The 57,671-nt window shown below is 45.1% G+C and carries 52 protein-coding genes and 1 pseudogene (1 of these 53 running past the window's edge); 31 read left to right on the top strand and 22 right to left on the bottom strand.

Annotated elements, in window-relative coordinates; translation table 11 throughout:
- From Q0230_RS08470 to scpB, 5 genes are all read left to right on the top strand, one after another.
- Window positions 1-625: the 3' portion of an L-threonylcarbamoyladenylate synthase gene (locus tag Q0230_RS08470; protein ID WP_298609473.1), read on the top strand. It extends 2 nt beyond the left edge of the window; only the last 625 of its 627 coding nucleotides appear in the window; only part of the start codon is in view: it crosses the left edge, with 1 base visible at window position 1; its stop codon occupies window positions 623-625.
- The gene (locus Q0230_RS08465) at window positions 626-1,300 is read left to right on the top strand and encodes a site-2 protease family protein (RefSeq protein ID WP_298609472.1); all 675 of its coding nucleotides are present in this window, start codon (window positions 626-628) and stop codon (window positions 1,298-1,300) included.
- A 12-nt stretch (window positions 1,301-1,312) separates the two neighbouring features.
- Window positions 1,313-2,533 carry a tryptophan--tRNA ligase gene (locus Q0230_RS08460; RefSeq protein ID WP_298609471.1) on the top strand — a complete coding sequence of 407 codons (1,221 nt, stop codon included), beginning with the start codon at window positions 1,313-1,315 and terminating at the stop codon, window positions 2,531-2,533.
- A 66-nt stretch (window positions 2,534-2,599) separates the two neighbouring features.
- Complete coding sequence (locus Q0230_RS08455) at window positions 2,600-3,349, top strand: ScpA family protein (protein WP_298609470.1); 750 nt, start codon at window positions 2,600-2,602, stop codon at window positions 3,347-3,349.
- Window positions 3,346-3,876, top strand: coding sequence for an SMC-Scp complex subunit ScpB (gene scpB, locus Q0230_RS08450; RefSeq protein ID WP_298609469.1), 531 nt, complete (start codon window positions 3,346-3,348; stop codon window positions 3,874-3,876). Before Q0230_RS08455 ends, scpB begins: the two co-directional genes overlap by 4 nt.
- On the opposite strand, the gene Q0230_RS08445 is transcribed toward scpB, so the two are convergent.
- Both Q0230_RS08445 and Q0230_RS08440 read right to left on the bottom strand, forming a co-directional pair.
- Window positions 3,843-4,919 carry an acyltransferase gene (locus Q0230_RS08445; protein ID WP_298609467.1) on the bottom strand — a complete coding sequence of 359 codons (1,077 nt, stop codon included), beginning with the start codon at window positions 4,917-4,919 and terminating at the stop codon, window positions 3,843-3,845. The two genes, scpB and Q0230_RS08445, sit on opposite strands and share 34 nt — an antisense overlap.
- Window positions 4,920-5,025: 106 nt before the next feature.
- A complete protein-coding gene (locus Q0230_RS08440) occupies window positions 5,026-5,292 on the bottom strand; it encodes a DUF1127 domain-containing protein (RefSeq protein WP_298609466.1) in 267 nt (88 codons plus the stop codon).
- 164 nt (window positions 5,293-5,456) lie between these two features.
- Between Q0230_RS08440 and Q0230_RS08435 the strand changes: the two genes are divergently transcribed.
- Complete coding sequence (locus Q0230_RS08435; RefSeq protein ID WP_298609465.1) at window positions 5,457-6,881, top strand: PLP-dependent aminotransferase family protein; 1,425 nt, start codon at window positions 5,457-5,459, stop codon at window positions 6,879-6,881.
- Window positions 6,882-6,896: 15 nt separating this feature from the next.
- Here Q0230_RS08435 and Q0230_RS08430 read toward each other — a convergent pair whose 3' ends face one another.
- Window positions 6,897-7,940, bottom strand: a complete 1,044-nt coding sequence (locus Q0230_RS08430) for a hypothetical protein (RefSeq protein WP_298609464.1) — start codon at window positions 7,938-7,940, stop codon at window positions 6,897-6,899.
- A 217-nt stretch (window positions 7,941-8,157) separates the two neighbouring features.
- On the opposite strand from Q0230_RS08430, the gene Q0230_RS08425 reads away from it, so the two are divergent.
- Window positions 8,158-9,201 carry a DMT family transporter gene (locus Q0230_RS08425; RefSeq protein ID WP_298609463.1) on the top strand — a complete coding sequence of 348 codons (1,044 nt, stop codon included), beginning with the start codon at window positions 8,158-8,160 and terminating at the stop codon, window positions 9,199-9,201.
- Window positions 9,202-9,335: 134 nt separating this feature from the next.
- Here the strand turns inward: Q0230_RS08425 and chrA are convergent, their stop codons facing one another.
- Window positions 9,336-10,628, bottom strand: a complete 1,293-nt coding sequence (gene chrA / locus Q0230_RS08420) for a chromate efflux transporter (protein ID WP_298609502.1) — start codon at window positions 10,626-10,628, stop codon at window positions 9,336-9,338.
- A gap of 359 nt (window positions 10,629-10,987) precedes the next feature.
- Between chrA and Q0230_RS08415 the strand changes: the two genes are divergently transcribed.
- Window positions 10,988-11,482 carry a low molecular weight protein-tyrosine-phosphatase gene (locus Q0230_RS08415; RefSeq protein ID WP_298609462.1) on the top strand — a complete coding sequence of 165 codons (495 nt, stop codon included), beginning with the start codon at window positions 10,988-10,990 and terminating at the stop codon, window positions 11,480-11,482.
- Between the two features lie 23 nt (window positions 11,483-11,505).
- On the opposite strand, the gene rne is transcribed toward Q0230_RS08415, so the two are convergent.
- Window positions 11,506-14,784 (bottom strand): ribonuclease E, encoded by a 3,279-nt coding sequence (gene rne / locus Q0230_RS08410; RefSeq protein WP_298609461.1) that lies wholly within the window; start codon window positions 14,782-14,784, stop codon window positions 11,506-11,508.
- Between the two features lie 670 nt (window positions 14,785-15,454).
- On the opposite strand from rne, the gene Q0230_RS08405 reads away from it, so the two are divergent.
- Window positions 15,455-16,396 carry an RluA family pseudouridine synthase gene (locus Q0230_RS08405; RefSeq protein ID WP_298609460.1) on the top strand — a complete coding sequence of 314 codons (942 nt, stop codon included), beginning with the start codon at window positions 15,455-15,457 and terminating at the stop codon, window positions 16,394-16,396.
- A complete protein-coding gene (locus tag Q0230_RS08400; protein WP_298609459.1) occupies window positions 16,393-17,052 on the top strand; it encodes an HAD-IA family hydrolase in 660 nt (219 codons plus the stop codon). Before Q0230_RS08405 ends, Q0230_RS08400 begins: the two co-directional genes overlap by 4 nt.
- A 16-nt stretch (window positions 17,053-17,068) precedes the next feature.
- On the opposite strand, the gene aat is transcribed toward Q0230_RS08400, so the two are convergent.
- Window positions 17,069-17,815, bottom strand: coding sequence for a leucyl/phenylalanyl-tRNA--protein transferase (gene aat / locus Q0230_RS08395; RefSeq protein ID WP_298609458.1), 747 nt, complete (start codon window positions 17,813-17,815; stop codon window positions 17,069-17,071).
- A gap of 21 nt (window positions 17,816-17,836) precedes the next feature.
- A complete protein-coding gene (gene trxB, locus Q0230_RS08390; RefSeq protein WP_298609457.1) occupies window positions 17,837-18,802 on the bottom strand; it encodes a thioredoxin-disulfide reductase in 966 nt (321 codons plus the stop codon).
- Window positions 18,803-18,977: 175 nt separating this feature from the next.
- Here trxB and Q0230_RS08385 point away from each other — a divergent pair, with 175 nt between their 5' ends.
- Genes Q0230_RS08385 through Q0230_RS08375 form a run of 3 tightly spaced genes read left to right on the top strand, consistent with a single transcriptional unit; the run spans window position 18,978 to window position 23,534 of the window.
- Entirely contained in the window at window positions 18,978-21,512 is a 2,535-nt protein-coding gene (locus tag Q0230_RS08385) for a DNA translocase FtsK (RefSeq protein WP_367274128.1), read from the top strand.
- 27 nt (window positions 21,513-21,539) lie between these two features.
- Window positions 21,540-22,235 carry an outer membrane lipoprotein chaperone LolA gene (gene lolA / locus Q0230_RS08380; RefSeq protein WP_298609456.1) on the top strand — a complete coding sequence of 232 codons (696 nt, stop codon included), beginning with the start codon at window positions 21,540-21,542 and terminating at the stop codon, window positions 22,233-22,235.
- A gap of 6 nt (window positions 22,236-22,241) precedes the next feature.
- Window positions 22,242-23,534, top strand: a complete 1,293-nt coding sequence (locus tag Q0230_RS08375; RefSeq protein WP_298609455.1) for a replication-associated recombination protein A — start codon at window positions 22,242-22,244, stop codon at window positions 23,532-23,534.
- On the opposite strand, the gene Q0230_RS08370 is transcribed toward Q0230_RS08375, so the two are convergent.
- Together Q0230_RS08370 and Q0230_RS08365 are read right to left on the bottom strand one after the other, a co-directional pair.
- Complete coding sequence (locus tag Q0230_RS08370) at window positions 23,531-24,304, bottom strand: inositol monophosphatase family protein (RefSeq protein ID WP_298609454.1); 774 nt, start codon at window positions 24,302-24,304, stop codon at window positions 23,531-23,533. The two genes, Q0230_RS08375 and Q0230_RS08370, sit on opposite strands and share 4 nt — an antisense overlap.
- A 74-nt stretch (window positions 24,305-24,378) precedes the next feature.
- Window positions 24,379-25,269 (bottom strand): alpha/beta hydrolase, encoded by an 891-nt coding sequence (locus Q0230_RS08365; RefSeq protein WP_298609453.1) that lies wholly within the window; start codon window positions 25,267-25,269, stop codon window positions 24,379-24,381.
- 32 nt (window positions 25,270-25,301) lie between these two features.
- Between Q0230_RS08365 and Q0230_RS08360 the strand changes: the two genes are divergently transcribed.
- From Q0230_RS08360 to Q0230_RS08350, 3 genes are read left to right on the top strand one after another with little or no spacing between them, the layout of a single operon-like run.
- Window positions 25,302-26,348 (top strand): NADP(H)-dependent aldo-keto reductase, encoded by a 1,047-nt coding sequence (locus tag Q0230_RS08360; RefSeq protein WP_298609452.1) that lies wholly within the window; start codon window positions 25,302-25,304, stop codon window positions 26,346-26,348.
- A 12-nt stretch (window positions 26,349-26,360) separates the two neighbouring features.
- Entirely contained in the window at window positions 26,361-26,924 is a 564-nt protein-coding gene (locus tag Q0230_RS08355; RefSeq protein ID WP_298609451.1) for a YqiA/YcfP family alpha/beta fold hydrolase, read from the top strand.
- 3 nt (window positions 26,925-26,927) lie between these two features.
- Entirely contained in the window at window positions 26,928-27,290 is a 363-nt protein-coding gene (locus Q0230_RS08350) for a HopJ type III effector protein (RefSeq protein ID WP_298609450.1), read from the top strand.
- A gap of 34 nt (window positions 27,291-27,324) precedes the next feature.
- Here the strand turns inward: Q0230_RS08350 and Q0230_RS08345 are convergent, their stop codons facing one another.
- Complete coding sequence (locus Q0230_RS08345) at window positions 27,325-28,158, bottom strand: transglutaminase family protein (protein WP_298609449.1); 834 nt, start codon at window positions 28,156-28,158, stop codon at window positions 27,325-27,327.
- A gap of 202 nt (window positions 28,159-28,360) precedes the next feature.
- Between Q0230_RS08345 and Q0230_RS08340 the strand changes: the two genes are divergently transcribed.
- The 3 genes from Q0230_RS08340 to Q0230_RS08330 all read left to right on the top strand — a co-directional run bounded on the left by Q0230_RS08340 (window position 28,361) and on the right by Q0230_RS08330 (window position 29,196).
- Window positions 28,361-28,798 carry an LEA type 2 family protein gene (locus tag Q0230_RS08340; RefSeq protein ID WP_298609448.1) on the top strand — a complete coding sequence of 146 codons (438 nt, stop codon included), beginning with the start codon at window positions 28,361-28,363 and terminating at the stop codon, window positions 28,796-28,798.
- Window positions 28,799-28,873: 75 nt separating this feature from the next.
- Window positions 28,874-28,999 (top strand): hypothetical protein, encoded by a 126-nt coding sequence (locus Q0230_RS08335; protein ID WP_298609447.1) that lies wholly within the window; start codon window positions 28,874-28,876, stop codon window positions 28,997-28,999.
- Between the two features lie 5 nt (window positions 29,000-29,004).
- Window positions 29,005-29,196 carry a hypothetical protein gene (locus Q0230_RS08330; protein ID WP_298609446.1) on the top strand — a complete coding sequence of 64 codons (192 nt, stop codon included), beginning with the start codon at window positions 29,005-29,007 and terminating at the stop codon, window positions 29,194-29,196.
- Here Q0230_RS08330 and Q0230_RS08325 read toward each other — a convergent pair.
- The 3 genes from Q0230_RS08325 to Q0230_RS08315 form a co-directional block, all read right to left on the bottom strand.
- Window positions 29,193-30,119, bottom strand: a complete 927-nt coding sequence (locus Q0230_RS08325; protein ID WP_298609445.1) for an AEC family transporter — start codon at window positions 30,117-30,119, stop codon at window positions 29,193-29,195. The two genes, Q0230_RS08330 and Q0230_RS08325, sit on opposite strands and share 4 nt — an antisense overlap.
- A gap of 68 nt (window positions 30,120-30,187) precedes the next feature.
- Window positions 30,188-30,820: a hypothetical protein gene (locus Q0230_RS08320; protein WP_298609444.1), complete on the bottom strand. Its 633-nt coding sequence runs from the start codon at window positions 30,818-30,820 to the stop codon at window positions 30,188-30,190.
- Between the two features lie 163 nt (window positions 30,821-30,983).
- Window positions 30,984-33,983 carry an NAD-glutamate dehydrogenase domain-containing protein gene (locus Q0230_RS08315; RefSeq protein WP_298609443.1) on the bottom strand — a complete coding sequence of 1,000 codons (3,000 nt, stop codon included), beginning with the start codon at window positions 33,981-33,983 and terminating at the stop codon, window positions 30,984-30,986.
- Between the two features lie 137 nt (window positions 33,984-34,120).
- Here Q0230_RS08315 and guaD point away from each other — a divergent pair, with 137 nt between their 5' ends.
- The 3 genes from guaD to Q0230_RS08300 all read left to right on the top strand — a co-directional run bounded on the left by guaD (window position 34,121) and on the right by Q0230_RS08300 (window position 38,325).
- Window positions 34,121-35,422 (top strand): guanine deaminase, encoded by a 1,302-nt coding sequence (guaD, locus tag Q0230_RS08310; RefSeq protein ID WP_298609442.1) that lies wholly within the window; start codon window positions 34,121-34,123, stop codon window positions 35,420-35,422.
- A 35-nt stretch (window positions 35,423-35,457) separates the two neighbouring features.
- The gene (locus Q0230_RS08305; RefSeq protein WP_298609441.1) at window positions 35,458-36,879 is read left to right on the top strand and encodes a lysozyme inhibitor LprI family protein; all 1,422 of its coding nucleotides are present in this window, start codon (window positions 35,458-35,460) and stop codon (window positions 36,877-36,879) included.
- Between the two features lie 135 nt (window positions 36,880-37,014).
- Window positions 37,015-38,325, top strand: coding sequence for an adenylate/guanylate cyclase domain-containing protein (locus tag Q0230_RS08300; RefSeq protein WP_298609440.1), 1,311 nt, complete (start codon window positions 37,015-37,017; stop codon window positions 38,323-38,325).
- A 28-nt stretch (window positions 38,326-38,353) separates the two neighbouring features.
- Here the strand turns inward: Q0230_RS08300 and mfd are convergent, their stop codons facing one another.
- The gene (gene mfd / locus Q0230_RS08295; protein WP_298609439.1) at window positions 38,354-41,812 is read right to left on the bottom strand and encodes a transcription-repair coupling factor; all 3,459 of its coding nucleotides are present in this window, start codon (window positions 41,810-41,812) and stop codon (window positions 38,354-38,356) included.
- A 108-nt stretch (window positions 41,813-41,920) separates the two neighbouring features.
- Window positions 41,921-43,192, bottom strand: coding sequence for a tetratricopeptide repeat protein (locus Q0230_RS08290; protein WP_298609438.1), 1,272 nt, complete (start codon window positions 43,190-43,192; stop codon window positions 41,921-41,923).
- Window positions 43,193-43,432: 240 nt separating this feature from the next.
- Here Q0230_RS08290 and minC point away from each other — a divergent pair, with 240 nt between their 5' ends.
- From minC to minE, 3 genes are all read left to right on the top strand, one after another.
- Window positions 43,433-44,137: a septum site-determining protein MinC gene (minC, locus tag Q0230_RS08285; protein ID WP_298609499.1), complete on the top strand. Its 705-nt coding sequence runs from the start codon at window positions 43,433-43,435 to the stop codon at window positions 44,135-44,137.
- A 69-nt stretch (window positions 44,138-44,206) separates the two neighbouring features.
- Window positions 44,207-45,016, top strand: a complete 810-nt coding sequence (minD, locus tag Q0230_RS08280) for a septum site-determining protein MinD (RefSeq protein WP_298609437.1) — start codon at window positions 44,207-44,209, stop codon at window positions 45,014-45,016.
- Window positions 45,017-45,022: 6 nt separating this feature from the next.
- Complete coding sequence (gene minE / locus Q0230_RS08275) at window positions 45,023-45,283, top strand: cell division topological specificity factor MinE (RefSeq protein WP_298609436.1); 261 nt, start codon at window positions 45,023-45,025, stop codon at window positions 45,281-45,283.
- A 22-nt stretch (window positions 45,284-45,305) separates the two neighbouring features.
- On the opposite strand, the gene Q0230_RS08270 is transcribed toward minE, so the two are convergent.
- Window positions 45,306-45,815: a TlpA disulfide reductase family protein gene (locus tag Q0230_RS08270; RefSeq protein ID WP_298609435.1), complete on the bottom strand. Its 510-nt coding sequence runs from the start codon at window positions 45,813-45,815 to the stop codon at window positions 45,306-45,308.
- A gap of 8 nt (window positions 45,816-45,823) precedes the next feature.
- On the bottom strand, window positions 45,824-46,321 hold the full coding sequence (locus tag Q0230_RS08265) for a TlpA disulfide reductase family protein (RefSeq protein ID WP_298609434.1): 498 nt from the start codon (window positions 46,319-46,321) through the stop codon (window positions 45,824-45,826).
- An 87-nt stretch (window positions 46,322-46,408) separates the two neighbouring features.
- Between Q0230_RS08265 and Q0230_RS08260 the strand changes: the two genes are divergently transcribed.
- The 3 genes from Q0230_RS08260 to Q0230_RS08250 all read left to right on the top strand — a co-directional run bounded on the left by Q0230_RS08260 (window position 46,409) and on the right by Q0230_RS08250 (window position 49,783).
- Entirely contained in the window at window positions 46,409-47,728 is a 1,320-nt protein-coding gene (locus Q0230_RS08260; RefSeq protein ID WP_298609433.1) for a DNA recombination protein RmuC, read from the top strand.
- A gap of 89 nt (window positions 47,729-47,817) precedes the next feature.
- Window positions 47,818-48,810: a hypothetical protein gene (locus tag Q0230_RS08255; RefSeq protein ID WP_298609432.1), complete on the top strand. Its 993-nt coding sequence runs from the start codon at window positions 47,818-47,820 to the stop codon at window positions 48,808-48,810.
- A gap of 7 nt (window positions 48,811-48,817) precedes the next feature.
- Window positions 48,818-49,783: a hypothetical protein gene (locus Q0230_RS08250; protein WP_298609431.1), complete on the top strand. Its 966-nt coding sequence runs from the start codon at window positions 48,818-48,820 to the stop codon at window positions 49,781-49,783.
- Window positions 49,784-49,844: 61 nt separating this feature from the next.
- Here Q0230_RS08250 and Q0230_RS08245 read toward each other — a convergent pair whose 3' ends face one another.
- Entirely contained in the window at window positions 49,845-51,038 is a 1,194-nt protein-coding gene (locus tag Q0230_RS08245) for an ammonium transporter (protein ID WP_298609430.1), read from the bottom strand.
- 304 nt (window positions 51,039-51,342) lie between these two features.
- On the opposite strand from Q0230_RS08245, the gene Q0230_RS08240 reads away from it, so the two are divergent.
- Complete coding sequence (locus tag Q0230_RS08240; RefSeq protein WP_298609429.1) at window positions 51,343-52,377, top strand: hypothetical protein; 1,035 nt, start codon at window positions 51,343-51,345, stop codon at window positions 52,375-52,377.
- Window positions 52,378-52,430: 53 nt separating this feature from the next.
- On the opposite strand, the gene Q0230_RS08235 is transcribed toward Q0230_RS08240, so the two are convergent.
- The 3 genes from Q0230_RS08235 to lpxL form a co-directional block, all read right to left on the bottom strand.
- The gene (locus Q0230_RS08235; RefSeq protein ID WP_298609428.1) at window positions 52,431-53,042 is read right to left on the bottom strand and encodes a hypothetical protein; all 612 of its coding nucleotides are present in this window, start codon (window positions 53,040-53,042) and stop codon (window positions 52,431-52,433) included.
- 165 nt (window positions 53,043-53,207) lie between these two features.
- Entirely contained in the window at window positions 53,208-53,699 is a 492-nt protein-coding gene (locus tag Q0230_RS08230) for a peptidylprolyl isomerase (protein ID WP_298609427.1), read from the bottom strand.
- Window positions 53,700-53,716: 17 nt separating this feature from the next.
- Window positions 53,717-54,658 carry an LpxL/LpxP family Kdo(2)-lipid IV(A) lauroyl/palmitoleoyl acyltransferase gene (gene lpxL, locus Q0230_RS08225; RefSeq protein WP_298609426.1) on the bottom strand — a complete coding sequence of 314 codons (942 nt, stop codon included), beginning with the start codon at window positions 54,656-54,658 and terminating at the stop codon, window positions 53,717-53,719.
- 219 nt (window positions 54,659-54,877) lie between these two features.
- Here lpxL and rpsO point away from each other — a divergent pair, with 219 nt between their 5' ends.
- Entirely contained in the window at window positions 54,878-55,147 is a 270-nt protein-coding gene (rpsO, locus tag Q0230_RS08220; protein ID WP_298609425.1) for a 30S ribosomal protein S15, read from the top strand.
- A 183-nt stretch (window positions 55,148-55,330) separates the two neighbouring features.
- Entirely contained in the window at window positions 55,331-57,418 is a 2,088-nt protein-coding gene (gene pnp, locus Q0230_RS08215; protein ID WP_298609424.1) for a polyribonucleotide nucleotidyltransferase, read from the top strand.
- Between the two features lie 65 nt (window positions 57,419-57,483).
- On the opposite strand, the pseudogene Q0230_RS08210 reads toward pnp, so the two are convergent.
- Window positions 57,484-57,671 (bottom strand): annotated as a pseudogene (locus Q0230_RS08210) (hypothetical protein); the annotation flags it as partial.

Here is a 57,671-nt window from a genome sequence, read left to right as displayed (position 1 = left end):
GAGCCAATATTTTCAAATTCACCCGGAAAATCCGCAAAAGCGTCTACTTCGGCAGGCTGTTGATATTGTACGTGATGGTGGGGTCGTAGTTTACCCGACTGATTCTAGTTATGCTATTGGTTGTTTGTTAGATGACAAAGCGGCAATGGAGCGCATTCAGCGGATTCGTCAGTTGAATGACAAGCATAATTTCACTCTGGTCTGTCGCGATTTATCCGAAATTTCCCACTATGCACAAGTGGATAATATTAATTACCGCTTGTTAAAGACCTTAACACCGGGTGCCTATACCTTTATTTTGAAAGCAACTAAGGAAGTACCCCGACGCTTACAAAACCCAAAACGCAAAACTATCGGGATTCGCATTCCAGATCATGTGGTCGCTCAAGCCTTCTTACAAGAACTTAATGAACCTTTAGTTTCTAGTACCTTGATTCTGCCCAATGAAGACTTACCTATGACTGATCCCTATCAAATTCGGGTGTATCTTGAGCACCAAGTCGATTTAGTCATGGATGGTGGATTTTGTGGACATGATCCAACCACAGTGATTGATTTAACCGGTGAGCGTCCAGCTATTCTCCGTCAAGGCAAAGGGGAAATCGATTGGCTAGTGGAGCATTAAATGGAAGGCATGGATGTTGAACGGATCATATTTCTGATTGCAGCGGGTGCGATTCCGGTGTTATTTGCAATTACTTTGCATGAAGTTGCACATGGTTGGATTGCGAATAAATTAGGCGATAGCACCGCAAAAATGCTGGGGCGTTTAACGATGAACCCGCTCAAGCATATTGACCCGATTGGTACGGTCGTCTTGCCAATTGGTATGCTGGTGTTTTCCCTAGCTACTACAGGAACACCATTTGCGTTTGGATGGGCTAAGCCCATTCCGGTGAATACGCGCAATCTCAAACAACCACGCCGGGATATGGCGATTGTGGCGGTGGGTGGGCCTTTGGCGAATTTTCTCATGGCAATTTTCTGGGCCGTCATGTTTACAGTTTTTGCGGCGGTCATTCCCGATGAGGCTATTGCTTCCGGCTTTTTGACGATGGCGCAGATTGGTTTGGTATTTAATTTAATTTTGATGGTGCTGAACTTAGTACCGATTCCACCGTTAGACGGTGGGCGAGTCTTAAGCGGGTTTGTACCTAGAAACATAGCAGATGTTTTGGATCGAGTAGAGCCTTATGGCTTTTTGATTGTGATTGCCTTGTTATACTTTGGTGTGCTGGATAAAGTGATTGGACCTATTATTGGCGCACTGTACTCTTTGATTGCAGGTATTTTTCTTTAAAGGATTGCGGACGTGAACACAACGCCATTGCAGAATCAGCGAATCGTTTCGGGGATGCGCCCCACAGGTAAGTTACACCTTGGACATTATCATGGTGTGCTGAAAAATTGGGTGGATATGCAGCTTAATCACGAGTGCTTTTTCTTCGTGGCGGATTGGCATGCTTTAACTACACATTATGCCTCACCTTACGATGTCGCACGCAATGTTGAGGATATGGCGATTGATTGGCTTGCAGCCGGAATTAGCCCAAGCTCCGCGACTATGTTTGTGCAGTCCCATGTGCCTGAGCATGCTGAATTACATTTAATGCTCTCGATGATTGCGCCTTTGGGCTGGTTAGAACGGGTTCCGACCTATAAAGATCAGCAGGAAAAGCTGCGCGATTTAGACTTAGCTACCTATGGATTTTTAGGTTATCCACTCCTGCAATCAGCGGATATTTTGATTTACAAAGCCGATTTAGTGCCAGTGGGTGAAGATCAAGTAGCACATATTGAATTAACCCGTGAAATTGCGCGCCGCTTTAATCATTTATATGGGCGTGAGCCAGGTTTTGAGGAAAAAGCGGAGCAAGCTGCCGATAAAATGGGTAAGAAAAACGCGAATCTATACCGTGATCTGCGTAAAGCTTATCAAGAGCGTGGTGATGCTGAAGCCTTGGGTAAAGCACGTGCTTTGTTAGAAGGCCAACAAAATATATCCTTAGGTGATCGTGAGCGCTTATTTGGGTATTTAGAAGGCACTGGAAAAATTATTCTGCCCGAGCCCCAAGCCGCTTTAACCAAAGAATCGAAACTGCCCGGCTTAGATGGGCAGAAGATGTCGAAGTCTTATCACAATACGATTTCCCTGCGTGAAGACCCTGCGGATGTAGAAAAGAAAATCCGTACTATGCCAACGGATCCAGCACGGGTGCGGCGTACTGATCCCGGTAATCCTGAGAATTGTCCGGTGTGGCAATTGCATCAGGTGTATTCAGATGAATCCACCCGCCAGTGGGTACAAGAAGGTTGTCGTTCAGCAGGTATCGGCTGTATTGATTGCAAACGTCCGGTGATTACAGGCGTACAGGCAGAGTTGAAGCCAATACAGGAACGTGCTGCTGAATACGAACATGATCGGGAGCGGGTGCGTAAAGTTTTGCGTGAAGGTTCGGAGGCTGCTCGCGAAGTAGCGCGTGAAACCATGCGCGATGTTTTTGAGGCAGTGCATTTCACTCACCATCATTAAGACTGGTCAGCCTGTTTGATTCCCTTACCCCATCAGCTACCTCTCGCCTTAGTGCGAGGGGAGCCAGTGCATCGTTTTCCTGAAGATCTCTATATCCCGCCTGATGCCTTAGAAATCATTTTGGATGCTTTTGAGGGTCCGTTAGATCTACTGCTGTATTTAATTAAACGACAGAATCTAGACATTCGCGATATTCCCATTGCCGAAATCACGCGCCAATACATGGATTATGTAGAGCTGATGAAGGAGTTCCGGCTAGATTTAGCTGCCGAGTATTTAGTAATGGCGGCTTTGCTGGCAGAAATCAAATCACGTTTATTACTGCCTCGTCTCAGTCAAAAACAGGAAGAGGATGATCCGCGTGCTGAGTTAGTTAGGCGTTTGCAAGAATATGAGCAGTGCAAACAAGCGGCAGAGGCCTTGGATCAACTGCCACGTTTAGAGCGCGAACATTGGCAAGTTCAAACGGCTATGGAAGTTCCGAAACAGGATAAACCTCTGCCTGAAGTAGACTTAAAAGAATTATTAGTTGCGTTCCAAGCGGTTCTTAAGCGGGCTGCTCAATTCAAAAGCCATCAAGTACAACGTGAGCCTTTATCGATTCGAGCGCGCATGACCAAAGTGTTGCTGGCGCTACAAGCTAAATCTGAGCTTGCTTTTAGTGAGTTATTTACGCTTGAAGAAGGTCGGCGTGGGGTAGTGGTCAGCCTAATGGCCATTCTTGAGTTATTGAAAGCGCATGTGATCGAAATCAGTCAGGCAGATGAGGTTTACGCACCTCTATATATTCGTTTGGCCACAGCGGAGTCTGCATGAATACTGAGCTAGCCTTAATTCTAGAAGCCATTTTGCTCACCGCTGATAAACCTCTCAGTTTAGAACAGCTCGCAAGTTTCTTTGCTGAAGAACAAGCTATTGATAAAACAGCTCTCAAACAGGGTTTAAAACAATTAGCTGAGCAAACGCAAACACGTAGTTTTGAGCTGATCGAAACCGCTAGTGGTTACCGCTTACAAACTAAGCAAGCTTATAGCCATTGGGTTATTAAGCATCAAGAAGAGAAAGCTCCTAAATATTCGCGGGTATTTTTAGAAACACTAGCGTTAATTGCTTGGCGTCAACCGATTACTCGTGCAGAAATCGAAGAAATTCGTGGGGTAGCAGTGAATGCAAATGTGCTTAGAGCCTTACTGGAGCGCGAATGGATTCGGGTATTAGGGCATAAAGAAGTACCCGGTCGACCTGAGTTATTGGGCACTACTAAGCAGTTTTTGGATTATTTTAAGCTCAAGTCGCTAGAAGACTTGCCTCAACTTGAAGAGCTTAAAGAACTTGTTATGTGAGTTGCGGGTTTTATCTTTAAAACTTGCCCTAAGAGTTGACGTAGCTGTCTAGCTAGACGTTTTTCAAATACAGCATAAATACCATAAGCTAGTATGAGCATTAAGCCTAAAGTGCCCCAAAACAGTAGATGTGGATTGATATTTGAGTAGAGCTGGTTGAATAACATATAACCGATATTTTGGTGAATTAGGTAGAGTGGGTAAGTCAAAGCGCCTAAAACCAGCCAGCGTTTATGTGCAAATAGACCAGTCCAGCGCTGAGCAATGAGAAATAGGATTAGAAAAAAACTACTCACAATGCCAATAATCGTAAGTGGATTGAAGGTGGTTTGATAATGTTGTTCCAGTGCAGGTAATGAGCTGAGCATTTCATATTCCGAGAGTGCCCAAGCACTTAGCAACATTAAACCTTTGCTTATAGAAAGGGATTCTGCCCAAATTAAGAAGCAGGTTGCACCTGCAATAAAAAAAGCTGCGTACTCAGTGATAAAGATTGCACGTAAAGTACCAATCGGTTTGATTTCTAAAGCGAAGCTTACAACTAACCAAGCGATTAAGGCGGTTTGTGCATAGTGAATTTTCTTCAAGGCTAAGAGCAGGGCAATCAAAAAGTAAAAGCGTAGCTCAATGAAGAGGGACCAATAAGAGCCGTCTAGCGAGTTAATGCCGATAAACTCCCCAAGCAGGGTCATATTGCCTAAATATTCCGTAAAGCTAGCCTTAAAGCGGGGTTCTCCTAAATAGAATGTCACTATAAAGGTAAGGGTGCAGGCAATCCAGAAGGCTGGGTAAAGGCGACTCGCACGAGAAATAACAAAACCTCGGACATTAGTGGCTATAGCAGTCATTAGAATGACAAAACCACTAATCATAAAAAATAATTCAACGCCTAAATAGCCATATTTAGCCAAAGGCGCAAGTAGTGGATAGGGTAAAATACTTAAATCATCGGCTGCATAACCCCGAAAGGCATAATGGAAAAAGACCACCGCTAGCGCAGCGATAAATCGCAAGAGATCGATTTCATTGACACGCTGTTGCATTCGAGTACCTTCAAGCTAAACCTTACTCAGTTATGTAGTAAGGTTTAGAGAAAAAAAGTAGCTCTTAAGTATTAATGGTCTTAATTAGACTTTAAAGGGTAGAGCTTCATTCCCAGAAAAATTTATTACCTTCTTGTTTAGCCTCAGCTCGACTAATACCAATATCCTTGAGTTGATCATCTGTTAAGTCTAAAAGATGTAAACGTGTTCTTTGACGCTGCTTCAACCAAACGACTCGGACATAGGCTGTATAGGCATAGCTAAGCATTTGCCAAATCTGTACTAGGCTTGCTACGACAAAGCTATGCAAATTAAAGGTTTTATGCTCATCTAGCTCATCAGTAAAAAGCTTGGGTTGGCTTGAGTTTTTCATTCTTCATACTCCAAATTAGTCTGGAGTTAGCATAAGTCTAAAAAACCATTGATTACAGATTTAGGTTATTGCTATTTTATCTACTACAGATTGAGCCAATCTAGTCTGTAAAGGATGGTTCAGACTTAATCTGTGCGAATTTACTAACTGTCATGCTAAATAAAATGAAACTGTACGAAATACTCGCTGAAACCCTCCAGCAAAGGATTGAGCAAGGTTTTTATCTAGTCGGAACCAAGTTGCCTTCAGTACGGCAATTAAGCACTGAGCATCAAGTGAGTATTGCCACTGCTCAGCAAGCGTTGTGGTTATTAGAACAGCAGAATTGGGTAGAAGTACGCCCAAAATCTGGATTTTATGTAAAAGTGCGTAAGCAACCGATACAGATGCCGCAGGTGAGTCGTTTTACCCAATATCCAGTAGAAGTGTCACAGTGGCCTGAGGTTTTACAATTGCTCTCCAATCGTTTTGCGGATGGTATGTTGAATTTGGGGCGTGGCATTTGTGATTTACAGACCAGCACACTGAAGCCAGTACAACGCCTCTTAGCTGACATGGCGAAAGATGAGCGGATTCTGGCCTATGATACTTTGCCGGGCTGCTTAGAGGTGCGTAAACAGATTGCACATTTGAGCTTAAGTTCGGGTACTAGCGTGCATCCTGAGGATGTGATTACCACGACCGGTTGCCAGGAGGCTTTATCGATTAGTTTAAAGGCAATTACTAAACCGGGTGATGTGGTGGCGATAGAATCACCTAGTTTTTATGGCTTAATGCAGATGCTCAATGCGCTGGGTCTAAAAGCTTTAGAGATTCCCACCCATCCTACCGAGGGCATAAGCTTAGATGCTTTAGAGTTAGCTTTAGATCAATGGCCTGTGCGGGCGATTTTAGTTGTTCCCAGTTTCAGTAATCCGCTCGGTGGTTCTATGTCAGATGAGAATAAGCAGCGCTTACTTAAATTGGCACAAACTTATGATTTACCGATCATTGAAGATGATATTTACGGAGAGTTAGGGTATCGACAACCACGGCCTAAAACCATTTATTCTTTTGATAAAGAAGGGCGCGTGATTCTATGTAGTTCATTTTCCAAAACTTTGGCTGTCGGTTTGCGGGTAGGTTGGGTGCTGCCAGGACGCTATCGAGAGCGGGTTTTGCATATGAAATATATCGGCACGGCCTCAACTGTAATGCTCACGCAAATGGCTATTGCACAGTTTATTGAACAGGGGTATTACGAACGGCATTTACGGAAAATGCGTTTGCAATACCAAGCTGGTCGGGATGCTTTTGTGCGTCAAGTACAGCAGTATTTCCCTGAAGAAACCCGCGCAAGCTTTCCTCAAGGTGGTTTTATGCTTTGGTTAGAGTTGCCTAGCTCAGTTGATAGTATTGTCTTAGCTCAACGAATGGAACAGCATCGCGTTAAAATTGCACCAGGGGGGATTTTCTCTGCCTCAGGTAAATACCGAAATTGTATACGCTTGAATTATGCGCGGGGTACTGAAGCGGCTGCTTTAGAAGCGGTGAAATTGCTTGGAGAAGAGGTCAAACAGATGTTGACCTCCAATGCGAACGGGAAATAATTAGGAGAATATAACTTAGCGATTTGCCACACCGACGCGAGTTGCTACTTTATAAGTACGCACGCGGGTTTGCCAATCTGCAAGCATGCGTGCTTCGTGCCGATCAGCAGGAGCTGCTGCAACACGGTGGGTAATCGAATCACCTGCAGAGCGCATGAATTCGGCTAAAGCATTAGGGCCTGGTTGGACACCTTCCATATTCAACAGTACTTGTAACAAGCCCCAGCCATGCCCGTTATAACGTTCATTACTGCTGGTACCCGCACCTTGGAAAATCATATAGTCTAAAACTGGATACATACCCCCCGGCGTTTTTTCCATAAGTTGGAAATTATTTAACGCCGCTTGACGATATTGGGGCGGTAAGGTTTGTACCATCGCAGGCATATTTCTGCGTAATTGATCAGTCATAAAAGCAGCTTGCAAGCCTACCGTTTTTTCTAAGAATTTAGCCAGCTCGCGCATTTGCTTATCATCTTTAGCTCGCTCAAATGCTGCTTTATTTGCCCAAGGTCCACCATCACTGGGGCGATTCGCTAGCCAAGTGGGTAAGGGGACATTTTTGCTTTGTACATATTTCAAATAGCTAGGGAAGGTTTCAATGTAGCTACCGCGTTGATTGGCTGGGTACCAAACCATATGGCCAATGCCTAAGTCAGCGAAATTACCTTGGGAATTCCAGCGCAATAATTTAGTGGCATCTCCATTGGTTTCATTCCGAAAAATGCGCTCGCCAATCGCTGTCATATCTTGTGCAGAGGCGGCTACATTCGTGGTAATTAGCGGTAAGTTGCTGGTGGTATTTGGGAGTGGTGTTGTCACGGTTGCTGCTGGTGTTGTGCTGTCCATACTCGCCGTCGGGCTGAGTGGTGGTGGCACAATTGTAGTTCTAGCATCAGGATCGGGTAAAACGGGCAGGCCTACTTCAGTTTGTAAGGCGCGATGGGTAGGGGGCGACTGAGGCACTAAACCAGGTAATAAAGCAGTATTGAGGGGAATAGGCACGACTGTGCAACCAGTTAGTACGAACAGCGCACCTAGCACACTTAGATTTTTCATTTTCTTAGCCCATATTTTATTGTGATCAGTATTTTCTATGATAATACAGTTCTAGTTTTAGCTCTTATAGCAAATAATTTTTATACTAAATTAATTTATATAATAAATAATCGAGACTAGGTTAATCCCTAAAAATAAGAAAGCTCAAGCGTTTAGAGTGTTGTTCTGGCTAGTGCTACACTTTAAAACTCATGGTTTAAGGTAAAGCTACTCAAGTATGTTGGTAAATTTTCACAAATCACCCGGGGTGATAGCAGCGTTAACAGCAGCTGTGTTATTTGGGGCAAGTACCCCCTTAGCTAAGTTCTTACTGGGTGAGATTCATCCTTGGTTATTGGCTGGACTATTATATTTGGGTTCAGGCTTAGGTTTATTTATTTATCGGCGAGTACGCGGCTTGCCTAAATTGTCTTTACCGAAAGCGGAGTTGGCTTGGTTATTAGCTGCCATTTTAGCTGGTGGGGTATTGGCTCCAGTGTTGTTATTGCTAGGCTTGAAAGCCATGCCAGCCTCGGGTGCTTCGTTATTATTGAATGCTGAGGCGGTATTTACTGCAGTTCTAGCGTGGGTAGTGTTTCGCGAAAATGTAGATCGGCGTATTTTATTGGGTATGCTCGTGATTGTGGCGGGTGCCTTGCTTTTGAGTGGGTCGAATGATTTAAGTTTCGGCAGTATCTGGCCTGCTTTAGCGGTATTGGTAGCTTGTTTGCTCTGGGGCTTAGATAATAATTTAACGCGTAAAGTTTCGCTTAATGACGCAACCGCTCTGACTTGTGTGAAAGGCTTAGTGGCAGGCACTGTCAATTTAAGCTTAGCTTTATTTATGGGGGCACAACTCCCTTCAACTACGATTCTATTGAGTGCTTTGAGCCTTGGCTTGTTGGCTTATGGTGTGAGCTTAAGTTTATTTATTGTAGGCCTGCGGCATTTAGGTACTGCTCGTACTGGTGCTTATTTTGCAGTTGCCCCCTTTTTTGGGGCAATTCTGTCGATTGTTCTGCTCAATGAACCGATTACTTGGAGTTTGATTTTGGCAGGTGGGCTTATGGCTTTAGGTGTCTGGCTACATCTCACTGAATACCACAGCCATGAGCATTATCACCCCAGCTTAGAGCATGAACATAGCCACATCCACGATGAGCATCATCAGCATGTTCATGATTTTCCAGTAAACTTAGGCGAGAAACACACACATTGGCATCAACATCAGCCGCTTAGTCATACCCACGCACATTATCCAGATGCTCATCATCAGCATTGAAGGGAATTTAGTGATGAATAGCAGTTACTCAAGGTAAGATTTAAAGACTAGAGCGGCTTAAAATAGCTCGTTGCGCACCACAGATAAAATTAGTGCAATTACAAGTTTATCCGGCGGATAGGGTTCGTTCTATTTCAGTTTACGCCGTTGATAAGAGTGTAGGCCAAACCTAAAAACGCCGAAACACCGATGACTTTCATCACATCTTGTTTATATCTCCACAGTGCTAAGAAAGCTGCGATTGCTACCACTAAGGAAAACCAGTCAAATCTACCTGCAAAAGGGGTTGTGACAGTTCCTTGAGGCCAAAAAGTATGCCAAGCAAAGAAGACGGCTAAATTTAGAATAACACCGACCACCGCAGCGGTAATACCGGTCAAGGGCGCGATATATTTCAAATTATTTCGGGTGCTTTCTACTAAGGGGCCACCTGCTAGGATAAATAGAAATGAGGGCAGGAAAGTGAAAAAAGTAGCAACTGCTGCGCCCATAAAGCCCGCAACTATAGGATTTATAGCTACTTGTTTGGCTACACCTCCCAAATAACCTATCCAAGTGACAATCATAATCAAGGGCCCAGGGGTTGTTTCACCTAAAGCTAATCCATCCATCATTTGTGCGCCTGTCAACCAAGTATAATGTTCAACTCCACCTTGATACACATAAGGCAGAACCGCATAGGCTCCACCAATGGTCAGGAAGGCAGCCTTGGTGAAGAAAATCCCCATATCACTGAGGGTTGGTTGGCCAGCGATGAACCATATGGCTAAACCCCAGATGGCAATGAATATAGCCACTGTGGCAGTTAGTTTCATCCAAGAGAATTTAGCATGGTCTGGGGTCGGGGTATGATCATCAATAACAGCGGCTCCATAGGTTTTGTGGGATGCGCCATGTCCAGCACCACCCTTGAATTTATTGGGCGCTAATTTTCCACCTATTGCGCCTAGGATACCCGCTGCGAGTACAATCCACGGAAAACTAATACCAAATACGAAAACACCAAGAAAGGCAAGAGCAGCAATCCCCCAAAGCAGTTCATTCTTGAGGGCTTTAGAGCCAATTCGCCAGGCTGCAAATAAGACCACTGCCACTACAGCTGGCTTAATGCCATAAAAAATACCGGCGACTAAAGGCACATCACCCCAAGCTAAATAAACCCCTGCCAACACGGAAAGCAACAAAAACGCTGGTAAGAAGAATAAAACGCCGGCAAGAATAGCGCCTAAAACGCCATGCATGAGCCAACTCATGTAGATCGCTAACTGAATAGCTTCTGGCCCTGGCAATAGCATGCAGTAGTTGAGCGCATGTAGAAAGCGTTGCTCGGAAATCCAACGTTTCTTTTCCACTAAATCCGTATGCATGATAGCAATTTGCCCTGCAGGGCCACCGAAACTAATAAAACCTAACTTGAACCAATACATGAAGGCCTGTTTTAAGTTTGGTGTGGGTGGAGTCTGTAGGGGATTGTTCAAGACCGGTTCTCCTTGGTGGAGAAGGCATAATAGAGCTTATTCAATGAGTAGTGGTAGCTAAAAACAGTTATTAAAAATATGCACCCATGATCATCGGCGTAGAAAGCCAAGATTAGGCTCTGAAGGCTATGTACTAAAGTTTTAAAGGTGATTAGCAATCTCTTTGGTTAGTCACATAATGAATCTGAGCGGGTGATGTTGAGCTAAAATAAGCGAAATTTACTTAGTTTATTGTTAAGAGTAACTTGCTAAGGCTCATCTTGTTTCTATATTTCAGCTTTGGTCTTCAAATATAAGGTTTTGAATTTATGGAAAAAGTTAGTGTTCTTTTTGTGTGCATGGGAAATATCTGTCGCTCACCCACTGCGCAGGGTGTATTTGAAAACCTGGTACAGCGTTCTGGCCTAAAGCAGGTCATTCGCATAGATTCAGCAGGTACGCATGCTTATCATATTGGCAATCAGCCGGACAATCGGTCCCAGCAGGCTGCTTTAGGACGAGGTGTTGACTTGTCCAAACAACGTGCTCGTCAGGTGCAAGCCGCTGATTTCAGCGATTTCGATTATATCTTAGCGATGGATTTGAATAATCTACACACACTACAACGTTTTACCCAAGCTCGGAATGCAAAAAATCTCCAGCTTTTTATGGAGTTCGCTAGTCGCTGGCGGGAGCGTGAAGTGCCTGACCCTTATTATGGCGGTTCACAAGGGTTTGAACGTGTGCTAGATATGATTGAGGATGCCTCAGAAGGGTTGCTAGCACACTTAATTCGTATCCATCACATAGAGCGGCTAGTTTAACTAACCGCTCTATGCGTTTTTAACTAATCAGCATGCATCCAAATGGGGCGCTTTTTGACGGGTACAGTGGCCTCAGGTGCAGGCTCTGTTTCAGGTGAAGTGCTTGAGGCAAGCTCATTCGAGTCTGCTTGAGGCTCAGCTGATCCATTGACACTTGAATTAACAGTTGCATCACTACTTGTTTCAGCTACCTGAGCAGTAGTCACGATTGTCACAGGCTCAGTTTGAATACTTTGTTGAGTCGTCATTTCAGGAAGCTGATGCGCAAAGCTATTTTGAGCCTCCCCTGAAGCTGCTGGATTCACATAGTCCTGAATAGATGAAGTCACCTCTACTCTATTTTCTGTTGCTACCTGAGCAGGTTGCACACTAGCCGCCTCAACCGATTCTGTATAAATGGCAGTGCTGCTAGGCACAGCTATAGGTTCAGACACAGGCTGCTGCATGGTAGGTTCAGGCACATCATGGGTAGCTGCAGCTTCAGGCGTATTGCTTGAAGCCTCAGAACTTATACCAGGTTTTATCTCCACTTCTTGAGATATAGCTAGAGTAGTAGCATTTTCTGGAATGTCTGCTGCAACCTGTTCTGATCTGCGCTGCGAGCCTTGTCCGTGTTGGCGTGGGCGGCGATCTTGACGCGACTGTTTTTTCGGAATCAGATCAATAATTAGCGGCTCGAGCGTTTCTGGTGGCGGGACGCGCCGTTCCATTTGCCCATGCCGAGTTGTTGTTTCTACCGTTGCATTAGCAACTGGCTCCACAGGAAGGTTGCTAGCTTGGTTAATATCAGCCTTCAATTGCTCAAAGCAGATTTCAGTCGTTTGCAGCTCATAGCTGCTTACCGTTTCAGTGCGATTACTACGTTCGCGCCGCCCGCGATTGCGTTGACGACGATTGTCACGATTATCCCGGCGTTGTGAGCTATCGCTTGTATTCTGAGCAGTGTTATCCACAATCACCTCTTCTACTGTGATACTTTCAGTCGTAGTAGTGAGGATAGTTGCTTCAATTTCTGGTTCAGCAGAAGGTGTTTCAGGCGCTGTTACTTCAGCCCGTTCACGATTACGCCGGTTTTGTTGGCGGTTATCGCGGTCACGTTCTTGACGATTGCGATTACGCTCACGCCGTTCATTGCGATTTTGATTTGCAGTTTCATTATCGGAACTAACAAGTGCGTCTTGTGTATGAACTTCAGTTGAAACCTGCTCAATCTGGGTTTGCTGCTCAGGTTGACGGCGTTCATGGCGTTGTTGACGACGTTCCTGACGCTCAGTACGCGTTGGCGCTTGATTGTCATTCGCCTCGTTAGGTTCGTTCGGCGACTCTTCATTTGCTGGCTGATTTTGCCGACGACGATCATCACCACGTCTACGCTCTTCAGTGTTACGGCGATTTTGCTGATGATTGTTGTTATTGCGCCGATTTTGATTAGAACGACGTTCTTCTCCAGTGGCGTTTTCAATCCGTGCTTGCTGGGCACTGGCTGCGGTGGCGGCTTGAGCAGCGGCTTGTTCCGCAGCTTTAGCTTTGACTTGTGCCATTGTTGGATCAACTTTAGCACTACTGCCAAATAAGCCATTGAGAATGCGCCGAATTAAGCCCGGATTCTTCTGCACATCCAAAACTTCGGATTCTACTACAGGAGCAGGGCGACGCTCAGTGCGATCAATTTGTGGTGCTGGCTGACTTGGAATGACATTACCTACCACTGCTTCTGGCTGGATTTGCACTGGATTCGCCAAACGCTCAGCCATTAAATCAGCATCAGTGTCTTCTGGTTCACTGATTTGAGTGTAACTAGCGCCCACCGTTTCCATATCATCAGTACGTATCCGCGTAATTTCAAAATGTGGTGTGTCGATATGCGGATTAGGAATAACGGTTAGCTCGATATTACGACGCTTTTGAATATTAACAATCGAATCGCGCTTCTCGTTTAAAAGATAAGCGGCAACGGGTACTGGCACTTGCGCAATCACACGACCCGTTAGCTCTTTCATGGATTCTTCTTCCATCAAACGCAAGATGGAAAGTGCTAAAGAGTCGGTGTTACGAATATGGCCTTGACCTTCACAGCGGGGACAAACTAGCTGGCTAGATTCACCCAAAGAAGGACGTAGGCGCTGGCGAGACATTTCTAATAAGCCAAAGCGCGAAATCCGCCCAACTTGAACGCGAGCTCGGTCAACTTTTAAAGCTTCTTTCAAGCGGCGCTCAACATCCCGTTGGTGCTTGCTTGGGAGCATATCGATGAAATCGATAACGATTAGACCACCTAAATCGCGTAAGCGTAATTGGCGGGCAATTTCATCGGCAGCCTCAAGGTTGGTATTGAGTGCGGTTTCTTCAATATCTTGGCCTTTAGTAGCACGTGCAGAGTTGATGTCGATGGACACTAAAGCTTCAGTATGGTCGATGACTATCGCACCGCCAGAAGGCAGATTCACAGTGCGCTGGAAGGCAGTTTCAATCTGATATTCAACCTGATAACGGCTGAACAATGGGGTATTGTCTTGATAAAGCTTCAGCTTGCGCAAATTATGCGGCATTACCGCTTGCATAAAGTCTTGTGCTTGTCGAAAGACTTTCGGGTCGTCAATAACAATTTCACCAATATCACGCCGGAAATAATCACGCAGGGCGCGAATGATGACATTGCTTTCTTGGTATAAGAGCACAGGTGCTTTGTGTTGATTGGCTGCGGAGGTAATCGCTTCCCACAGGGTCTTGAGATAGTCTAAATCCCAACTAAGTTCTTCTAGTTCACGGTCGACCCCAGCAGTACGCACAATAGCCCCCATACCCTCGGGAATTTCTAGGTCACTTAAAGTTTGTTTAATTTGCTGGCGATCTTCGCCTTCAATTCGCCGTGACACACCACCTGCTTTAGGGTTGTTCGGCATCAAGACTAAATAGCGACCCGCTAAGCTAATATAAGTGGTGAGGGCAGCACCTTTATTACCACGCTCTTCTTTATCGACTTGAATAAGGATTTCTTGGCCTTCGCGCAACATGTCTTTAACATTGACTTTGCTGCCATTGCCATATTTTTTTACTGCCTCAGGATGATAGCATTCCGGTGCAATTTCGCGGAAAGATAAAAAACCATGACGCTGTGCGCCGTAGTTAACGAAGGCTGCTTCAAGGCTTGGCTCGATCCGAGTAATGACCCCTTTATAGATATTAGACTTTTTCTGCGCACGAAAAGGATGCTCGATATCCAAATCGTAGAGACGCTGTCCGTCTACCATTGCGACCCGAATTTCTTCGGCCTGTGTCGCATTAATTAAAATTCTTTTCATGTACTACACCACAAACGTGCAGTACCTGCTCAGCTTTTCCTATTCATGAAGAAGTAGCCGGCAACAATAAGCCTGAAGGTAAAAGCCATTAGCACCCATCCAAAAGCGTTAAGTTTGGACTTTTTAGGTGTAAACATGGGGAAAGTAAGATTTAGATCATCCCAGTGTGCTTTTATTACCTCTTAGTTGAATGCATCCTGTTGCTTGGTTGTCCAGTCAATGCCCCGTCCCGCTGGCAGTTGCCCTAATCTGAGATAAGTTCAGATGAGACTAGGTTATCGTTAGTTAGGTCTATCAAAGCGACGATCTAACTCAGTGTTAGTTTCCTTCTCTAAAAACAGGCAGCGATGATAACAGGTAACTGCTAGGTTAATTTACTTTCAGTAAACCCTACTGAAGGCGCTGCGCTCAGGTAAAGTCGTCTTTAGTTGCGACTTAACCTACTCAAATTCCGCTTGGAATTTGATTGAATCATCCGGTTTTGAGTCCTATCATGCGTACCAGCATTTGCTTATAAATAAACCCGTCTGTCGGTAGGCAGAAACCACTAGGCTCAACGGTCAGACTTTTAAATCCATCTGTCCAGTAACCTAACCTGAATATAGCAAGTTGGCTAATTGCATTCAATCGGATTCCCGACAATTAGCATACTGAATAAGGCTTTTCTCACATGTCAGTTGAATACTATACCGTGACGGCTAATGAAGCAGGTCAGCGGATTGATAATTTTCTGTTAAAATATTTTAAAAAAGTTCCAAAAAGTGTCATCTATCGTATTGTTCGTAAAGGAGAAGTGCGCGTTGACAAAAAACGCGTTAAACCCGAATACAAACTCGCTGAAGGTGAACAAATCCGTATCCCGCCAGTTCGTACTGAACTAGAGCAACCACGTGCTAGTGAAGCGTCAGAACAGTTGCTTGAACGGATTGATCAAGCCATCCTGCACGAAGATACCCATATTATTGTGGTTAATAAGCCAGCAGGTCTACCCGTACATGGCGGGAGTGGTGTTCCATTTGGCTTAATTGAAGCTTTTCGCCAGTTGCGGCCAAATTTGCCCTTCGTGGAGTTAGTGCATCGCTTAGATAAAGATACCAGTGGTTTAGTGATGTTAGCTAAATCACGTCCTGCTTTAACTTCTTTACATCAGATGCTCAAAGAGGGCGCAATCGAAAAGCATTATAAAGCTTTAGTGCATGGTCGCTGGCAGGGTGGCAAGCGCCATATCACCTTAGATTTAAAACGCGAAAACAATTCTTACCAAAAGATGCAAGTGGCTGAAGAGGATGAGGAGGGGCAGACCGCAGAAAGTATTTTTAAGCCCATTTCTGTTTATGGCGATTGTACATTGATGGATGTACAAATTCTTACGGGGCGTATGCATCAGATTCGGGTACAGCTGGCACATTTAGGCTATCCAATTTTAGGCGATGAGCGTTATGGCGATTTCAAATTGAATCGTGAATATCGCGATGCGGGCGTAAAACGTTTATGTTTACATGCAGCTAGCTTAGCCTGTTATTTTGAATTGAGTGGCCAGAAGCTGCAGTTTGAAGCACCGCTGCCTGAGGATATTAATCAGGTATTGAAAGCCTTAAAGGGGCAAAAATGAAAACCAAACCTTATGAGTTGCTGATTTTTGATTGGGATGGAACGCTGATTGATTCGGCAGCCCATATCGTGAGTTGTATTCACTTGGTGCATAGCAAGGTTGGTTTAGATGCACGGAGTAATGAAGCAATCCGTAATATTATTGGCCTTGGTTTAGAGGAAGCTTTTCAAGCCTTGCATCCGCAAGCTGCATCTTCGCAGATTCAAGCGGCAGCACACGAATATAAGCAACAGTTCTTTTTGCATAATCGCAAAGCCAGTGCGCTGTTTGCGGGCGCTCGAGAGACTGTGGAGGCACTCGATCGTCAAGGTTACTTATTAGCAATTGCCACTAGTAAATCGCGGCAGGGCTTAAATCAAGTATTAGCTGAAACTGCCTTAAAACCTTTATTTCCGATTACGCGCTGTGCGGATGAAACCTCTTCTAAGCCGCATCCTTTAATGCTGGAAGAAATTTTAGCTGAATATGATCTACCAGCTTCAGCGGCTTTAATGATTGGCGATACGGAATATGATCTACAGATGGCACATACGATTCAAATGCATGCTGCTGGTGTCAGTTATGGTGTACACGGGCGCGAGCGTTTAGTGGCTTTGAATCCACGGGTTTGTCTAGAGGATATTCGTGAGTTGCCTGTTTGGTTAGAATCTCTATAAGGTTAGGGCGTGTGATTTAGGCCTCTGGCTCCCAACGCGATAAGTCGATCTTGGGATCAACTTGCCAAGTAGCAGTAAAAGGCGTGTAAGGATGATTTTCTAAGGTGCGTACAAACTGAGCGCGGCTGATGGTTTCTGCACCCATACTCATTAGATAGGGATTAGCCATTTGGCAATCAATCAAGGCAAAACCCCAAGCATTTAAATGATAGGCGAGGGCGACTAAAGCCATTTTAGAGGTATCGGGGGCGCGACTAAACATTGATTCTCCACAAAACACCCCACCGCTAGCTACACCATATAAGCCGCCTAGTAATTCTGTGCCGCTGGCATCATAGATTTCTACGGAATGCGCCCAACCCGCTAAATGCAAACGGCAATAAGCAGCATGCATATCATCGGTGATCCAAGTGCTATTGGTATAATTGCGCGGAGCAGAACAGGCGCGGACTACGGTTGAAAAGTTTTGGTCAAAACGGACGTGATAGCCTTTATTCCGTATGGATTTGCGTAGGCTACGGGTAATGCGGATTTTGTGTGGATAAAGTACTGCCCGTGGGTCAGGACTCCACCAATAGATCGGTTCGCGCGGGCCAAACCAAGGGAAAATTCCGTGCTGATAGGCATTGACCAAGCGCTTTAAACTTAAATCACCGCCGACTGCCAACAAGCCATTCGGTTCATCCCAAGCTTGCTCAACCGGAGGAAAGGCTTCGTCCGGTCGATTAGGATTCAAAAGATGTAAGCGCAGCTGACGCGTCATGCTTATTCGTTAATTTGGTGCTTAGGCTTTAGGTGTTTTGGCCAGCATATCAAGATAACGTTCGGCATCCAAAGCAGCCATACAGCCGGTACCCGCAGACGTAATCGCTTGGCGATAGATATGATCCATTACATCCCCTGCCGCGAATACACCCTCAACACTCGTTGCTGTAGCATTGCCTTCTAAACCACTGTTTACTTTGATATACCCGCCATTCATTTCAAGTTGGCCTTCGAAAATATCCGTATTCGGCTTATGTCCAATCGCTACAAACACGCCCATTAAATCAATAGTTTCGGTTTCGCCCGTTTGCGTGCTTTTCACCCGAATCCCAGTCACGCCGCTTTTATCCCCTAAGACTTCATCTAAAGTGTGATTCCATAAAATCCGTACATTGCCATTTTTAGCTTTAGCAAACAGATGATCTTGCATGATCTTTTCTGCACGCAAGCTATCACGACGGTGAATAAGCACCACTTCAGAGGCAATATTGGAGAGATACAGTGCTTCTTCAACCGCAGTATTTCCGCCACCAATCACCGCGACACGCTTTTTACGATAAAAGAAACCATCACAGGTCGCACAAGCTGAAACACCTTTACCCTTGAAGTTTTCTTCAGACTCTAAACCTAAATACATGGCAGAGGCGCCCGTCGCAATAATCAAAGCATCACAGGTATAGCTAGCTGAATCGCCTTTTAAACTAAAAGGGCGCTGTTTTAAATCGACAGTATGGATATGATCAAAGATAATCTCGGTATTGAAGCGCTCAGCATGTTGTTGCATGCGTGCCATTAAGTCCGGCCCCATAACGCCTGCATTGTCGCCCGGCCAATTATCGACCTCGGTGGTGGTCATTAGTTGACCGCCTTGTGCCATACCCGTGACCAAAACAGGGTTTAGATTAGCGCGTGCTGCATAAACTGCCGCTGTGTAGCCAGCTGGACCTGACCCTAAGATCAATAGTCGGCAATGTTTGGTGTTCATGTATAATCCTCATTTTTTATAGGCTAGCCAGGTGCTGCCAGAATAATTGGCCTAATCCTAAGGCAGGTCGCTTATAGGGTAAAGTAGTAAACCAATTTGTACCTTTCAAGCCAGATAGAACGGGCTATACTTTTAGCTGGCTAAGCTGTTGAAAAGAATTAAGGAAGCAGGTGACTTGAGCAAGGATAAAATTAAACTCAACCAGCGCAAGCGTGTCAGCTTGCAGCAGGCCTCAATGATCGTCTTTATGGGGATCGCAGCGGTATTGCTGCTGGCCTTGGTTTCATATGATGCTAAAGATCCCGGACCTTTTGTCCACAATAATAGCGGGATTAGTGTCGGTGTATGCAAAAACCTCGCTGGCTGTAAGGGTGCCTGGTTAGCCAATTTCCTTTATGGTTTATTGGGTTATTTCGCTTATGCAGTCCCTGTGGTTTTGGTGGCATTAGGTTTAACCGCTTTTCGTTACCCTAAACATTTACGCACCCCAGCCAATCCGATTGGTGGCTTAAACGATGTGATTACAGTCGTTGGTGCGGTACTGACTTTAGTAGCAGGTAGCGGTTTAGCACATATGCTATTCACGCCTTATCCTTATGGGATTGGTGGCGGGATTCTCGGCTCAGTGATCGCGAGCGGTTTGCTAGGAACCTTTCTTGGTTTCTTTGGTACTTTATTAGTGCTCTTATCCCTGTTCTTGGGTGGTTTGACAGTAGTCGCGGATATTTCTTGGGGCGAAGTCACTGAAAAAGTCGGCGAGTTCATGCTGAATATCTTTGAAAAAGCCCAAGGGATTAAAGATAAGCATGGCCCGACAATGGTCACTGCTTCTGGTGCAACTTTAAGTGTCGGCAAGGATTTATTAAAATCGAGCGGTGAGTCAGTGAGTAAAATAGGTGGCTTGCTGGGTAAGGTGTCTGCGCTACAAGGCTTAAAAGAGCAAGTGACTGGGAAGCGTACTCCACTAGAGAATGATCTATATACGCATGATCCGTTGTTCGATGAAGAAAAAGACGCTAAATCTGCTTCTGTTTCTGAGGGTGCTGAGAAGCCTGCCAAACCATTAGAAATACCTGCTATTACCACAGCCACCGAGGTCGTTGAGGACAAAGCGCCACGCGTGCGCACGACCACAGCTGAGACTGTAGTCCGTGATAATGTGCTAGCAGATGCTGCTTATACCCTTAATCCTGATAGCTCAGTGACCTTGCCACGGTTGTCTTTATTAAATCCACCGCCTGCATCGAAAGATCGGGTGCGCCAATCTAAAGAGGCGTTGGATTTATTATCTTCCCGCTTAGTAGAGTCTTTAGGCCATTATGGTGTCAAAGACACCACCGTAGTAGCTTGTGAACCAGGGCCTGTGATTACTCGCTTTGAGTTGCAGTTACCAGATGGCACTAAGGCTAGCAAGATTTCAGGTTTAGCGAATGACCTAGCGCGCAATATGTGTGTATCGAGTGTGCGTGTGGTGGAGGTTATTCCGGGGCGGCCTACCATCGGTGTGGAAGTACCGAATGACAAACGCGATGTAGTCACCATTAGCGAATTGATTGAGTCGCGGGTTTATCAAAAAAGTGTTTCACCACTCACGTTGGCCTTGGGTAAGGATATTGCGGGCAATCCAGTAGTGGCAGATTTAGCACGGATGCCGCACTTATTGGTAGCTGGTACAACCGGCTCGGGTAAATCGGTAGCAGTGAATGCGATGCTGTTGAGCTTGTTGTATAAGGCAACGCCAGAGCAGGTGCGCTTAATCCTGATTGACCCGAAAATGCTGGAGTTAAGTAGTTACGAAAATATTCCGCATTTGTTAGCACCCGTCGTGACCGACATGAAAGATGCAGCGAATGCGCTGCGTTGGTGTGTAGCGGAAATGGAGCGCCGCTATTTGCTCATGTCTAAGCTCAAAGTGCGGAATATCACTGGCTTCAATACTAAAATCGAAGAAGCTCAAGCACGGGGTGAACAGATTGCTGATCCGCTGTTTGATCCTTCCAAATCCCTAGACATGCAGCCAGAACCTTTGCAACCCCTACCTTATATTGTCATTGTCATCGACGAATTCGCTGACATGATGATGGTGGTGGGTAAAAAGGTAGAGGAGTTAATTGCCCGCTTAGCGCAAAAGGCACGTGCTGCAGGTGTGCACTTGATTCTAGCGACCCAACGACCATCGGTGGATGTGATTACTGGCTTGATTAAAGCAAATATTCCTTCACGGATTGCCTTCCAAGTGTCTACCAAGATTGATTCGCGGACGATTTTGGATCAAGGGGGGGCGGATCAATTGCTTGGCTATGGTGATATGTTGTATATGCCGCCGGGTACTTCGATTCCACAGCGGGTGCATGGCGCTTTGGTGACGGACCAAGAAGTAGAAGATGTGGCCACTTATCTCAAACAGCAGCGGGAACCTGATTATATTGTTGGTGTCTTAGCTGATACAGAGGGTGGGATGGATGCAGCGATTCCCGGTTTAGAACCTTTAGATAGTGGTGAAGAAGCTGATCCTTTATATGATGAAGCGGTAAAAGTAGTGACTGAATCGCGGCGGGCTTCGATTTCTTATCTACAACGACGTTTAAAAGTGGGCTATAACCGTGCGGCACGCATGATTGAAGATATGGAAATCGCTGGTGTGGTAAGCGCTGTGCTACCCAATGGAACGCGTGATGTCTTAGCTCCACCACCTATAGACGATTATTAAATTAAAATTAGGATTTTGTTGGATTTTATGATGAAAAAATTAGTAGCGACCGTATTTTTGGTAGCTGGTTTAATGCAAGTTGTACAAGCTGAGTCTGATACAGCTCCCGCCACTACTGGCCAAGCGGCAGTACCTGCTACGGCTACAGGTGCAACCACAGACGGGCGTGCACGTTTAAACCAATTTTTTACCACGGTTAATTCTATGCAGTCCGGTTTTGTGCAAGAGGTTTACGATGACAAAGGTAAACTCAAGCAAAACTCGAAAGGAACAGTCTATCTCTCCCGCCCTGGTAAATTCCGTTGGGAATATGCCGCACCTGAATCGCATCAGATTGTTGCCGATGGGAAAAATGTCTGGGTTTATGATGTAGAGCTGGATCAAGTTACTGTAAAGCCCATGACGCAAGCTTTGTCCGCAGCACCGGTAGGTATGCTATTAAACAAGCAACCGGTTGAACAGCAGTTTGCAGTAGAACCAATGGAAGCTGAAAATAGCAAGCTCTCATGGTTTCGCTTAAAACCGCATAAGAAAGATTCTGATTTCACCACGATGGATTTGGGTATGAGTGATCAAGGTATCCAAGAAATGGTGTTAGGCGATAAGTTTGGCCAACAAACCTATATCCATTTCCAAGGTATGAAATTAGATATTAATGTGGATGCTTCACGTTTTAAATTCACACCACCAGAAGGTGTGGATGTGATTGGCAAGCCTTCCTAAGCTTTGATGACGACTGCTTTCACACCCTTAGCGGAGCGGATGCGCCCGCAAACGCTGGAAACTTATGTGGGGCAGTCGCATTTACTGGCTAAGGGCAAGCCACTGCGCCGTGCCCTTGAAGAGGGTTATCTGCATTCTATGCTGTTCTGGGGGCCACCCGGAACTGGCAAAACCACTTTAGCACGCTTAATAGCCCATTATTGGCAGGCAGAGTTTTTAACTTTGTCCGCTGTGCTTGCGGGTGTAAAGGAGATTCGTGCAGCGGTTGAAGTTGCACAAAATAATCGTGAGCAATTCGGCAAGGCGACTGTGCTATTTGTTGATGAGGTACATCGCTTCAATAAAGCTCAACAAGACGCTTTTTTGCCACATATTGAATCAGGTGTGCTGATTTTTATTGGCGCCACCACTGAAAACCCTTCCTTTGAACTCAATAATGCGCTGCTTTCGCGGGTGCGTACTTATGTGTTACGCAGTTTAAGTACAGATGATATTCGCGCTATTTTGCAACAAGCTTTGCAGGATCAGGAGCAAGGTTTAGGGGCGCGTGGTTTAAATTTAAGTCCGACTGCGTTAGAGCAATTAGTTTTAATGGCAGATGGCGATGCTCGTCGTGCTCTAGGCTGGCTAGAAATGGCTGCGGACTTGGCAGAAGAAACCGAGCAGGGTTTAGTTATTAGCGATGCCACGGTGCAAGAGGTCGCGAGTGGTTCGTTGCGGCGCTTCGATAAAGGTGGCGATTTATTTTACGAGCAGATTTCAGCTTTACACAAATCAGTACGTGGCACTGATCCTGATGCGGCTTTGTATTGGTTTTGTCGGATGCTGGATGGTGGTTGTGACCCTGTGTATATAGCGCGGCGGATGGTGCGCATGGCTGCAGAAGATATTGGCAATGCCGACCCGCGTGGTTTGCAGCTAGCACTGAATGCTTGGGATGCGTATGAGCGTTTAGGTAGCCCCGAGGGTGAATTGATGCTGGCACAAGCGGTGGTTTATTTAGCCTGTGCGCCGAAAAGTAATGCCACTTATACCGCTTTTAAGCAAGCCATGCAGGATGCCAAGCAGTCAGGGTCTTTGGAAGTGCCGATGCATCTGCGCAATGCTCCTACTAAGCTGATGAAATCACTGGATTATGGCAAAGACTATCGTTATGCCCATGATGAAAAAAACGCTTATGCCACAGGGGAAAACTATTTTCCTGAAGCTCTCAAAGGTCGGCGTTATTACCAACCTGTTGAGCGTGGCTTAGAATTGAAGATTCGCGAAAAGTTAGCGAAATTACGTGGTGAGGCTTAAGCCGTTTGGTAGTTTAAGCTCTGTAATAACTGTTGATGCAACTCCTGACTTGCGGCTGCCAAGACTGTAGTACTGTTTAAATTCAATGGCTTACCCATCAAATCGGTAAACACACCTCCCGCTTCATTCACAATCACTGATAAAGCCGCAACATCTAGTACATTTACATCGGATTCGATGATCATATCCACTTTGCCACTGGCTAATAGGTGGTAATGCAGGAAATCACCATAACCCCGAATGCGCTGGACTTGAGTAATAATTTTACCTAAGCTGTCCCAGCTTGAACTAGCGGCTAAGGAAGCGATATTGCCCAAGGACAAGGCAGCTTGCTTCAACTCAGTATAACCACTGACTTTAATCGCTTGCTGATTGAGATAAGCGCCTTGGCCTTGTTCAGCATAAGCCATTTCACCAAAGGCGGGGGCGTTCGATACGCCTAAAATCAGTTCTGAGCCTTTCATTAAAGCAATTTGCGTGGAAAACATTGGATAGCGGCGCACAAAGCTTTTGGTGCCATCAATCGGGTCAATGAGCCAAGTATATTCCGCATCGGGATTAGTTTTGCCGGTTTCCTCACCAAAGAAGCCATGTTCTGGGAAGCGTTCTAAGATAATCTTCTTAATGGTTTTTTCTGCTTCAACATCAGCAATGGTGACAGGGGATTGGTCAGCTTTGATCTCGACTGCAAATTTGCCGTGATAATAGTGCAGAATAATTTCTTGAGCGGCTTGGGCAGCTTCTAAAGCTGTTTGGAGAAAGGGACTCATAGTTAATTCGTTTTCGTTGAAATTTAGTCAAAAGAGGGCGCCATTCAGCAGGATTCACAGGCGCGAGTCAAGTTTCAATTTAAGAGCTTTTGAATATGTTCATGCATACATTGAGCCGTTTCTGCCCAATTTTGTTCGAGCATAATGGCATGACCCGCATTGACCCAGCTTAAGGGGCAACAATAAGTGCCTGCCGTCCAATGCACTACACTCGCTGGTACTAAGCGATCATGGCGTGCGCCAATCACGGCCAGAGGGGTTTGTTTAATCCGCGACACAAACGGCAAGTTCACATTCATATCCCAAAGCAGGCGCATGGATTCGGGGTTGGTTTGGGTAAACCAAGTTTGTAGATTTTCATCGCTAACCGGATGATAAAACAACACATCACGGGTAAATTGCAGATCAGTTTGCTCCGGTTGGCTGTAAATTCGCGCCATTTTCATTGCTAACAGCGGATTCGTCCATGTGCTAATCATGGAAACGGGCATCATGCCTTGTGGGGGCACGCTACAGGCCAATATAGCGGCAGGGGCGCGATATTCAGATAAATAACGCTGTACCACCATCCCACCCATAGAATGTCCCACCAAGACAGGTTCTTTGCCGGTTTGCGTTTGAATCTGTAGGACAGCTTGGCGTAAATCCTCAACAAAATCAGCTAAACCAATGCGATTAATCGGTTTATCGCTGGGTGAATTGCCATGCCCGCGTAAACTCAAGGCATAAGCTTGATAACCTTGTTCAGCGAACCAGTTCAAGAAATACACATCCCAAATCCAAGCAGCACTTAAAATGCCGTGTACAAATAAAATCGGCTGACCTTGAGGTTGGGTTGAGCGTTGAATGATTTCTAAGTCCATCTTAAATCGTCCGCTGGCTACAAAAGTAGGCTGCAATTCAACAGGAATACCTGTGAGTGTCAAGGGTTTCCCAGCGAGTTGGTAGAATTGAGTTATACTCACGGGCTGAAATAACCAGCACACAGGAGCTATGGATGGAGTATCGCCCATTAGGAAAGACTGATATTAAAGTCAGCAAAATTTGCTTAGGCACTATGACCTTTGGTGAGCAAAACACCGAAGCAGAAGCACATGAACAGCTTGATTATGCCGTCGCACAGGGGATTAACTTTATTGATGCGGCTGAGATGTATCCCGTGCCGATTAATGCCGCTACCCAAGGGCGTACTGAGCAATACCTTGGCACTTGGCTAAAAAAGCGCTCGGATCGTGAGCAAATCATTCTTGCGAGTAAAGTCGCAGGCCCTGGTCGTAAAGAAGCGCTCGGGCATTTACGCGATGGCCCACGTTTAAGCAGAGATCATGTATTACAAGCCTGTGATGCTAGCCTGCAACGTTTACAAACCGATTATATTGACCTCTATCAAGTGCATTGGCCGAGTCGCAGTACCAATTATTTTGGGCAACTAGGTTATCGCTATGGTAAAGATCATCATCCTGAAACGATTGCGGAAACTTTGGGCGCGCTGGGTGAGTTAGTGGCTGCCGGCAAAGTGCGCCAGATTGGCTTATCCAATGAAACCCCTTGGGGCTTAGCGGAGTACTTGAGCTTAGCGAAAGAATTGAATCTGCCCAGAATTGTGACCGTGCAGAACCCTTATAGCCTATTGAATCGTAGCTATGAAGTGGGCTTAGCCGAATTCGCGCATCGTAGTTCAGTTGGTTTATTAGCCTATTCACCATTGGCCTTTGGGGTTTTGAGTGGCAAATATGTGCATGGACAGCGTCCTGAAGGCACACGCCTGACGCGTTGGGGGCAATATTTCACTCGCTATACTTCTGAAAATGCACAAAAAGTCACACAAGCCTATGTCGAATTAGCTCAACAGCATGGCTTAGATCCTGCGCAAATGGCCTTGGCTTATGTGAATTCTCGCCCGTTCTTAACCGCGAATATTATTGGTGCGACCAGCATGGATCAATTGCGCAGTAATATTGCGAGTGCTGAGTTAGTATTATCTGATGAGGTGCTGAAAGGGATTGAAGCGATTCATGACGTGACTCCAAATCCTTGCCCTTAAACGGAGCTGGTAGTGATTCTGTATATTCACGGTTTTCGTTCTTCTTCGTTATCCGCTAAGGCACAAGAAACTAGGCGTTGGTTAGAGGCACAAGGGCGCGGTCAGGAGTGGATTTGTCCTGACTTGCCACCTTATCCGCTCGTGGCTATGCACATGCTAGAAACGATTATTCGCGAATCTAAAGAGCCACCAACACTGATTGGTAGCTCTTTAGGCGGCTTCTATGCAACGGTATTGGTCGCCCGTTATGGCTTAAAAGCGGTGGTGGTAAATCCAGCAGTGCATCCGGGCTTGGTATTGCGTCCTGCTGTGGGCTTAATCACTAGCTTCTATGGCGATGAGCAATACCCGTTTACTGAGCAACATTTGCAAGAACTGCATACGCTGGATTTACCTGCCCCACTCCATCCAGAAAATATTTTATTCATGCAAGAGCGTGGTGATGAGGTATTAGCTTGGCAGGAAGGCTTAGCTTATTATCGCGACTGTCACCAACTGGTATTTGCGGGTGGTGATCATGGCTTCACCCGCTATCGAGCTGTATTGAGTTTAATTGACCATTTTTTAAATAATTAACTTATGACACTTGAACAACTTTTAGAAAAACTACAAACCCAACAAGCACTTAATTTCGCAGATGTCATCGCGACGATTGAAGCGCATTACACTTACACCCCACAAAGCTTCACGAATGGTTTGGGAGAAAGTCGCGTACAGAATCCTGCGGGTACGAATGAAGGCTCCTGTAAAGTATTCGCCTTTGGGAAACTGCAGCAGCTTTCCCCTGAGCAGACTTTGGCTTGTTTCGGTGAGCATTATCGAAACGTGCTAGCCACGCCTGAAGGCACTGATCATGGGAATATTCGTAGTTTCATGCACTATGGTTGGGCGGGGATTGAGTTTTTGGGTACTGAGCCAGCGTTGAGGCTTAAGGCTGAATGAGCTAAAGGCCATGAGAAGATGGCCTTAGTTAAAATTAACTCGCTGTAATCGCCAAACTCTCACTCGGTGCATCTAGTGGCGTGATATTCGTTGCATCAACTTGCATTCGAATCATAGTCGCTTTGCCCACAATTGTTGCAAACGAGGCATCCGCAGCATCTCGTGCGGTAATAATACGCACGAAACTACTCGGTGGCGCCATGCGGGTGGCATCAAAGAAATACCATTTACCACCTAAATAGGCTTCAAAGACTCCGTGAAAATCAGCAGGTGGCTCTAAACCAGGCGCATAGGCGGACACATAGCGTGCTGGAATCCCCAAGGCACGGCATAAAGTGATGCTTAAATGCGCAAAATCACGGCAAACACCAGCGCGTTGCAAGAGGACTTCACTCGCACCGCTAGACGCATTGGTTGTGCCGGGTACATACTCAATATTCTTATACACCCAATCAACTACTGCAGCGACGCGTGCATAACCTGTTGGGATACCTTCGAAGGTCTTATAAGCAAAACGGCCAATACGATCCGATTCACAATAGCGGCTTGGGTTCAAATAAGGTAAAACTTCAGGCGGTAATTGTGTGTAAGGTGTTTCTGGTACTTGACTAGAATCAACCGCAGCCACTTGTAAAGCTACTGTAGCAGCATAATCAAGACTAAATAAACCGGGTTGTGCAGTGACACGAATACTCCGTCCACCTTCTGGACCATAATTAAACGCCTCATAAGGCTGATAAGGATTTAAAATTAAATTCTCTTGCTGGAGGCTTTGATGGGCATTTAAAGCAGGCATGACACTGAAAATAAAAGTCGTGGCTGATTCCAGTTTGTACTCTAACTTGGTGGCAATTTGAATCAGACTCATATGCATTCCTCAGGCTCAATTAACTATGAAATAACAAAACACGAAAGCAATTCATGCGCCAATTAATTGCTGTATAGCCCCTTAGGCTAGTCTATTTCTCCAAAAAATGTGAATGCCGCTATAGAAATTGAGTGATCTCAGTTTGCACAATGTGAGGCTTGGCTTATGATAAGCGCTTCTGTTAGTAAATAAGAAAAATCATATGAAATTCAAATTTGTTCTGTTTGGGGCTATAAGTTTATTGTCTGGTTGCGCAGCAGTGCCCAATGTGGTCGCCCCGCCGAAGATTTCAGTGCAAGATGTGAGCTTGCAAAATCTCTCGTTGACTCAAGGAACTGCGCTGGTAGGTTTGCAAGTGACTAATCCAAATGCTTTCCCGATTCCGTTGGAAGGTATTCAATACAATCTGCGTTTAAATGGAACGCCAGTCGCCAGCGGTGATCAGCGTCAAGCCACTTATCTACAACCGAATCAACCCACGGCGGTGCAAATTCCAGTGCAATTACAACTTGCTACCATCATGCAACTCGCGCCAGTGCTGTGGCAAAGTCGTTCGGTACAATATCAATTGGATGGTGCAGTGCGCCTGCCGTTTATTAGCGTTCCGTTTCAACGACAGGGTGGGATTGGGGTTAACTAGCCAAATCATTGGAGATCCTAGAGGTCTTGACTGCTTTTAGCCTTAGTGCTAAGCCTATCTACTCAAGCTGCCTCAGTGCTTAAACCTGTGGATACGGCTGCTAAAGATTCGAGTTTTTTAGCTTTCCGTATTCAACTTTTGAAAACTATTGAGCGTAAGGATGCCAAAGCTTTATTGGCAGTCATAAAAGCCCAGCACTAGCTCTGTTGAAAAAATTAAGTTATGAAATTCTGCCCATTGAATTCAGTGAAAATGAGCAGTGGGTCACGGTGAAGCTAGATAATGGTAAGAAAGGCTATGTGGCGAGCCAATATATTCGTAGCTCGTTCGATTACCGCGCCTTTTTTGAAAAAAGTAATGGGCGCTGGCAAATGACAGTATTTATCGCCGGTGACTAGATCATCAAGCTGACCCAGAAGCTCACGCTAAGCATCGAGATTAAGGTTGAGAAGACCACAATCTGCGAGCTAGCTTGTTCAAATAAGTCATAACGCATGGCTACGACATGCACTAAAGCGCCTGTCGGCAAGGCGGTCAGGAGCACGGTGGCCACTAGCCACGCAGGATCAGTCACCCCTAAGGCATAAAAAGCGCAATAAGTTAGTGCGGGATGTACCAGCAGCTTAATCGCAATTAACCAGCTCAGCTCACCGAAGCTAGTTTGAATCTGCCGAAACTGGAGACTTGCACCTAAGCAAAACAACGCTACTGGAATCGCAGCAGGCGCGAGCATATCCAAAGTCGTATTAATCACTTTAGGCAGTGTTAAATTAAAGCCCGAAGCCAATAAACCCAAGACAGTTGATAGAAAAATCGGGCTGCGTAGTAAGGATCGATCTAAAGTCGTCCAGATTTGCCTTAAGCTCATGCTGTGTTGGCGTAAAGCTTCAATACACAGTTGCGCACCCCCGATAATTAATAAATTCCCTGCCAGAATAATGCTAATCGTTGCTGCGGATTCCCCTAATAAACTAAAAGTCAGCGGAAGGCCCATGTAGGCATAATTCGCAAATACGCTGTTCAAACCACGCATGACTAACTCAGTTGGCGACTTGCAGTTGAAAAGATAGCGACTCCCTAATACCGCAATAAGAGCAGTTAAAATAATCCCAAGCACGAAAGCAGTTAGTGCAGGCCAATTGAATAAGTTATCTAAAGTTTGCCGACGAGCTGCATTGAACAAAAGTGCGGGCACTGCAAAGTAATACACAAACAGATTCAAGGCTGGCAGCATTTTGACATCAAGAATCGTTCTACGGGCGAGATAGCCTAAGCCAATTAAGGTAAATAAAGGAATAATGGCGAGCAGGCTTTCAGTCACAGTAATACCCGAGGTAGATTTAAAACTCGGCCATTATAGTGAAAGTGGCTTGAAATGCAGTCTTTATCCTAAAACCACAAGCTCTCTTGCCAAGCCAAATTCGGCTTACTGACTTCAGTGGCTACTTGAGTGGCCGTCGTGGGTGGGTTATTTTCAATCCAATAGAGTGGGTTTTCTTGGCTCGTATTTTTTAGAAGATTTTGCAAGATATTGAGGAATTGCTCATTCGGATCAATCAAAAGTGCACTGCTATTTTCAGTCAGTAACTGAATGTCTAAACTACTGGGTTTGTCATTTAAAGCTAAAGGTTTGTGTGGGTGTAGCGCACTGGCAGGGTTGTTAGTGCTTTGCTTTAAGGCTAAGGGTTTATGCTGGTGCAACTGCAAATCAGAATTGAGTGGAGCATCAAGATCCAGTAGCTCAATCAGAGGCTCTGCTTTAGGGTGGTTAAGTGCTAAAGGCTGTTGAGGCTTAATCTCAGTAGGATGGTCTGTGACCTGATTGATTTGTTGCTCAAGCACTTGCCCGATATGCTGATTAAGTACTTGCTGTTCAGCATTGCTATCAGTGTTGGACTGGGGTAGAGATGGCTGCTTACTAGACTTCCCAAAGTCTATGCTAGCAGCATCACTCAAAGGCACACTGCGCGCCGTTTTTAGGTCAATAGCTTTACTAGGAGCTAAAGTGCTAGAGGAAATCATAGAGGACTATCCCAGTTTTTATAATTTGAGTTATTTATTAACTAAATTAATGATTGATGAAAGCTTGCTGGGGATAACTGGATGAATTGTCAAAATGAATGGTGATAAAACTTCTTTTTAGACCCTGCTCAGTTCAATGGCTGAGCAGGATTATAAGTTTTACTTAAGCTAAACGTTTTACTTGAGCTTCAATAATATCGCCATACACAGTGTTATCGTCACCAAAGTACACCATTGAAGAGGCTAATTTACTCGCAAGAATCGCGTATTTGACCTTTTCCGGTAAGCGATCAATCCGCTCTTTAAAAGCTTCGGTTTGAATCAAGGCTGGCATATGCGTAAGCATCGCTTGCTTATAAGCTGACTCGTGTACCAAGTTGGGATTGGCTTGGAAGTAAGCAAACATACGGGCGTAATGAGCATTAATTTCTTGGCTGACCTGCGTGGAAATATCGGTATAGGTGATTTTTCCACCCGCTTCCCGATGCCGCTTAATGACCACCCGTGCTTCTTGCTCGGCCATCCGATTTAAAATCGCGATGACATCACTCACATATTGCTGCTTATGCGCAAGGAACTCTGCTTCACTTAAAGTCAGATTGGCGATAATTTCGTAAGAAGAGGAGATCACCCCGCATTTATTTGCGGAGGCATCGCGCATAATCACCACGCCGCGTTGTTGCAGTACTCGACGTGCATCAGGAGTGATGAAAGAGTTAGCACCTTCCACAATCACACGAGCGCTGGGTTCGCCATTTTCTTTGAAGAACTGATCCACATTATGCATGGCAATCGTTTCAGGGCGGCCACCCGCGGGAATAAATAGATCGGTTTCTACCGTAAAGGCTAGTTGATTGAAAATCTTGTTAAATTCATCGGTGGAAATCCAATCTTCTTCCAAACCTAAGGCGGTTTTCTTCAACTGCTTATACAGGTCGCGCATGCCATCATGCTTTTTCTGGCTGCGATAGATAATGAAAGCACCTTCATGCAAAGCATTAGCATCGAAAGCATCTAAATCAGATTTGAGGATGACTTTACGCAAAGCATCATGATCTAAACCTTCAGGGTCAAAAGCAGCCGCAGTACCATCCACAATCATGCGGATTTGTACCTGCTCACAGCGTTCAAGTAAAAGGCGCATACTATTGCCTGCCACATCACCGTTTGGCCCACCAGTAATTTTGATACTGAACGGGTCTTTATGCATATCAATGCTGAGCGTTTCTTGCATGGTGACTTCAGCGAAACGAATCACCCCGATGGACGTGACTCCGTATTCTTTATGATTAATCCCCACTTGTTTGCTGGACATGATACCCGCACCGAGTAAATAACCACGTTGCACGGCTAATTGAGCGATTAACTCAATCATGACATCATGCATATTTTCATCGGGGCCAAGTTCAATCGGTTCGTCCTCACCGTAGTAATCCACCACACGCGGGTCTTTGGTTTTACCGTTCTCAGTTACATATAAGTCTAGGAAGGCATTGGTGAAACCGTATTGCAGTTTATATAAGTATTGCAGGACAGTGGCTTGTGGTGTACCGGGGCGAGTATTGAGGATAGAAACCATCTTCGAGCCACCCTCATAAATATCCTTATTCTTCAGATGCTGCGTGTGGGCGAGCACATAGTTTTCGCGGAAGAGGGTGTTAGCGCTATTGGTATAGTCGTCATGGCCTTGAGTCATCAAGGTACGCCAGCCACCACGCGCAATATCGAAGAAGCCAATATGATAACCCGAACCACTGCGACCGGCGAAGAAGGTAATCCGGAACGGACGTTCTTTAGGTAAATCAGAAGTAAAATCTTCCCCTAGCTCTTCTAAATAAGCAGGGTCAAGGCGGAAAGCGAGCGCGTGCTTTTCATCCACGAAGAAATTGGTTTTTAAGCAGTGGGTAATAAAACTCATTGCACAGCGGAAAATAACGCGGCGCGTTTCATCTAAGAAGCGGCGACCCGTATTGAAGTTATCAATTTTATTCTTGGTTGCTTGCAATAGCTCTGCATAGACCTGCTCACGATTTGCGAGATTCGGTTTGAAGCGTACATGGAAAAGCTGCACTAATTGCTGGCTGAGTTCCGGTTGGGCAATGAAAGCGCGCTGCACAACTTCCGGATCGAATTGATCGGGTTTATTGTGCGCGAGATTGGTATGGCAGAAGGTAATCAGCGCTTTAATTAAAGTTGCATCCGTACCGCTCATAATGCCGGTCGCGACTAGCTCATTAAAGCTGGTGGAGTCTGAAGAAATGATCTGTGTGTTATACAGCTCATCCTGTAAGGCTTGGAAAAGCTCATTACCATTTTCCAGTACTGCACCATTGCGTGGTTGGACATAAAAAGTGGCTAAGAAGGTAGGGAAAGTGCCATTACTTAAAGTAATGGTATAAGTCCGTTTTACCCCAATTTTTAAGCGCTTAAAGACTTCAAACACTTGTAATAAGAAATCGCGCTGTGGCGGGTTACTGACCCCAAACAGTACGCGATTGGTTTCACCATTGACGGCATTATCAATCGGGTCAATATCTAAGTGGATACCACCATGAGCTTGGGTTTTTTGATAGAGATCCAGTACCCGTGCTAAGCGTTCAGGATGGGAGACATTCACATAATCGGGATTGTTAATCCATAACAGTTTAACCAGTCGATCAGTTTGGCTGGTATCAAAATCGGGCGCGTGAACTCGTAGATTATCTTCAATATTTTCTTTAATACCGGCGGGCGGCTGTTGATCATCCGCAGCTAAAGCAGCGGCTACTTCCGCATCAGACATAGCACTATAGTCAAAGCGCAAAACTTCTAAGAAATAATCACTATTCGGTAAGCGTAATAAGGACGTATTGATTTCAGAATAGGATAAATTGTCGCGTTTGGGCAGAGAGCTGAGCGTATTATAAATCGAGTTAGGCACACCATTTTGGGCGATTAACATGCGTTCAGGACGATCAGCGAGCCGAATATAAGGTAGGCGGTGAATACGATAGAGTGATTCGACTAAAACGGCTAAAGCGTCGGGTTCGGCACGGTTGAAGCTGAAAAAGAATGGATGCATGGCTTGTTGTAGCCACCCCAAATTACTATCCATCCGACTGCAACTTTCTTGAATGGTTGCCTGAACTTGGTCAATAACTTGCTGTCCCGGATCTTTGTCCATGGTGACTCCTCCTGTGTGTTGTGATGCTTTGTTTTTTTCTAAACATACGCCTATTTAGTGCCTAATGGCAGGCTTATACTGATTTAATTCTGCTTAAAGTTGATTCTTTATTGTTTGTTTAATTGGCGAGGACTCCCATGAAGTCACCGATTTACCGAGCTTTTCGTGCTGCGCTGCTACATTTTTTAGATGACCCTGCGAATGAGCTTGAGCCTTTACATACGCAATATTTTCCTGACGGAATCTTATTAATTAAGGATGGCTATGTAGAAAACATTGGGGCGGCGACTGAATTAGTAAATAGCCTCCCTGCAGATTGTGAGCTGATTCATTATCCTGAGCAGTTAATTATTCCCGGTTTAATCGACACGCATATTCACTATCCGCAAACCGATATGATTGCCGCTTATGGTGAGCAACTCCTGCAATGGCTAGAAACTTATACTTTTCCCACTGAGCGCCAATTTGCAGATAAACAGCATGCCCGTGAAGTTGCTGAGTTCTTTTTAGATGAGTTACTCCGCAATGGTACAACCACTGCTTTAGTGTTCGGCACAGTACACCCTGAATCAGTAGATGCCTTCTTTGAAGCGGCTGAAGCGCGGAATATGCGGATGATTGCAGGCAAGGTGTTAATGGATCGGAATTGTCCTGCTTATCTACAAGACACCCCCGACACTGCTTATACCGAGAGCAAAGCTTTAATCGAAAAATGGCATGGACGCGGGCGTTTATCTTATGCGGTCACACCACGTTTTGCGCCCACTTCAAGTCGGGAACAATTAGGCAAAGCGGGCGAGCTGCTAGCAGAATATCCAGATGTGTATCTACACACGCATGTGGCGGAAAATCGTGACGAAGTGGCTTGGGTCGCGGATTTATTTCCAGAAAGCCGCAGTTATCTAGAGGTGTATCAACAGTATGGTTTACTACGCCCACGAGCTGTTTTAGCTCATTGCATTCATTTAGATGCTGAGGATCGGGCGTGTATGGCTAGCACTGGATCGGCCGCAGCTTTTTGCCCCTCTTCTAATTTATTTATTGGCAGCGGTTTATTCGATCTACATTTAACCAAAGCAAGCGGTGTACGGGTCGGCTTGGGTTCGGATGTAGGCGGCGGAAATTATTTCAGCTTACTGCGTGGGATTAATGATGCTTACAAAGTTACCCAGCTACTCAGTAAAAAACTCTCAGCTTTTCAAGCCTTGTATTTAGCCACCTTAGGTGGAGCCAAGGCACTTTATCTGGACGATAAAATAGGTAATTTTGCAGTGGGAAAAGAGGCTGATTTTGTGGTCTTAAATTTTAAAGCGACTCCTTTACTAGAGCGGCGCTTACAACATTGCCAAAGTTTGCACGATACGTTGTTTGCGCTTTTAATGCTGAGTGATGACCGTTCAGTGACTGCAAGTTATGTGATGGGACAAGCTGCTTTATAATTGACTTCACCCCAATGTGAAAAGGATTTGAACTCATGCGTGCCCTGCGTATTTGTTTGCTGAGTTTATTATTGATCAGTGTCTCTAGTTTTGCTGAATCCCCTAAGTCCACTGAGTTGACTTGGGAGCAGGTCAGTGATGCCATGCCCGAACAGTTGCCTACTCGTTTTGGCCAACTTAGCTTAAAAAGTAGCGGCGATAGTATCGGTAAGAATGAGCTGCTATTGGATGGAAAAATCTTATATAAGGGGGATGAATATACCTACACTCGTCTGTATAAAGTTTTTCAGCGCAGTGACTCAGATGTGGTGCTGATCGGAAGTAACTGTGGGGGGAGTGGTTGCAGTTCTGATGCTTTGATTTTGGCCATTTTGAAAAAAGACACCCCTCCTAAACTCATTGAGGATCCTTTTCTAGATTCCTATCCGCATGAAATTAAATTTCACCAAGCGGGTGATGTACTCAGTTTTAGCCTCGGTTATGCCGAAGCGAAATTAAAAATTGCCGTGTTAAATGCAGATAATAATTTGCAAACCCGCTTAGAAGTTCAGCCTCCGCAAGCTTTGAGTGAAGAAAATTGCAAATGGCTGTATGAAGATGTGTTAGAAGCTTGTGTAGATTCTCGCCGAGAGGATGCAAATTGTGCTAATCCGATAGCGACGTTCACCGGTGTTTTTATGCGCGGTGTGAATGCGATTGCGGACTATCCAGGTTACGATGCTCAAGGCTTTGCTAATCAATGCCGCCAAGCTTGTTTGACAGGTAAATCGCCTAAGTATGCAAGTTTTGGAGTCGCTGCTTGTTCTAAACCCAAAACTGCCGATACGCCTGATACACCTAGTTCTCCTATTGAACCCACTGCTCCCAAAAATACTCAAGTACCTGTCAGCAGTGCTTTAACTAAAGGCTGCGAAGCGGTTTTAAATCGAGGTGAAGCCGTTTGGCCTTGCTTACAAGCCAATTTACTGATTGAACGCAAGCGTTTGAATAAAGCCTATAAAACTTTATTCGATAGCATGCTGCCTCCTGCCCAAACTGAGTTTGAGGCTAAGCAAAAAGCGTGGCTGACGGAGCGGGATAATGCTTGTGGAAAATTACTCAGTGATACTTCTGTCGCCGATTCGGTACAGCGCGCCCCTTGTGTTTATCACTTTATCGTCAAGCGTGCGGATGAATTAGAGTCACTTGTTAAAAAACTCCCAGCCTCCCAAACCTCAAGCACTAAACCTGAAAAAGAACTTTGGTATCAAGCCACAGCTAAACCGTTTCTGCTTGTGCGGGATCAACCTGAAGTGACGGCTAAGAAGCTCGGCACTGTCCCTGAAGGTGGCAAAGTCAAAGTGCTAGAAGCTAATGTGAAAGAGGATTTTATTAGCGGACGCAAAGGTGCTTGGGTGAAGATTGAATGGTTGGATAAGACGGGCTATGTGTTTGATGGGTTTTTGGAGAGGTTATAGTTGTAAAGTAAAGTTGATTTTTGATAAAAATAAAAGAAATTCAATTGTTTAGTTAAACTGTAAAAAATGGTATATTCAAAAAGCTTAAGTAAAAAAGTGAGGATAAACTTAACATTATACAGACTAGGCTTACACTTGAAAAAACTATTTTTGACTTCTATAGGATTACCTATCAATGAAGTAAAAAAACTCTTCCAACTGAGATTTACTTCCACTGAGTTAGAAAATAAGTTTCTCGAGTATGAGGGGGGCAATCGCCTGATTGGTATTCGTGCAGCTATTACAATTCTTATCGTACTAATCATGCTCTTCTCTAGATTTGATTTTGAATATGGTGGCAGTCGGTGGTATATCACCTTCTTGATCCGTTTGCTTGGCCCAGTTACGATTCTAATTATTTGGTTTGCGATAAGCTATTCATCACTTTATCAGCGTAATGCAAGACTCTATGATTTTTTGTTTGCTACAGCTGCGATGAGCCTAACTGTTTTTCTATCTTTTTCTTTAGGGTATTTATTTGAAGTACCCTTTGTTGATTGGAGTTTTCCTTTTCTAGCAAACAGTATGCTTATCGTGTTTTATACAGGTTTACTGCTAATTATTTCATTTTTTTACTTTGCTTTATTTTTATTGCTGATCTCACTAACCTTTGAATTTTGCCTTTTACAATTAACTGCTGATCAAGCAGCAATTACAGAAATAAATCAGAACTTTGGAGCCACTATTGTGATGGCCTTAGTAGCAAACCGCGGTTTGGAAAAATTACGACGGGTAGTTTTTCAACGCAATTTTATGATTATGGCGGAAAGGGAACGTGCGAATGCTCTACTTTATGATTTAGTTCCTGAATCGGTAGCACATCGTTTAAAAAATGGTGAGGTGGTGGCGGATGAGCATCATAATCTCGTTGTTATTTTTATAGATATTGTTGGCTTTACCCAGTTTTCTGCCCATGCACGTACTGATCTTATGTTGGATACCTTGAAAGCAATTTTTACCTCCATAGATAACTGTGCGTCTAAACATAAGATTGAGAAAGTTAAAACTATTGGTGATGGTTATATGGCTGTTTCACACCACACATCCTTAGCAACTGAAGAGTTTGAGAATGTCTATGCCGCTGCGGATTTTTGCTTGGAGGTCATTGATCTGAGCAAGAAAATATTCGCTGAAATGGATTCACCACTTAGCCTAAGAGTTGGCTTGCATATGGGGTCAGCCTTTGGCGGTGTTTTGGGTACTAACCGCCCTTTTTACGACTATTGGGGGACTACGATCAATATTGCAGCCCATTTAGAGAAGCAAAGTGAGCCGAATAAAATCTCCGTTTCAACGGTAGTGAGGGATTTACTCATCGATCGATGCAAGTTTATTGATCGTGGACAAGTTGCTTGCAAAGGGATTGGTTTCACTCAAGTATGGTTTCTTGAAAGAAAACGTCAATAAAAGCAAGGCATACTTAATCATTAAGTGTCTAGAGAGTTATCTCCCCCATCAACTTCACCACCCATTCTTCCCGTTCTTCCACCGTCGCCAATTCCACTTCAAAGCGCAACTTATCCTGCCCATCCAGTTTAAACATCCAAGGCCGCTTTTGAATCAGTTGAATAACTTTCATTGGATCGATATTCGGCTTGGTATCGAAAATAATCCGCCCACCCTTAGCGGTCATATCGAGTTTGCGCACGCCTAAATCTTGAGCGATTAGTTTGACATGGGTTACGCTAAAGAGTGTTTTAACAGGTTCGGGTAATAAGCCAAAGCGGTCAATCATTTCCACTCTTAATTCATCTAAGGCTGCTTGATTGGCGGCGCTCGCGATACGTTTGTAGAGAATCAAGCGGCTATGCACATCGGGCAAATAGTCATCTGGAATTAAAGCTGGAGCGCCCAATTCAACCGTCGTGCGGCTTTGGGAGCGTGGATCAAGAGCTGGGGTTTTGCCAGATTTTAAGGCCTTAACCGCACGCTCTAATAAATCATTGTAAAGATTAAAACCAATTTCCTGAATTTGCCCGCTTTGATCTTCCCCAAGTAATTCACCCGCCCCGCGAATTTCTAAATCATGCGTGGCAAGGGTAAAGCCCACACCTAATTCCTCTAAAGATTCAATCGCTTCCAAACGCTTGACTGCATCTTGAGTGAGAAGTTTTTTCGGTGGGGTGATCAAATACGCATAAGCACGATGATGCGAGCGTCCAACGCGACCACGTAGTTGATGCAGTTGCGCTAAACCTAACTTATCGGCGCGATTGATAATAATGGTATTGGCGCTAGGAACGTCGATCCCGCTTTCAATAATGGTGGTCGCGACTAGAATCTGGAAGCGCTGGTGATAGAAGTCACTCATAATGCTTTCGAGTTCACGTTCACGCATTTGCCCATGCGCAAAACGTACTTCTACATTAGGTAACAATTCGCTGAGTTCTTCAGTGATGCGCCCGATGGTTTTGACTTCATTATGCAGAACATAAGCTTGACCACCCCGCGCTAACTCACGCGCACAGGCTTCTTGGATGGTTGTTTTGTTCCATTCGGTGACAAAAGTCTTGATGGCATGACGTTGAGTCGGTGGGGTCGCAATAATGGATAAATCACGCAAATTGGACAGTGACATATTTAAAGTACGTGGAATTGGCGTCGCAGTCATCGTGAGCATATCGACATTGGCCCGCAGCTTTTTCATCTGCTCTTTATCACGTACCCCGAAACGATGCTCCTCATCAATGATGACTAAGCCTAAGTTTTTAAAAACCACATCATCTTGTAAGAGCTTGTGTGTGCCAATCACAATATCAATCGTACCAGCCGCTAAGGCCTCTAAAGCTTTAGAGCTTTCCTTGCCCGTTTTAAAGCGCGATAAAGATTCAATCCGAAATGGCCAGTCGGCGAAGCGATCACGGAAATTGTTTAAATGTTGTTCTACGAGCAAAGTAGTCGGCGCGATCATTGCGACCTGCTTGCCTGCATTAGCAGCCACAAAAGCAGCACGCATCGCGACTTCAGTTTTACCGAAGCCGACGTCGCCACAAACCACTCGATCCATCGGTTGCGCTGAGCGCATATCCTTGATGACGTTTTCAATCGCCAGGGCTTGATCGGGGGTTTCTTCAAAGGGAAAAGCACCCGCAAAAAGCCGGTAGTCATTTTCATCAAAGGGGAAGCTATGGCCTTGTTGGGCAGCACGACGGGCGTGAATATCTAAAAGTTCAGCAGCGACATCGCGCGCCTTTTCCGCTGCTTTGCTACGCGCTTTTTCCCATTGGTCGGTGCCTAGTTTATGCAAAGGCGCATGATCAGGGTCAGAGCCTGTATAGCGACTCACCAAATGCAAGGAGGCTACGGGTACATACAGTCGATCTTTATTCGCATATTCGATCAACAAGTACTCAGCTTCCACTCCACCGGTCGTGACCATCTGTAAGCCTAGATAGCGTCCCACCCCATGCTCTTCATGGACAACGGGGGAGCCTTCACTTAGGTCGGTAAGGTTACGAATAATCGCATCAGCATCGCGTGTGGCCTTTTTGCGGCGGCGTTGCTGTTGAATCTGTACGCCATGTAATAAGTTTTCTGGAATAACGGCAAGACGCGCATCCGGTAGCCAAAAACCTTGCTCCAGCGGTGCTACCGTAACCGCCATTTCCGCTTTGCTAGTGACAAAAGCCTGCCAAGTTTCTAAGGTTTGTACGGAAATAGTCTGGTCACGTAATAGCTCAATTAAAGCTTCACGCCTGCCTGCGGATTCCGCGGTAAATAATACGCGTCCTTTTAAATCTTTCAGAAATTGCAGCAACAGAAATAAAGGTTGCTCATGGCGTGGATGAATTAATAAGGAGGGCAGGGTAGCCGTATTATAATTTTGCCCTTCACCTTCTAATTTAAAGCTCTGCACTTCAATGCTGCGATATTCACGCAGAAAGCTTTTGAGTATTTCAGCATTGAGAAATAATTTATCTGGGGCTAATAACGGGCGTTCAATATCATGGCGACGCTGTTCATAACGGTTTTGGAGTGATTGCCAAAATTGGTCAACCGCGGTGGGAATGCCATCTTCAAGAATCAGCAGCGTTTTAGCTGGTAAATAGTCAAATAAAGTTGCCGTGCTTTCGAAAAATAGGGGTAGATAATATTCAATGCCAGCAGGTGGTTTGCCGTGGCTCACTGCTTCATAAATTCGACTACGCTGTAATTCACCGTCTACTTGTTGACGATAATTCGTGCGGAATAATTTAATGCCCGCTTCGTCTAATGGAAATTCGCGAGCAGGTAGTAATTCAACTGCTTTAAAATTATCTTCAGTGCGCTGGGTTTCCGTGGAGAAGCTACGGATTGAATCAATTTCATCATCAAATAAATCAATCCGATAAGGAATCGTGCTACCCATTGGAAAGAGGTCAACCAAAGCGCCACGGGTTGCATATTCACCATGCTGCATGACTTGACTAACATTTTGATAGCCGGCTTTATCTAAATGCTTACGGAAGCTAGCGATTTCTAATTTCATGCCTGCTGTTAATAACAGGCTATGGCCTTGCACATAGTTAAGCGGTGCTAGGCGCTGCATTAAGGTTGCGACCGGTACAATTAAAATGCCTTGCTGCAAGGTGGGCAGGCGCGCCAGAATTTTTAAGCGTTCAGAAATAATATCTTCATGTGGCGAGAAAATGTCGTAGGGCAGGGTTTCCCAGTCCGGAAAAATATGCACAGGTAAGTCGGGGGCGAAAAAGCGTAGGGCTTCTTCCATCCGATAAGCATGATGTGTATCACTCGTGACCAGCAGGACTAAACCTTTAAATTCACTCGCAGTTTGTGCAATAAGTGCTTCGGCGGCATTTCCATAGAGTTGTCCCCAACGAATACTACCTTGCTTAGGTGGAGGATAAACTGCTTGTAAACTTTGTAGAGACGAGGCTGTGCTTGCTACGGCCATAATACGCTTGTGGGGTAATCGAAAACGCGGGTATTGTACCTGAAACTAGCAATAGCTTGCATATCAGCAGCTATTGCTAGTGAGATTGAAGCGAAAGTAAGGTTTTAATTAACGAGTAACAATTTTCTGTGGAACGCTACTAAAAGTATTGATTCGTTGTTTTAAGGTATCAAGTTGTTCACGTGTTAATAGTTCCATGACGGAGTCGCGTGACTCAATCGCATGTTTCTGCCCTTGTGCTGCAGCGAGTGAAAGCCAATAAGCGGCTTCCATCAAGTTTTTCTCCACCCCTACCCCGTTTGCTAGATAAGCACCAAGGCCATATTGGGCTAAGGGATGATTCGATTGGGCTGCTTTCTTAATCCATTGCACGGATTTCTCATGGCTCATTTCTACACCTTGCCCTTTAGCGAACATCAAGGACAATTGGTATTGAGCTTCAGGGTAGCCATTTTCGGCTGCATCTAAATACAACTGATAGGCTTTGGCGTAGTCAATCCCTAAAAATTTACCCGTGGTAAGCATATTGCCCAACATGGTTTGGGCCGCCGGATTCCCACTTTTAGCCGAGTTTTTAATTAACTCAATTCCTTTAGCGGTATCTTGTGCTGTGCCTGAGCCAAATAAGTATTTATTGCCTAAATTGAACTGTGCACCCGCTTCACCTTGGGTCGCAGCCTTTTGATACCATTCAATGGCTAGCTTCATGTCTTGATCAACACCAGTGCCTTGCTCATACATTAGGCCAGTATTGAATTGTGCTGCAGCATCACCCTGTTGAGCAGCTTTTTGGAACCAATTGAAAGCTTGCTGATAATCAGGTTTGACCCCTTCACCTTGTAGGTAACGCACACCTAAAATGTATTCAGAACCACGATGCCCATTGTTGGCGGCTTTAGTTAACCAAGAAAGGCTAGATGTGGCTAGGTCTGGATTAGTTTTTGCTTCTTTTTCTAGGAGCATCGCAAGGCTGTATTGAGCTTCACCATCCTCTTGTTTAGCGGCTTGCTCTAGCCAGAAAAGGCCTTTTTTAGGGTTATAAGTAGGAGTATTTTCACGCAGGAGTAAGGCACTCAGATTAAATTGTGATTCTAAATGCCCCTGTTTAGCGGCCTTCTCGTAGAAGTCAGCTGCCTTAAAATAATCACGTTCAACCTCATCAATCCCATATTCATAATAAAACCCTAGTTGATAGAGTGCTTGGGGGTATTGTTGTGCTGCTGCTAGTTTCAACCATTTTAGCCCAGTGGAGAAATCAGCTTTGGTATTTTGTCCTTCAATAAGGTCAATGGCGGTTTTAAATTGCTCGACTGGGTTGTATAGTGACCCTAGTTCTGGTGTGTTGTTAGCTTTGGCAGAGTGCATAGCCAAGGCACTCATGCAGGCAAAGCCTATAGTAATAAATAGTTTTTGAGGTTTTTTATTGTACATGGTTAAGCCCTGAGTTGAGGATCCGAGTGTCAATGCACTGGGCATAGAAGTATCTAGAAAATAAAGCAAATACCCTGTCAAACGAACTCATGTAAAGCATACCATAAGTTTATTCGATAAATGTACAAAATAAGGCGACTAATTAGTAAGTTACCGTTCAGTTTTGCAGGAAGGAGATAGAGCAGCGTGATGGAGTCGATAATTGATTTAAAAGGAGAAATGTCCCTTTTAACTGTGCTTGTTCTACACTCAACTGATATGCACGCAATTAGTGCGGCCTTGGAGGCTAAACGTCAACAAGCGAGCCATTTTCTGGAGCGCAGCCCGATTATCATTGATTGTCAGCTTTTGGGTGAGACAGGGCTTGAGCTTGATTTCCTTCAGCTTAAACTCCAAGTCAGCAAGTTTGGGTTGGTGCCAGTTGGTTTACGCAATTTATGGGAAGAAGCTGAGGCTAAAGCAATCGCAGCGGATTGGGCACTATTACGCCCTAGCAAGCAACAGACTATTCCTAATACACCACCTGTTACGGAAGTTAATTTAACACCAGAGCAACCGGAAGCTATACAGCGCCTGTTAGTCTTAGATCGACCAGTGCGTTCGGGGCAGCAAGTCTATTGTCCCTATGGAGATATTGTGGTGCTTCAACACACTAGCGCAGGTTCAGAATTACTTGCAGGTGGCTCGGTGCATGTGTATGGAGCTTTACGTGGGCGGGTATTAGCGGGGGTACAAGGGGATACACAGGCAAGGATCTTTTGTGAGCGCTTAGAAGCAGAATTAATTGCAATTGCAGGACGCTACCGTTTACTAGACGAGATTGAGTCTAATCTTAAAGGGCAGTCCGTGATGATCTATTTAGATCAAGAGAAGTTGAAAATAGTGCCGATTTGATTGGCATTGCTTGGGTTTAGCTTTATAGTCCGGCTGTGCCGCGAGGCTGTTGAATCAAGGAGTAAGAAATTGAGCAGGATTGTTGTCGTAACTTCTGGCAAAGGTGGAGTCGGCAAGACGACTACTAGCGCCGCATTCGCAACGGGACTTGCATTGAAGGGTTACAAAACAGCGGTAATCGATTTCGACGTGGGTTTACGTAATCTTGATTTGATTATGGGCTGTGAACGGCGTGTAGTCTATGACTTTATTAATGTGATTAGCGGCGAAGCTAATATCAAGCAAGCTCTGATTAAAGATAAGCGTAGTGATAATTTATTCATTCTGCCAGCTTCCCAGACCCGCGATAAAGACGCTCTGACTCAAGAGGGTGTCGAGAAAGTTTTAAAAGATTTAGCTGAAGATGGCTTTGATTTTATTATCTGTGACTCACCGGCTGGGATTGAACGCGGTGCTGCTTTAGCCATGCATTTTGCGGACGATGCGATTATTGTTACTAACCCTGAAGTTTCTTCAGTCCGTGACTCTGATCGGATTTTGGGTCTCTTGCAAAGCCGCACCTTAAAAGCAGAGCGTGGTGAAAGTATTCGTGAGCATTTACTGATTACCCGTTATTCACCTACCCGTGTAGCGAGTGGCGATATGCTGGCGATGGAGGATATTTTAGAGATTTTGGCAGTGCCTTTGATTGGGGTTATTCCAGAGTCCGGTTCTGTTTTACAAGCCTCGAATAGTGGTGTGCCAGTGATTTTGGACAAAGAGAGTACTGCGGGTCAGGCTTATGACGATTTCGTTAGACGTTTTTTAGGCGAAACTGTGCCACATCGTTTCCTCGAAGTTGAGAAAAAAGGACTTTTCAGACGACTGTTCGGAGGCTAAGCACTTATGGGTATCTTTGATTATTTTCGCACCCCCAAGCCTAAAACGGCTCAAGTGGCCAAAGAGCGTTTGCAGATTTTAATTGCACATGAGCGCATTGATCGCAATGGCCCTGATTTTTTGCCACAGCTACGCAATGATATTATGAATGTTATTCGCAAGTATGTGCCCATTGACGAAAAGGATGTGAATGTACGTCTTGAGCACGTCAATGATTGTGAAGTTCTAGAGTTAAATATCGCTTTACCTGATCGCAGCTCTCAATAGCTGCGATTGACTCACTTGTCGGCTAGTGGTTTTTAGCCTGTTCACCTTGAATAAAATCAATGACATCTTGAGCGATAATTGCCCCAGATTCCACGCCTTTCAGTTCTCCTTTAGGATTATAGATAATTAAAGCAGGTGTCCCCATTAAAGCTTGCTCACCTTGTTCAATTAAGAAATTATCTAATTCAAGCGTACTGCTCATTAAGGTCGGAAAGTTAATCTTGTGTTTCTTAATAAAGCCTTGAGCTAGCTGCCGCCCTGCGATTTGCCCACTATCTCCATCAAGTGAAATCCCGTACAAATCAGCTTGAGGATAGCGCGCTTTAAAATCTTTCATATAAAACACGCCATCGGGACAATAGGGGCAATCAGATGCCCAGACTTCAAACACTGTCCATTTGCCTTTACCCACCTGTTCGGCAAGCTGTACCGATTGGCCTTGTAAATCAGTAAAAGCCTGTAGGTTGGCGCTTAGGCTCAATAGTCCGATGCAACTGAGAGCAGTAATCTGTTTAGTTAAAGCCTTAAGCATGATTGCTCTCAAGATCTCTGTTCTTTCTTAATAAATGCCACTAACTCATCCGCTGTCACAGGGCCAGGTTGCACTGCAATCAATTTACCTTGTGGATTAAAAACCAACATAGTGGGGGTTCCGTATAAGCTTTCTCCAGCCGCTTTGTTTAAATAAGCATTCATCTCGCTTAAATCACTGAGCAAATTAGGAAAATCTAAGTTGTACTGCTTTACAAAAGCTTGTGCTTCGGCTTTGCCGTCTTGACCATCAATAGAAATTCCATAAACAGCGGCGTCTGGGAAGCTGACTTCAAAATCACTCAAATAATGAATAGTTTGGCGGCAGACATGACAATCAGAAGCCCAGATTTTCATCACTGTCCATTTGCCTTTGCCGACAATATTTTCTAGCTTGACAAGTTGACCTTGCAGATCAGTCATGGCAGTGGCGGGCGTGGTGATTAGCAGCCAAGTACCCAGAAGTGTGATAATACTTAGCATTTGAGTGGCGAGCCGTTTGTTCATGCACAATACCTATCTTAAAGTTCACAAATCACTAATACGTAGCCAGTTGCTGACTGGATGCATGCGTTTAGTCCTTAGGGTGAGTTTATGACCAGTTCTGCGTCCAGCCTAGGACAGTTAGTGGATGCCAATATACTCTTGATCGTAGCGCTGTGCATGTTTCTACTGGGGATCGGCGTGGCTTTTCTGATTTATAATCGTCCCTTGCAGCAAGCGCGCCAAGAAGTTGAGCGCCTCAAACTTCAGTTGCAATCAGAAGAGCAACTGCACGAAGAACGTTTACGCATGCTCGAAGATGCTCAAGATAAGCTCCACAATACTTTTGCAGCGGCATCACAACGTGCTTTGCGGGAAAATAATCAACAATTCTTGCAACTCGCGCAAGAAAGTATGCGCCGTTTTCAATCGGAATCCCAAGCAGATTTAGAGCAGCGTAAACAGTCGATTCACTATTTGCTTGAACCGATTCGTTCTGCTTTAGAAAAAACCGAGCAGCAAATCCAAACTATTGAAAAAGAACGCCATGCTTCCTTTGGTGCTTTGGGGGAGCAACTGCGTAATTTGAGCTTAGATCAACTAGCCTTGCGTCAGGAGGCCAATAAATTATCCTCAGCCCTGCGCAATCCGGGGATGCGGGGGGAATGGGGTGAGTTAACCTTAAAGCGTATCGTTGAAATGGCAGGGATGGTGGAGTATTGCGATTTTATGGAACAAGTGCAGCGCAGTAACGAAGAGCGCACCATTCGCCCTGATATGATTATTCGTATGCCAGATAAGCGTGAGCTGGTGATTGATGCGAAAACCCCGATGGATGCTTATATGGATGCGGCGCAAACTGAGAGTGATCAAGATCGTGTGCAACATTTACAACGCTATGCGCGGCATGTGCGTGATCATGTGCGGCTGTTATCGGCTAAGCGCTATTGGGAGCAATTTGATGGCGCACCTGATTTTGTGGTGCTATTTATGCCCGGTGAACAATTCTTAGGCGCCGCGCTTGAACATGACAAAACCTTAATGAACGATGCGTTGGAAGCTAAAGTTATACTCTCTACACCTGCTACACTCATGGCTTTGCTGCGAGCAGTAGCGTTTGGCTGGCAACAAGCAGTATTAACCGAAAATGCTACACGAATTCGTGATGTGGGGATGGAACTCCACAAGCGTTTATCGATTCTAAGCAGCCATGCTGAACGTTTAGGCAAAAACTTAGAGGCTAGTGTCGATAGTTATAATCGCTTCTTAGGGTCGATGGAGCGGAGCGTCATGCCGAGTGCAAAGCGCTTATCGGAATTGGGAATTGAATCAGGACGAACTTTGCCTGAGCTTGTCCCTTTAGAAACCAGTCCTCGCACCCCGATGCAAGCAGCCTTAGAGTTAACTGAGGACTTACTAGACCAGCATTAAAGCCTTATGTACTAATAAAGACGGTCAGCAGTGCTTAGTTATTTGAATTTGAGTGATCTATTATCTTTTAACCTCAGTAGGAAACTACCTTGAAACCCGTAAAAGCACGTGCTTATACCTCCTTATTTTTGATTGTTGGCTTACTCCTGCTGACGAGTCTGTTGATTTTGCTATTCAAAGAGGTGCTCACCCCCTTTTTCTACTCTAAGCAACTAGGGACTTTGGGTATTATTCTGAATTTAGCCATTGTAGCGCTGTTCCTAATGGGCTTAACGAGAATGATGGTGCTCTTTGTCAGCTATGCGCATGAGGAAGAGGAGTTAGAGCGTTTCATTGCTCGGGTCAAAGACAATGCCGCGAATCCACTGCATAAATTAGATAGTAAAACCTTGATCGTCCAACGGGTGAATGCACTTCAAGTCCTCTATGATCAAGATGCAGAAATTAATCAAGGTTCTTTAGCGGCGATTGTGGCAGCGGGTGAGTCAGCCCGCTTTACCTTAGTTCGGTTTGTGCACAATATTTTAATTATTTCTGGGGTATTTGGAACCGTAGTTTCGCTCTCAGTGGCACTGTTCAATGCCGAAGGTTTGCTGAATACGCCGGATGACTTACAGAAAATGGGTGCGATTTTAGGTGGGATGTCGACTGCCTTAAAAACCACCATTACAGCCATTTTGTGCTATGCCGCTTTCTCTTATTTTCATTTACGTTTACAGGATATTCGCACTCAATTGCTGGCCAATTTGGAACAAACTACGACTTTATATGTGATGCCGCATTTCCGTACCACGGAAGTTAGTATCCTGAATGATGTGTCTGTTTTAACCACTGAATTACGCCAAGCGGCTGAGGCAGTGACTAAAATTCAAGATCGCTTTTTACAGGCAGGTGATCGTTTGCAATTAGCGGTGGATGATTTACAAGGGCAAATCAGTACGATTGGGCAGGCTTTAGCGCGCACGGTGGAAACAAATAGTGAAGATTTGCGCGTGATCCGTGAATCAATTCGCGAGGGTTTCCGCTTGGATGAGCGCCCCAGTACACCAAGTCTGCCCAAAACTTCTTTGATTAGTCGTTAGGTGAGTTATGCATCAGCAGAATAATACGCTCTTGCAAATTCAGGATGCCCACGAGGAGAACTTCTGGCCCTCGTTTAGCGATGTGATGATGGTCATATTAATGACTTTTTTGCTGGTGACGGTGGCAGTGCTGTTGTCGAATACGCGCTTATTGCAAGATTTGCGCTCGAATATCGCGGCTAAAGATCAGGCACGCCAAGAGGTCGTTAGTACTTTAAGAGAAAACGCTACTTTAGAGGAACAGCTGGATTATTATCGCCGCCAACTGAGTTCAACCGAAACTGAACTCATGCGTAGCGAAGCTTTGGTAGAAAAAACCCGTACTGAGCTAAAAGAGGTAAAAACTTTAGCAGCGACTCAAGCCAGCAATTTGGCCGCACGCACCACTGAATTGCAAGCGGTGCAAACCAATTTAACCACCGCTAATGCTACTAGTGAGCGCCTACAAACTGAGTTGACGCAGACTAAACAGGCGCAAGAAACTGAAACAACTCAACTACGCAATGAGCTCAAACAAGTTCAAGATAATTTGTCTAAGTCACAAGCTGAGAATGTCGAAAAAGAAAGCACTTTAACCAACTTACGCACGCAGATGGAAGAAAACCGCAAAGAACTAGAGAGTTTAGAGGGTGAGTATTCGCAACTGGATCAAAAATACCAAAAACTGCTTAAGCCTTCGCGCTCTAGCAAAGGTAAAAAAGTAGTAGAAGTGATGTATACCAGTGCAGGCTACAGTATTCGTAAGCCGGGTGACGCAAACTATCAAACGGTTGGCTTAAGCCAGTTGAATAGCGCTTTAAGTGATTTAAAGCTCAATCATGGCAATGATTTGTATGTGAAAATCGTGATTCCGTCGAATAGTGGCTTGTCCTATAACCAAGCTTGGGCATTCACCCGCGATACGTTGGCGAAATACGATTATTACTATCAGGAAGATAAAAGCGTACCTGCACCCGCCGCTGAGGAAGAATAGTTAGTGGTAGGATTTACAGGATGCAGCCTCACAATCGGAGGCTGCAACACTTAGGAAGGACTTAGAGATCAGGGTTCGCTTTGATTTTGTGAATCGACAAGTCAGCACCGTTATATTCTTCTTCCTGGGTCAAACGTAAGCCGACGGTTTTCTTCAACACTCCATAAACTGCAAAGCCTGCAGCAGTGGCAATCACAATGCCTAATAAAGTTCCTGCGAGTTGGCTCATAAAACTGACACCACCTATACCGCCGAAGGTTTCTAAGCCAAAAATACCAGCAGCAATACCGCCCCAAGCCCCACATAAACCGTGTAAAGGCCAAACCCCTAGTACATCATCAATCCGCCATTTATTTTGTGCTGCGGTAAAAGCAAAAACGAAGATGGCTGCAGCCACTACCCCAACGAAGAGTGCGCCTAAAGGATGCATAATATCGGAGCCAGCACAGACAGCCACTAAGCCTGCTAAGGGGCCATTGTGGACGAAACCAGGGTCATTTTTACCTAAGACAATGGCTGCTAAAATTCCACCGACCATGGCCATTAAGGAGTTGATAGCCACTAAACCACTAATCCCTTGCACAGCTTGCGCTGACATCACATTAAAACCAAACCAGCCCACGGTTAAAGTCCAAGCACCTAAGGCTAAAAAAGGAATATTAGACGGTGGATGAGCTGACATGGGCTTGCCTTGTTTATTATACCGGCCATAACGTGCGCCTAATAACACCACAGCCCCTAACGCAATCCATCCACCCATTGCATGTACCACGACGGAGCCTGCAAAATCATGGAATTTAGCGCCAAACATGGACTCAAACGCTGCTTGGATTCCAAAGTTACCGTTCCACGCAATGCCTTCAAAGAAGGGATAAACCAAAGCCACTAAGATGAAAGTTGCAGCCAGTTGTGGATGGAATTTGGCGCGTTCAGCAATCCCTCCTGAAATAATTGCGGGAATTGCCGCTGCAAATGTTAATAAGAAGAAGAACTTAACTAAGCCAAAACCATTATTGGTAGCCAGTTCATGCGCACTATGAAAAAAGCCAGTCTGGTAGGCGACAAAATAACCAATGAAGAAGTAAGCAATCGTTGACATGGCAAAGTCAGCGATAATCTTGACTAAGGCATTGACTTGGTTTTTATGCCGAACCGTACCAACTTCCAAAAATGCAAAGCCTGCATGCATGGCTAAGACCATGACAGCACCAATTAATACAAAGAGCGTATCTAGAGCGGGAACTAACTGCTCCATGCGAAATAACCTCTTAAGCTAGATGCGGAAATTGCCCTCATCTTATGCAGCGTAGTGGTCTTGACTAGTAGCCTAACGCACAAAGATAGGGATTTTTCGAAAAAAATTAAATTTTCCGTCAAGGCTAGAGAAATATTGAATTATTTTGGTGCTTAAATATTGAAATGCACTTTTTTAGAATTGTTTTCGCATTGTTTAAGTGCTTCGTTAAAAGGTGGCATTTATCTGAGTAAAGGGACGCATTTTTAGGTATAAAGTGCCTATAATGTACAGGTTGAGTGTCACCTCCGCATAGGTATGAAATATGGATATAGCTACTCCCACTGCGCGTCGCTCGCTACGCGAACCTATTGCTGCGTTAGCGCTATTTATTGGCGGCCTAGCATGGATTGCAGCTTTTTGGTTTCCGAGCTTTTACACCAGTCAAGGCCCAGTTGAGGGCTATTGGGTTTTTGCTACCGGTTGGATGGGGTTTGCGATTTTTCAATTCGCTTGGTATGCAAACTTACTCATGTTGCTGGGTATTATTCTCATGTATAGCTCACCTTTATGGGGTTCCAGCTTGGCTGGTTTTGCTGTCTTAGTAGCGACACAGGCATTTTGGTTTAATTCTATTCCTACTGGCGAAGTTGATTTACCGATTTTGCAATTGGGGCAGGGGTTTTGGTGTTGGTATGGCAGCATTGTACTGCTTGGCCTTGGGGTATTTTTAGGTTCAGAGCAAACTGAAGCTGAAAAGAATCAAACGACTAAAAGTAACCATCTAACTGCTACTGAACCACAGTTTAAAAAAACTCTGCCGCAAACTACTGCTAGTACCACTACTGTGTTAACTCCAGTGTTAGCTAGTAAGCCTATTCAACTGACAGCGAGTGAGGAAGTTTATGATGCAGTAATTAAGCAGCCTGAATTAATCGTCGATCCCGTGGTTGCTAGTGTAGTAGAGCAGGAGTTAACTCCTGTGAGTGCAGTTGTAACTGAGTCTGAACCAGAACCTATTCCAGCTCCGCCTTTTGCGGTAGTGCCTGAGCCAGAATTACCCAATTTTGCAGAGCTTACTGCAGCGAATGAGCAAGAGTACTTCCAGTTAGCAGATGAGGTGGCGCTCAAGCCAGTTTATACCGAGCGTTTAGCCGAAGATTGGCCGCCAAAAATGAGTTTAGTAGTCAGTCCAGATCCTTTTACTACTGAGCGTTATTTGGATACAGAGTTATTAGATGCGGTAGAGCAAGCTAATGCGACGGTTAAGCCCAAGCTTGAAGAAGCATCAATGCCTGCACCTATTACTGTTCCCCCTCAACAAGCAGCGGCAGGATTTTTCGATCCTTGGCGAACTTAATCACTAACTGATCCTGCCTGAGTTTAAAGACAGGATCAGTTTCTAAAGCAAGCTTAAACAGTACAAGATTTAGCTTGTGCTTCCTTACGTAAATCAGCAGCTACTTTAAATAGCTCTTGTGCTTTACCTTGTTGCTGATTACGTGCCTGACTCGTGGCTTGACTCTCTAACACTTTAATTTTCAACGCTAAAGTATTGCAGGACTGATTGCTTGTAGTTGAAGGGGCGGTCACTCGCACAGGCGTTTGTACCAGTGGTGTGCTAATGCGAGTACTCGTAGTAGACGAGGCTGGTGTACGGCGCAGAGCCGCGAGGCGTTGTTGATCAGCTAAACTTTGTGCCCGTTGTTGTTCAATCAGACGCTGATTAACCCCAGCCTGAGCAGGTGCAGGTATGGCTGGACGAGCAATCACTGTTGGAACTGGGGTTTGTGGGCGAGTCACAACAGGTGCTGGTGTAGCAACAGGGCGCGGTTGTTGTAGATTAGTAGGACGGGTGCTGCCTGCAGGTACTGGGCGAGTAGTAGCGACCGGTGCTACGGGTGCAGGTCCTGGTGTCATACTGCGATAGCAATAATAAGAAATGCTGCAGTTTTCTGCATAAACAGGGCTAGCTAACAAAGCGCTGACTAAAGCAGTCAGGCCAAGCGAGGTTTGGAAACGCATGTCAGATTCCTTGCGGTTGGGGTTCGTAGGGTTTTTGACGCTATAAATTGGCAGAAGTTTAACAGATAGAGCGGCATTATGCCTGCTCGAACAAGCTACAGAGTAGATTTTATGCAGGTTATAGGCTGCTAGGCCTGAAGCAAGCCTTGATAGCAGCCAATTTAATTAATGGTGGTGATGACCGCCTGGTCCATGAGCATGGCCGTGACTGAGTTCATCTTTAGTCGCAGCTCGTACATCTAACACAGTGACTTTGAAGTTCAAAGTTTCGCCTGCTAAAGGATGATTGCCATCAATGGTAATGGTATCGCCTTCAACGGCAGTGATCACAATTGTTTGCATACCGGCATTAGTCTGCGCATGAAATTGTGCGCCGGGAACAATATGTTCTTCATCGGCACCCGCAAACATAGAACGTGGCACTTGTTGCTTTAAGGCTTCATCTTTTAGGCCATAGGCATCTTCAGGTGGAATAGTAACATCCAACTGATCGCCTTTTTGTTTGCCTGCTAAGGCATTTTCTAAGCCCGGAATAATGCTATGAGCGCCATGCAGATACACAAAAGGATGTTGTGCATCGGCTTGGTCAAGGGTTTCCCCTTGAGTATTGGTTAACACATAAGCCAAGCTGGCCACGGTATTCGGAGCAATTTGCATGCAAGTTTCCTTTAGGGTTAGCAGCGACTGTCAGGGTGGTCGCGGCGATGATTCAGGTAGCGATTACTACCATCCGGGCTAGTTTTAAAGCGCCGGTGTGTCCACAGATACTGTTCAGGGAACTCGCGTACCTGTTGCTCGATCATCTGATTGATACGAGCGGTGTCAGTATGAACGGATTCACTCGGAAAGTCTTCTAAAGCGGGCAAAAAACGTAGTAGGTAACCATCTTCTTTGCGTACTGTAAAGAAAGGTACTACTTTAGCGCGGCCTAAGGATGCCAGACGATTGGTTGCCGTATTGGTAGCTGCCTCCACCCCAAAAAATGGAATAAATAAGCTACTTTTCTGGTCAAAATGTTGATCTTGTGCATACCAAACCGGAAAGCCCAGTTTCAAACTTTGGATCATAGTCCGGATTTGATCACGGGAAATGGCTTGACCGTAGCGTTTAGAGCGAATTTTAGCAACTTGCTGTTCAATAACCGGATTTTGATGCGGGCGATAGACCACGTGCAATGGTAAATAGGGTGCAAGTAAGCGCCCACCAAGTTCTAAACTGGTGAAATGCGCACTTAAGAGAATCACTCCACCTTGTTGATGCGCATTTTTTAGATGCTCCAAGCCTTCTAAAAAGGCCAATTTGGATAGGCGTTGTTCATTCCCCCACCAGCTCATGGCGGTTTCAAATAAACCTTGTCCTATTGAAATGAAATGCTGCCGACTTAACTCAGTGCGTTCCTCAAAACTTAATTCAGGAAACGCTAACTCTAAATTCACACAGCAAATATAACGGCGGCGCTTTAGAATCTTAAAGAGAAGTAAACCCAGATGCTTACCTAGCCACATTTGCAGCCGCCACGGTAGTTGTACGAGCAGCCATAAACAACCTAAGCCTAACCAAGTTGGCCAGTATCGAGGAGATAGAAGTTTGTATTGATTTACTTTGTTTTGCGCCATACCAGAAATAAGGTCGGTTAGATTTTTGGCTATCTTAAAGAGATTAGGCAAATTTGCCAGAGTCTAAATTAAGGCTGAGTAGTTGGCGCTTTCCCTAAAACGACCATGATCATACTTAAAAGGGTATTTTAGACTCAGGTTTAATGGTTTCTTATAGTCAACTAAGCTGCTATAATAACTGCCTTTTTACCAACCTTAACTACTCTGGAGCTTTGGACGATGTCTCTGAATGCAGAACAGAAAGCGGCAATCGTAGCTGATTATCGCCAGTCAGACACTGACACCGGGTCGCCGGAAGTGCAAGTTGCGCTGTTAACAGCCAACATTAAGCATTTAACCGAGCACTTTGCGACCCACAAGAAAGACCACCACTCACGTCGTGGTATGTTGAAAATGGTTAATCAACGTCGCAAATTGCTGGATTACCTCAAAGGTAAAGACCTAGCGCGCTATCAAACACTGATTGAACGCTTAGGCTTGCGTCGCTAAGCAGATGCACCGAAAACACCGCAGGATTGCGGTGTTTTTGTTTGCGCCACTCTGAACTTGTACTCTCGTTGTCGTCATGCAGGAAGGTTGTTTAAAGCTGTTTTGCCGCAGAATAACTTTAAACAGCCTGCCCGTGACAGTTCGTAATACCTTAATTTAAAAACAATAGGCTGAATAATATTTATGGCAAAAGTGACTAAAACTTTCCAATATGGTCAACACACCGTTCGTATCGAAACTGGCGAAATAGCTCGCCAAGCTAGCACTGCAGTCATCATCAGTATGGATGAAACTGTGTTGTTGGTGACTGCTGTAGCAGAAAGACAAGCTCGTGAAGGCCGCGATTTCTTCCCACTTACCGTTAATTACCAAGAAAAATTCTACGCCGCAGGCCGTATTCCCGGTGGTTTCTTCAAGCGTGAGGCTCGTCCAACTGAAGAAGAAACGTTAATCGCACGTTTAATCGACCGTCCGATTCGCCCACTGTTCCCTGAAGGCTTCACTAATGAAGTCCAAGTGGTTGCCACGGTTATTTCTTTAAATCCAAATGTTTCTCCTGATATTCCTGCCATGTTAGGTGCATCAGCCGCCTTAAAAATCTGTGGTATTCCTTTCCAAGGGCCAATCGGTGCGGCGCGAGTTGGTTATGTAAATAATCAGTATGTACTGAATCCATCACCGGCTGAATTAGAAAATTCGGCTTTAGATTTGGTGGTTGCTGGTACAAATGATGCTGTACTTATGGTTGAGTCTGAAGCCAAGTTGCTCAGCGAAGAGGTTATGCTTGGTGCAGTGGTTTATGGCCACGAGCAAATGCAAGTCGCGATTAATGCGATTAATGAAATGGCTGCGGAAGTTGGTAATCCGGCTTGGGTTTGGTCAGCTCCAGCAGCCAATCAAGCTTTGGTACAAGGTTTAGCGGCTAATGCCGAAGCAGCCTTAGTTGATGCCTTCCAAATTGCGGATAAACAAGAACGTTATGCACGTGTTGATGCAATCCTCACCGCAGCTAAAGAAAGCTTACTTCCCAAAGAAGAGGGTGCAACTGGCCCAAGCGAAGAAGAGCTGCGTGTTGAGTTCAAGAACCTAGAAAAGAAAGTAGTCCGTGGGCGAATTTTAGAAGGCAAGCCACGGATTGATGGACGTGATCTACAAACTGTGCGTCCAATTACTGTACGAGTTGGTGTTTTACCACGTACTCACGGTTCTGCTTTATTTACGCGTGGCGAAACTCAAGCCCTAGTTGTGGCTACCTTAGGCACTGAACGTGATGCACAAGTGATTGATGCGATTGCGGGTGAATACAAAGATTCTTTCATGTTCCACTACAATTTCCCTCCGTACAGCGTGGGTGAAGTAGGCATGATTGGTTCACCGAAGCGCCGGGAAATTGGTCATGGTCGTTTAGCCAAACGGGGTGTGAAAGCGACAATTCCAGCAATGGAAGATTTTCCTTATGTGATTCGCTGCGTCTCTGAAATTACCGAATCGAATGGTTCAAGCTCAATGGCGAGCGTTTGTGGTAGCTCTTTAGCGCTGATGGATGCGGGTGTGCCTGTTTCTGAACCAGTCGCAGGTATTGCGATGGGTTTGATTAAAGAAGGTGATCGCTTCGCAGTTCTGACCGACATCCTGGGTGATGAAGATCATTTAGGCGATATGGATTTCAAAGTAGCGGGTTCACGCAACGGAATTACTGCGCTACAAATGGATATCAAAATCAATGGTATCACCCGTGAAATCATGGAGCGTGCTTTAGAGCAAGCCAAAGCAGGGCGCTTATTCATCCTTGGCGAAATGGAAAAAGTCATTTCTGAGCCGCGTGGTGAATTGTCTGATTATGCGCCTCGCTATGTCACTTTAAAGATCAATCCCGAAAAGATTCGTGAAGTCATCGGCAAAGGTGGTGAAACAATTCGTGGCATTACTGAAGCTTCGGGTGCGACGATTGATATTAGCGATGATGGCTTTATTAAAATTGCTGCTGTCGATGCTGCTGCTGCCCATAAAGCTAAAGGTATGATCGAAGCCATCACGGCTGAGGTTGAGTTGAATAAAGTTTATGAAGGTAAAGTTGCGCGCATTATGGACTTCGGTGCTTTCGTGACTATTCTGCCAGGCAAAGATGGCTTATTGCATATTTCACAAATCAGCCAAGAGCGCGTAGAAAAGGTTACAGACTTCGTCAATGTGGGCGATGTGGTGAAAGTCAAAGTGATTGAGATCGATCGTCAAGGTCGTATGCGTTTGAGCATGAAAGACGCGGTCTAAATCTTAGCCAGCATAAAAAATAAAAGCCCCAATTTGGGGCTTTTATCATGGTTGGGCTTAAATACTTAAGTATTGCGAGTCACTTGGTCAGTTGCATCTTTGGCTTTATCCGCTAAATCACTAGCAGCTTCTTTGGTCGCATCAACTGCGTCCGCAGCCAGGTCTTTGGCGCTTTCGGTAGCAGCAGCGGCAGAGTCGGCTAAATCACTAGCAGCTTCTTTGGTCGCATCAACTGCGTCCGCAGCCAGGTCTT

This window comes from uncultured Thiothrix sp. (assembly GCF_937876535.1).
Classification (GTDB): Bacteria; Pseudomonadota; Gammaproteobacteria; order Thiotrichales; family Thiotrichaceae; genus Thiolinea.
The sequence above is the reverse complement of the archived record's forward strand: the minus strand, read 5'-3'. Positions and strand labels throughout refer to the sequence as shown.

What these genes read in the sequence shown, in the direction of transcription:
- Q0230_RS08465 (WP_298609472.1), top strand. Translation starts at nt 626, where the DNA reads ATGGAAGGCATGGATGTTGAACGGATCATATTTCTGATTGCAGCGGGT.
- scpB (WP_298609469.1), top strand. Translation starts at nt 3,346, where the DNA reads ATGAATACTGAGCTAGCCTTAATTCTAGAAGCCATTTTGCTCACCGCT.
- Q0230_RS08445 (WP_298609467.1), bottom strand. Translation starts at nt 4,919, where the DNA reads ATGCAACAGCGTGTCAATGAAATCGATCTCTTGCGATTTATCGCTGCG.
- Q0230_RS08440 (WP_298609466.1), bottom strand. Translation starts at nt 5,292, where the DNA reads ATGAAAAACTCAAGCCAACCCAAGCTTTTTACTGATGAGCTAGATGAG.
- Q0230_RS08435 (WP_298609465.1), top strand. Translation starts at nt 5,457, where the DNA reads ATGAAACTGTACGAAATACTCGCTGAAACCCTCCAGCAAAGGATTGAG.
- Q0230_RS08430 (WP_298609464.1), bottom strand. Translation starts at nt 7,940, where the DNA reads ATGAAAAATCTAAGTGTGCTAGGTGCGCTGTTCGTACTAACTGGTTGC.
- Q0230_RS08425 (WP_298609463.1), top strand. Translation starts at nt 8,158, where the DNA reads ATGTTGGTAAATTTTCACAAATCACCCGGGGTGATAGCAGCGTTAACA.
- chrA (WP_298609502.1), bottom strand. Translation starts at nt 10,628, where the DNA reads ATGTATTGGTTCAAGTTAGGTTTTATTAGTTTCGGTGGCCCTGCAGGG.
- Q0230_RS08415 (WP_298609462.1), top strand. Translation starts at nt 10,988, where the DNA reads ATGGAAAAAGTTAGTGTTCTTTTTGTGTGCATGGGAAATATCTGTCGC.
- rne (WP_298609461.1), bottom strand. Translation starts at nt 14,784, where the DNA reads ATGAAAAGAATTTTAATTAATGCGACACAGGCCGAAGAAATTCGGGTC.
- Q0230_RS08405 (WP_298609460.1), top strand. Translation starts at nt 15,455, where the DNA reads ATGTCAGTTGAATACTATACCGTGACGGCTAATGAAGCAGGTCAGCGG.
- Q0230_RS08400 (WP_298609459.1), top strand. Translation starts at nt 16,393, where the DNA reads ATGAAAACCAAACCTTATGAGTTGCTGATTTTTGATTGGGATGGAACG.
- aat (WP_298609458.1), bottom strand. Translation starts at nt 17,815, where the DNA reads ATGACGCGTCAGCTGCGCTTACATCTTTTGAATCCTAATCGACCGGAC.
- trxB (WP_298609457.1), bottom strand. Translation starts at nt 18,802, where the DNA reads ATGAACACCAAACATTGCCGACTATTGATCTTAGGGTCAGGTCCAGCT.
- lolA (WP_298609456.1), top strand. Translation starts at nt 21,540, where the DNA reads ATGATGAAAAAATTAGTAGCGACCGTATTTTTGGTAGCTGGTTTAATG.
- Q0230_RS08375 (WP_298609455.1), top strand. Translation starts at nt 22,242, where the DNA reads ATGACGACTGCTTTCACACCCTTAGCGGAGCGGATGCGCCCGCAAACG.
- Q0230_RS08370 (WP_298609454.1), bottom strand. Translation starts at nt 24,304, where the DNA reads ATGAGTCCCTTTCTCCAAACAGCTTTAGAAGCTGCCCAAGCCGCTCAA.
- Q0230_RS08360 (WP_298609452.1), top strand. Translation starts at nt 25,302, where the DNA reads ATGGAGTATCGCCCATTAGGAAAGACTGATATTAAAGTCAGCAAAATT.
- Q0230_RS08350 (WP_298609450.1), top strand. Translation starts at nt 26,928, where the DNA reads ATGACACTTGAACAACTTTTAGAAAAACTACAAACCCAACAAGCACTT.
- Q0230_RS08345 (WP_298609449.1), bottom strand. Translation starts at nt 28,158, where the DNA reads ATGAGTCTGATTCAAATTGCCACCAAGTTAGAGTACAAACTGGAATCA.
- Q0230_RS08340 (WP_298609448.1), top strand. Translation starts at nt 28,361, where the DNA reads ATGAAATTCAAATTTGTTCTGTTTGGGGCTATAAGTTTATTGTCTGGT.
- Q0230_RS08320 (WP_298609444.1), bottom strand. Translation starts at nt 30,820, where the DNA reads ATGATTTCCTCTAGCACTTTAGCTCCTAGTAAAGCTATTGACCTAAAA.
- Q0230_RS08315 (WP_298609443.1), bottom strand. Translation starts at nt 33,983, where the DNA reads ATGGACAAAGATCCGGGACAGCAAGTTATTGACCAAGTTCAGGCAACC.
- guaD (WP_298609442.1), top strand. Translation starts at nt 34,121, where the DNA reads ATGAAGTCACCGATTTACCGAGCTTTTCGTGCTGCGCTGCTACATTTT.
- Q0230_RS08305 (WP_298609441.1), top strand. Translation starts at nt 35,458, where the DNA reads ATGCGTGCCCTGCGTATTTGTTTGCTGAGTTTATTATTGATCAGTGTC.
- mfd (WP_298609439.1), bottom strand. Translation starts at nt 41,812, where the DNA reads ATGGCCGTAGCAAGCACAGCCTCGTCTCTACAAAGTTTACAAGCAGTT.
- Q0230_RS08290 (WP_298609438.1), bottom strand. Translation starts at nt 43,192, where the DNA reads ATGAGTGCCTTGGCTATGCACTCTGCCAAAGCTAACAACACACCAGAA.
- minC (WP_298609499.1), top strand. Translation starts at nt 43,433, where the DNA reads ATGGAGTCGATAATTGATTTAAAAGGAGAAATGTCCCTTTTAACTGTG.
- minE (WP_298609436.1), top strand. Translation starts at nt 45,023, where the DNA reads ATGGGTATCTTTGATTATTTTCGCACCCCCAAGCCTAAAACGGCTCAA.
- Q0230_RS08270 (WP_298609435.1), bottom strand. Translation starts at nt 45,815, where the DNA reads ATGCTTAAGGCTTTAACTAAACAGATTACTGCTCTCAGTTGCATCGGA.
- Q0230_RS08265 (WP_298609434.1), bottom strand. Translation starts at nt 46,321, where the DNA reads ATGAACAAACGGCTCGCCACTCAAATGCTAAGTATTATCACACTTCTG.
- Q0230_RS08260 (WP_298609433.1), top strand. Translation starts at nt 46,409, where the DNA reads ATGACCAGTTCTGCGTCCAGCCTAGGACAGTTAGTGGATGCCAATATA.
- Q0230_RS08250 (WP_298609431.1), top strand. Translation starts at nt 48,818, where the DNA reads ATGCATCAGCAGAATAATACGCTCTTGCAAATTCAGGATGCCCACGAG.
- Q0230_RS08245 (WP_298609430.1), bottom strand. Translation starts at nt 51,038, where the DNA reads ATGGAGCAGTTAGTTCCCGCTCTAGATACGCTCTTTGTATTAATTGGT.
- Q0230_RS08240 (WP_298609429.1), top strand. Translation starts at nt 51,343, where the DNA reads ATGGATATAGCTACTCCCACTGCGCGTCGCTCGCTACGCGAACCTATT.
- Q0230_RS08235 (WP_298609428.1), bottom strand. Translation starts at nt 53,042, where the DNA reads ATGCGTTTCCAAACCTCGCTTGGCCTGACTGCTTTAGTCAGCGCTTTG.
- Q0230_RS08230 (WP_298609427.1), bottom strand. Translation starts at nt 53,699, where the DNA reads ATGCAAATTGCTCCGAATACCGTGGCCAGCTTGGCTTATGTGTTAACC.
- lpxL (WP_298609426.1), bottom strand. Translation starts at nt 54,658, where the DNA reads ATGGCGCAAAACAAAGTAAATCAATACAAACTTCTATCTCCTCGATAC.
- rpsO (WP_298609425.1), top strand. Translation starts at nt 54,878, where the DNA reads ATGTCTCTGAATGCAGAACAGAAAGCGGCAATCGTAGCTGATTATCGC.
- pnp (WP_298609424.1), top strand. Translation starts at nt 55,331, where the DNA reads ATGGCAAAAGTGACTAAAACTTTCCAATATGGTCAACACACCGTTCGT.